General features: G+C 61.5%; 52 protein-coding genes (2 of these 52 running past the window's edge). 23 read left to right on the plus strand and 29 right to left on the minus strand.

Annotated elements, in window-relative coordinates; translation table 11 throughout:
- Together NL154_RS06425 and lpxF are read right to left on the minus strand one after the other, a co-directional pair.
- Positions 1–208 carry the start of an LptF/LptG family permease gene (locus tag NL154_RS06425; RefSeq protein ID WP_434733801.1) on the minus strand. Its footprint begins 974 nt before the window's first position, so the window shows 208 of its 1,182 coding nt (coding positions 1–208); its start codon is at positions 206–208; the stop codon falls past the left edge of the window.
- A gap of 99 nt (positions 209–307) precedes the next feature.
- Positions 308–1,081, minus strand: coding sequence for a phosphatase PAP2 family protein (lpxF, locus tag NL154_RS06430; protein WP_210628406.1), 774 nt, complete (start codon positions 1,079–1,081; stop codon positions 308–310).
- Between the two features lie 143 nt (positions 1,082–1,224).
- Between lpxF and NL154_RS06435 the strand changes: the two genes are divergently transcribed.
- Positions 1,225–2,718: a leucyl aminopeptidase gene (locus NL154_RS06435; RefSeq protein ID WP_210628405.1), complete on the plus strand. Its 1,494-nt coding sequence runs from the start codon at positions 1,225–1,227 to the stop codon at positions 2,716–2,718.
- Positions 2,715–3,164 carry a DNA polymerase III subunit chi gene (locus NL154_RS06440; protein ID WP_210628404.1) on the plus strand — a complete coding sequence of 150 codons (450 nt, stop codon included), beginning with the start codon at positions 2,715–2,717 and terminating at the stop codon, positions 3,162–3,164. The genes NL154_RS06435 and NL154_RS06440 overlap by 4 nt, the downstream gene beginning before the upstream one ends.
- A gap of 46 nt (positions 3,165–3,210) precedes the next feature.
- On the opposite strand, the gene NL154_RS06445 is transcribed toward NL154_RS06440, so the two are convergent.
- From NL154_RS06445 to NL154_RS06470, 6 genes are all read right to left on the minus strand, one after another.
- A complete protein-coding gene (locus NL154_RS06445; RefSeq protein WP_434733802.1) occupies positions 3,211–4,137 on the minus strand; it encodes a Gfo/Idh/MocA family protein in 927 nt (308 codons plus the stop codon).
- A gap of 89 nt (positions 4,138–4,226) precedes the next feature.
- Positions 4,227–6,266 carry a prolyl oligopeptidase family serine peptidase gene (locus tag NL154_RS06450; RefSeq protein ID WP_434733803.1) on the minus strand — a complete coding sequence of 680 codons (2,040 nt, stop codon included), beginning with the start codon at positions 6,264–6,266 and terminating at the stop codon, positions 4,227–4,229.
- 67 nt (positions 6,267–6,333) lie between these two features.
- Complete coding sequence (locus tag NL154_RS06455) at positions 6,334–7,182, minus strand: polysaccharide deacetylase family protein (protein WP_210628401.1); 849 nt, start codon at positions 7,180–7,182, stop codon at positions 6,334–6,336.
- A 125-nt stretch (positions 7,183–7,307) separates the two neighbouring features.
- Positions 7,308–9,191 (minus strand): ABC-F family ATP-binding cassette domain-containing protein, encoded by a 1,884-nt coding sequence (locus tag NL154_RS06460; RefSeq protein WP_210628400.1) that lies wholly within the window; start codon positions 9,189–9,191, stop codon positions 7,308–7,310.
- Positions 9,192–9,350: 159 nt separating this feature from the next.
- The gene (locus tag NL154_RS06465; RefSeq protein WP_434733804.1) at positions 9,351–10,409 is read right to left on the minus strand and encodes a GGDEF domain-containing protein; all 1,059 of its coding nucleotides are present in this window, start codon (positions 10,407–10,409) and stop codon (positions 9,351–9,353) included.
- Between the two features lie 147 nt (positions 10,410–10,556).
- Positions 10,557–11,066: a DinB family protein gene (locus NL154_RS06470; RefSeq protein WP_434733805.1), complete on the minus strand. Its 510-nt coding sequence runs from the start codon at positions 11,064–11,066 to the stop codon at positions 10,557–10,559.
- Positions 11,067–11,204: 138 nt separating this feature from the next.
- Between NL154_RS06470 and NL154_RS06475 the strand changes: the two genes are divergently transcribed.
- Entirely contained in the window at positions 11,205–11,894 is a 690-nt protein-coding gene (locus NL154_RS06475; protein WP_210628397.1) for a glutathione S-transferase family protein, read from the plus strand.
- 81 nt (positions 11,895–11,975) lie between these two features.
- Complete coding sequence (gene ndk, locus NL154_RS06480) at positions 11,976–12,398, plus strand: nucleoside-diphosphate kinase (protein WP_004680549.1); 423 nt, start codon at positions 11,976–11,978, stop codon at positions 12,396–12,398.
- Positions 12,399–12,470: 72 nt separating this feature from the next.
- Here ndk and NL154_RS06485 read toward each other — a convergent pair whose 3' ends face one another.
- Together NL154_RS06485 and NL154_RS06490 are read right to left on the minus strand one after the other, a co-directional pair.
- Entirely contained in the window at positions 12,471–12,974 is a 504-nt protein-coding gene (locus NL154_RS06485) for a hypothetical protein (RefSeq protein ID WP_221147302.1), read from the minus strand.
- Complete coding sequence (locus tag NL154_RS06490) at positions 12,971–13,516, minus strand: CGNR zinc finger domain-containing protein (RefSeq protein ID WP_434733806.1); 546 nt, start codon at positions 13,514–13,516, stop codon at positions 12,971–12,973. Before NL154_RS06490 ends, NL154_RS06485 begins: the two co-directional genes overlap by 4 nt.
- A gap of 64 nt (positions 13,517–13,580) precedes the next feature.
- On the opposite strand from NL154_RS06490, the gene NL154_RS06495 reads away from it, so the two are divergent.
- Positions 13,581–14,477 (plus strand): ABC transporter permease subunit, encoded by an 897-nt coding sequence (locus tag NL154_RS06495; RefSeq protein ID WP_434733807.1) that lies wholly within the window; start codon positions 13,581–13,583, stop codon positions 14,475–14,477.
- Between the two features lies 1 nt (position 14,478).
- Here NL154_RS06495 and NL154_RS06500 read toward each other — a convergent pair whose 3' ends face one another.
- The 5 genes from NL154_RS06500 to NL154_RS06520 form a co-directional block, all read right to left on the minus strand.
- Positions 14,479–14,937 carry a molybdenum cofactor biosynthesis protein MoaE gene (locus tag NL154_RS06500; protein WP_434733808.1) on the minus strand — a complete coding sequence of 153 codons (459 nt, stop codon included), beginning with the start codon at positions 14,935–14,937 and terminating at the stop codon, positions 14,479–14,481.
- Between the two features lie 149 nt (positions 14,938–15,086).
- Positions 15,087–15,341, minus strand: coding sequence for a molybdopterin converting factor subunit 1 (moaD, locus tag NL154_RS06505; protein ID WP_221147298.1), 255 nt, complete (start codon positions 15,339–15,341; stop codon positions 15,087–15,089).
- Positions 15,338–15,928: a CDP-diacylglycerol--glycerol-3-phosphate 3-phosphatidyltransferase gene (pgsA, locus tag NL154_RS06510; RefSeq protein WP_011424811.1), complete on the minus strand. Its 591-nt coding sequence runs from the start codon at positions 15,926–15,928 to the stop codon at positions 15,338–15,340. The genes moaD and pgsA overlap by 4 nt, the downstream gene beginning before the upstream one ends.
- 158 nt (positions 15,929–16,086) lie before the next feature.
- Entirely contained in the window at positions 16,087–18,126 is a 2,040-nt protein-coding gene (uvrC, locus tag NL154_RS06515; RefSeq protein ID WP_434733809.1) for an excinuclease ABC subunit UvrC, read from the minus strand.
- Positions 18,123–18,890: an SDR family oxidoreductase gene (locus NL154_RS06520; protein WP_210628392.1), complete on the minus strand. Its 768-nt coding sequence runs from the start codon at positions 18,888–18,890 to the stop codon at positions 18,123–18,125. The genes uvrC and NL154_RS06520 overlap by 4 nt, the downstream gene beginning before the upstream one ends.
- Before the next feature lie 364 nt (positions 18,891–19,254).
- On the opposite strand from NL154_RS06520, the gene NL154_RS06525 reads away from it, so the two are divergent.
- Positions 19,255–19,890, plus strand: coding sequence for an outer membrane protein (locus NL154_RS06525; protein ID WP_011424814.1), 636 nt, complete (start codon positions 19,255–19,257; stop codon positions 19,888–19,890).
- 95 nt (positions 19,891–19,985) lie between these two features.
- Here the strand turns inward: NL154_RS06525 and NL154_RS06530 are convergent, their stop codons facing one another.
- Together NL154_RS06530 and NL154_RS06535 are read right to left on the minus strand one after the other, a co-directional pair.
- Entirely contained in the window at positions 19,986–20,582 is a 597-nt protein-coding gene (locus NL154_RS06530; RefSeq protein WP_210628391.1) for a glutathione S-transferase, read from the minus strand.
- A 60-nt stretch (positions 20,583–20,642) separates the two neighbouring features.
- Entirely contained in the window at positions 20,643–21,512 is an 870-nt protein-coding gene (locus NL154_RS06535) for a 23S rRNA (adenine(2030)-N(6))-methyltransferase RlmJ (protein ID WP_434733810.1), read from the minus strand.
- 16 nt (positions 21,513–21,528) lie between these two features.
- Between NL154_RS06535 and NL154_RS06540 the strand changes: the two genes are divergently transcribed.
- From NL154_RS06540 to NL154_RS06550, 3 genes are all read left to right on the plus strand, one after another.
- The gene (locus NL154_RS06540; RefSeq protein ID WP_434733811.1) at positions 21,529–23,733 is read left to right on the plus strand and encodes a molybdopterin-containing oxidoreductase family protein; all 2,205 of its coding nucleotides are present in this window, start codon (positions 21,529–21,531) and stop codon (positions 23,731–23,733) included.
- The gene (locus NL154_RS06545) at positions 23,730–24,320 is read left to right on the plus strand and encodes an NUDIX domain-containing protein (RefSeq protein ID WP_221147296.1); all 591 of its coding nucleotides are present in this window, start codon (positions 23,730–23,732) and stop codon (positions 24,318–24,320) included. The genes NL154_RS06540 and NL154_RS06545 overlap by 4 nt, the downstream gene beginning before the upstream one ends.
- Positions 24,321–24,466: 146 nt before the next feature.
- Positions 24,467–25,636, plus strand: coding sequence for an alpha-D-ribose 1-methylphosphonate 5-triphosphate diphosphatase (locus NL154_RS06550; RefSeq protein WP_221147295.1), 1,170 nt, complete (start codon positions 24,467–24,469; stop codon positions 25,634–25,636).
- Positions 25,637–26,255: 619 nt separating this feature from the next.
- On the opposite strand, the gene purN is transcribed toward NL154_RS06550, so the two are convergent.
- Positions 26,256–26,927 carry a phosphoribosylglycinamide formyltransferase gene (gene purN / locus NL154_RS06555; protein WP_210628386.1) on the minus strand — a complete coding sequence of 224 codons (672 nt, stop codon included), beginning with the start codon at positions 26,925–26,927 and terminating at the stop codon, positions 26,256–26,258.
- A complete protein-coding gene (gene purM, locus NL154_RS06560) occupies positions 26,924–27,997 on the minus strand; it encodes a phosphoribosylformylglycinamidine cyclo-ligase (RefSeq protein ID WP_221123400.1) in 1,074 nt (357 codons plus the stop codon). Before purM ends, purN begins: the two co-directional genes overlap by 4 nt.
- 244 nt (positions 27,998–28,241) lie before the next feature.
- Here purM and NL154_RS06565 point away from each other — a divergent pair, with 244 nt between their 5' ends.
- The 4 genes from NL154_RS06565 to ppx all read left to right on the plus strand — a co-directional run bounded on the left by NL154_RS06565 (position 28,242) and on the right by ppx (position 33,874).
- The gene (locus NL154_RS06565) at positions 28,242–29,366 is read left to right on the plus strand and encodes an AI-2E family transporter (RefSeq protein WP_210631656.1); all 1,125 of its coding nucleotides are present in this window, start codon (positions 28,242–28,244) and stop codon (positions 29,364–29,366) included.
- On the plus strand, positions 29,359–30,072 hold the full coding sequence (gene hdaA / locus NL154_RS06570) for a DnaA regulatory inactivator HdaA (RefSeq protein ID WP_210628384.1): 714 nt from the start codon (positions 29,359–29,361) through the stop codon (positions 30,070–30,072). The genes NL154_RS06565 and hdaA overlap by 8 nt, the downstream gene beginning before the upstream one ends.
- 65 nt (positions 30,073–30,137) lie before the next feature.
- Positions 30,138–32,342, plus strand: a complete 2,205-nt coding sequence (locus tag NL154_RS06575; RefSeq protein WP_221123398.1) for an RNA degradosome polyphosphate kinase — start codon at positions 30,138–30,140, stop codon at positions 32,340–32,342.
- Between the two features lie 11 nt (positions 32,343–32,353).
- On the plus strand, positions 32,354–33,874 hold the full coding sequence (gene ppx / locus NL154_RS06580; RefSeq protein WP_210628382.1) for an exopolyphosphatase: 1,521 nt from the start codon (positions 32,354–32,356) through the stop codon (positions 33,872–33,874).
- Between the two features lie 156 nt (positions 33,875–34,030).
- Here the strand turns inward: ppx and NL154_RS06585 are convergent, their stop codons facing one another.
- The 4 genes from NL154_RS06585 to NL154_RS06600 form a co-directional block, all read right to left on the minus strand.
- Positions 34,031–35,389, minus strand: coding sequence for an esterase-like activity of phytase family protein (locus NL154_RS06585; RefSeq protein ID WP_434733812.1), 1,359 nt, complete (start codon positions 35,387–35,389; stop codon positions 34,031–34,033).
- A 105-nt stretch (positions 35,390–35,494) separates the two neighbouring features.
- Positions 35,495–36,556 carry an adenylate/guanylate cyclase domain-containing protein gene (locus NL154_RS06590; RefSeq protein ID WP_434733813.1) on the minus strand — a complete coding sequence of 354 codons (1,062 nt, stop codon included), beginning with the start codon at positions 36,554–36,556 and terminating at the stop codon, positions 35,495–35,497.
- A gap of 77 nt (positions 36,557–36,633) precedes the next feature.
- Positions 36,634–37,779 (minus strand): ribonuclease D, encoded by a 1,146-nt coding sequence (rnd, locus tag NL154_RS06595; RefSeq protein ID WP_210628379.1) that lies wholly within the window; start codon positions 37,777–37,779, stop codon positions 36,634–36,636.
- Positions 37,780–37,910: 131 nt separating this feature from the next.
- On the minus strand, positions 37,911–39,302 hold the full coding sequence (locus tag NL154_RS06600) for a multicopper oxidase family protein (protein WP_434733814.1): 1,392 nt from the start codon (positions 39,300–39,302) through the stop codon (positions 37,911–37,913).
- A gap of 254 nt (positions 39,303–39,556) precedes the next feature.
- Here NL154_RS06600 and aspS point away from each other — a divergent pair, with 254 nt between their 5' ends.
- Positions 39,557–41,347 carry an aspartate--tRNA ligase gene (aspS, locus tag NL154_RS06605; protein ID WP_210628377.1) on the plus strand — a complete coding sequence of 597 codons (1,791 nt, stop codon included), beginning with the start codon at positions 39,557–39,559 and terminating at the stop codon, positions 41,345–41,347.
- Positions 41,348–41,480: 133 nt separating this feature from the next.
- On the opposite strand, the gene NL154_RS06610 is transcribed toward aspS, so the two are convergent.
- Positions 41,481–42,668, minus strand: coding sequence for a hypothetical protein (locus NL154_RS06610; RefSeq protein WP_210628376.1), 1,188 nt, complete (start codon positions 42,666–42,668; stop codon positions 41,481–41,483).
- Between the two features lie 236 nt (positions 42,669–42,904).
- On the opposite strand from NL154_RS06610, the gene parC reads away from it, so the two are divergent.
- Together parC and NL154_RS06620 are read left to right on the plus strand one after the other, a co-directional pair.
- Positions 42,905–45,160: a DNA topoisomerase IV subunit A gene (gene parC, locus NL154_RS06615; protein WP_434733815.1), complete on the plus strand. Its 2,256-nt coding sequence runs from the start codon at positions 42,905–42,907 to the stop codon at positions 45,158–45,160.
- A gap of 222 nt (positions 45,161–45,382) precedes the next feature.
- Positions 45,383–45,841 carry an SRPBCC family protein gene (locus NL154_RS06620; protein WP_184453111.1) on the plus strand — a complete coding sequence of 153 codons (459 nt, stop codon included), beginning with the start codon at positions 45,383–45,385 and terminating at the stop codon, positions 45,839–45,841.
- An 81-nt stretch (positions 45,842–45,922) separates the two neighbouring features.
- Here NL154_RS06620 and NL154_RS06625 read toward each other — a convergent pair whose 3' ends face one another.
- The 4 genes from NL154_RS06625 to hemB form a co-directional block, all read right to left on the minus strand.
- Positions 45,923–46,804 carry a DMT family transporter gene (locus NL154_RS06625; RefSeq protein WP_210628374.1) on the minus strand — a complete coding sequence of 294 codons (882 nt, stop codon included), beginning with the start codon at positions 46,802–46,804 and terminating at the stop codon, positions 45,923–45,925.
- A 352-nt stretch (positions 46,805–47,156) separates the two neighbouring features.
- Positions 47,157–47,933 (minus strand): arginyltransferase, encoded by a 777-nt coding sequence (locus NL154_RS06630; RefSeq protein ID WP_011424835.1) that lies wholly within the window; start codon positions 47,931–47,933, stop codon positions 47,157–47,159.
- A 195-nt stretch (positions 47,934–48,128) separates the two neighbouring features.
- Positions 48,129–48,587 (minus strand): RDD family protein, encoded by a 459-nt coding sequence (locus NL154_RS06635; RefSeq protein ID WP_221147287.1) that lies wholly within the window; start codon positions 48,585–48,587, stop codon positions 48,129–48,131.
- 74 nt (positions 48,588–48,661) lie between these two features.
- Positions 48,662–49,675 (minus strand): porphobilinogen synthase, encoded by a 1,014-nt coding sequence (gene hemB, locus NL154_RS06640; RefSeq protein ID WP_434733816.1) that lies wholly within the window; start codon positions 49,673–49,675, stop codon positions 48,662–48,664.
- Positions 49,676–49,806: 131 nt separating this feature from the next.
- On the opposite strand from hemB, the gene NL154_RS06645 reads away from it, so the two are divergent.
- The 7 genes from NL154_RS06645 (at position 49,807) to NL154_RS06675 (ending at position 56,391) form a co-directional block, all read left to right on the plus strand.
- Entirely contained in the window at positions 49,807–50,244 is a 438-nt protein-coding gene (locus NL154_RS06645; RefSeq protein WP_210628371.1) for a DUF6163 family protein, read from the plus strand.
- Between the two features lie 129 nt (positions 50,245–50,373).
- Positions 50,374–50,889, plus strand: a complete 516-nt coding sequence (gene ldtR / locus NL154_RS06650; protein WP_210628370.1) for a transcriptional regulator LdtR — start codon at positions 50,374–50,376, stop codon at positions 50,887–50,889.
- A gap of 435 nt (positions 50,890–51,324) precedes the next feature.
- Positions 51,325–52,626 (plus strand): L,D-transpeptidase family protein, encoded by a 1,302-nt coding sequence (locus NL154_RS06655; protein ID WP_210628369.1) that lies wholly within the window; start codon positions 51,325–51,327, stop codon positions 52,624–52,626.
- A gap of 217 nt (positions 52,627–52,843) precedes the next feature.
- Positions 52,844–54,142 (plus strand): serine hydroxymethyltransferase, encoded by a 1,299-nt coding sequence (gene glyA, locus NL154_RS06660; protein WP_434733817.1) that lies wholly within the window; start codon positions 52,844–52,846, stop codon positions 54,140–54,142.
- A gap of 9 nt (positions 54,143–54,151) precedes the next feature.
- Entirely contained in the window at positions 54,152–54,628 is a 477-nt protein-coding gene (gene nrdR, locus NL154_RS06665) for a transcriptional regulator NrdR (protein WP_003547190.1), read from the plus strand.
- A gap of 3 nt (positions 54,629–54,631) precedes the next feature.
- Positions 54,632–55,762 (plus strand): bifunctional diaminohydroxyphosphoribosylaminopyrimidine deaminase/5-amino-6-(5-phosphoribosylamino)uracil reductase RibD, encoded by a 1,131-nt coding sequence (gene ribD / locus NL154_RS06670; protein ID WP_221164546.1) that lies wholly within the window; start codon positions 54,632–54,634, stop codon positions 55,760–55,762.
- Positions 55,762–56,391, plus strand: coding sequence for a riboflavin synthase (locus NL154_RS06675; protein ID WP_210628366.1), 630 nt, complete (start codon positions 55,762–55,764; stop codon positions 56,389–56,391). The genes ribD and NL154_RS06675 overlap by 1 nt, the downstream gene beginning before the upstream one ends.
- Before the next feature lie 92 nt (positions 56,392–56,483).
- Here NL154_RS06675 and rfbA read toward each other — a convergent pair whose 3' ends face one another.
- Positions 56,484–56,929 carry the 3' portion of a glucose-1-phosphate thymidylyltransferase RfbA gene (rfbA, locus tag NL154_RS06680; protein ID WP_210628365.1) on the minus strand. The gene runs 424 nt beyond the window's last position, so 446 of the gene's 870 nt are visible here — the last part of the coding sequence; the start codon falls outside the window, past its right edge — the gene reads right to left on this strand; it ends in the stop codon at positions 56,484–56,486.

The raw sequence follows: 56,929 nt of genomic DNA on the forward strand, positions 1-56,929 counted from the left end.
CGAGGGCGAAGGGCAGCACCACGGGAATGATCGACGGCAGGATCATCGTCGCGAGCTTGGCGAACGAGCCGATCGACTGGCCGCTGTCGGTGACGAGGTTAATGCGCTGCAAAACCTGTGTCGTCCAGATGATCGCCAGCACGGGCAGGAGCGCCACGAGAAACATCTGGCCGACGCGCCGCAATATGTATGTCTCGAGTAGTTTCATGCCGGCCCTTGAAAGCACCTGCACGCCCAAACGGCTTGCAGGAGAATCCCTCTACGCTCTTTGTCGCGCTTTTGCGACAAGCAGGTGTCAAAAATTCATTCAAATTTCAGAATTTTTTTGGTCCTGTTGCGACTCAGTTAACGCCAGCAGCGCCGCGAAGACGACAAGCGAGGAGAGCCATCCGAGCGTCACGTCGGAAAGATAATGCGCGCCGAAGGACAGCCGCAAGGCTGGCGTCAGGATCGAGATCGCGGCGACGGGCGGAACCAGCGCGTAACGCATCGATTTCGGCACGAAGAGCAGAAGGCAGAACAGCCATCCAGCGCTCGCCGCCTCGCCGGAGACGAAGGAGCAGTTCGACACGCATTTGCCGGCAAGCGAGCCTGCCTCGACAAAATGCAGGCTCCCGCCGAAAATATCCGTCTGCACCGGCCGCGGCCGACCCCAATGTTCCTTCAGGATAACATTGACGAGCAGCACCGGCCCGATCAGCATCGTTCCGAGTGCGACTTTGAGCTTGCGCGCCCGCTCGGCGTTGAAGGTCGCGCCGTGCTGCTGGTAACATTCGATCAATTTCCACGCCATGACGATCGCCACGACGTAGGGCAGGCGGAAGAAGATGGTTCGCAGCAGGTCGAAATTCCCCGAGTCGCGATAAGGAAAGCCGCCGCAGATGCTCCCGGCAGCGGCAGTCGCGTCACAATCTGCGCCCACGAAAAAAAGCTGGGAAAAATAAATGTCTATTCCAGGGAAGGCGCGAAAGATGGCAAGCAGCGCCCACCACGCCCAGAACAGAAGCAGGAATGCACCGAAAGTCGTTTTCGGCAGGCGGATCACCGGTCTCCGCCATCGATTTTTCGAAAAAACTGTCAACGCGAATATCTGCAAAACTGACGAAAACATGAGGGCCTGGACAGCCGCGGGCGACCATAACAATAGTCGCGAGCCATTGACAGACCCGCCAAACGCGAAATTATCCGCCTGGGACGGATTTCAAGAATCCCAGCGGAGAAGACATGTCAGTAAAGTTCGAAATTTCATTCTCGAAGTCGGCAAAGCTCAATGGCGGGCTGGCGATCCTGTTGAAGACTGCCGAGGCCGGCAGTGCCGCAGGCGCCGAAACGGCTGATCCGGCAGGCGTGATCGCCAAGGCTGCGAAGATCGCCCGATTCTCCGCGAAATCCACGGCTGCGCTCGATATTGTCGCCCCGGAAGGCGCACCCGTCGATCGCATCGTCGTCATCGGGCTTGGCAAGGCCGGCGAACTCGCCGCCCATGACTGGCTGAAGGCCGGCGGTGCTGCGGCATCGAAAATCAAGAATACTGACAAGGCCGCCATCTTCATCGACGTGCCCGGCCTTGAGACGAACGCACGCGCCGCCGCCGATTTCGCGCTTGGCATGCTGCTGCGCGCCTATAGCTTCGATGCCTACAAGACAAAGAAGAACGACGACGAGGAGAAGCCGGCAAAATCGGTCAGGGTGACGATCATCACCACCGATGCGGCCGGCGCCAAAAAGGCGTTTTCCGATTCCGAAGCGATCGCCGGCGGCGTAAATCTCGCCCGTGACCTTGTCAATGAACCGCCGAACGCGCTTGGACCTGTCGAATTCGCCGCCAGGGCGAAGGAGCTGGAAAAGCTCGGCGTCGAGGTGGAAATCCTGACCGAGAAGGAAATGCGCCGTCTCGGCATGGGCGCGCTGCTCGGCGTCGCTCAGGGCTCCGTGCGCCCGCCGCGTCTGGCGGTCATGCAGTGGAAGGGTGGCAAGAGCAAGGACCGTCCCGTCGCCTTCGTCGGCAAGGGCGTCGTCTTCGATACCGGCGGCATTTCGATCAAGCCGGCCGCCGGCATGGAGGACATGAAGGGCGATATGGGCGGTGCCGCAGCCGTGACCGGCCTGATGCACGTGCTCGCTTCCCGCAAGGCGGCCGTCAACGCCGTCGGCATCATCGGCCTGGTCGAGAATATGCCCGATGGCAACGCCCAGCGTCCGGGCGACATCGTCACCTCAATGTCCGGCCAGACAATCGAGGTGATCAACACCGATGCCGAAGGCCGCCTCGTCCTTTGCGATGCGCTCTGGTATTGCAATGATCGCTTCAAGCCGCAGTTCATGATCAATCTGGCCACCTTGACCGGCGCAATCGTCGTGGCGCTTGGCAACGTGCATGCCGGCCTGTTCTCCAATGACGACCAGCTTTCCGCCCAGCTGACGGCGGCCGGCCTTTCCACAAACGAGAAACTCTGGCGCATGCCGCTCGGCAAGGATTATGACAAGCTGATCGACAGCAAATTCGCCGACATGAAGAACACCGGCGGCCGTCAGGCCGGCTCGATCACCGCGGCGCATTTCCTCAAACGCTTCGTGCAGGACACGCCCTGGGCGCACCTCGACATTGCCGGCACGGCGATGGGTTCGCCGCAGGATGAGATCAACCAGTCCTGGGGTTCCGGTTTCGGGGTGCGCCTGCTCGACGAGCTCGTTCGCGCCCATCATGAATCCCGATGACCGACATTCTCTTTTATCATCTGACCGAAACCAGGCTGGAAGACGCGCTTCCGCCGCTCCTCGACAAAAGCATCGAGCGCGGCTGGCGCGTCGTCGTCCAGACGAGCGAGGCCGCGCGGCGCGATGCACTTGATGCGCATCTTTGGACGTTTCGCGAGGAGAGTTTCCTGCCGCATGGGATCGACACGGCTGATTTCGCCGAAAACCAGCCGGTGCTTTTGACGGTCACGTCGGACAATGCCAATGCGGCGACGGTTCGTTTCATTGTCGACGGCGCCGAGCCGCCGCCGGCCGATGCCTATGAGCGCGTCGTCTTCATGTTCGACGGCCACGACCAGGAGCAACTGGAAGCTGCCCGCGCACAATGGAAGAAACTGAAAGGCGAGGGGCATAACCTCACCTATTGGCAGCAGACACCGGAAGGGCGGTGGGAGAAGAAGGCCTGAGCGGGTGCCTGCCGTCGGAGCCGACAGGCAAGGACCGCCCAATCACTCAGTCGTGGAAAGCGTCAACAAATTTCCGCTTGCCGAGCATGAAGGCGTCGGCGACGTGGCGCAGGGGGGCGAGATCGACATCCGATTTGCCCGCCTTGATGATTTCGGCGAAGCGGCGATAGAGCGAGGGATATTCCTGTTCCGGTTCGGCGAATGTCAGCTTACCGTCGATGGAAAGCTTAGCGCCGCCCTCGGAGAGCACCATTTGGCCGGCTGCCGTTTCCGCGACGATGTCCCAGCTCTGCTTGCCGATCTGGCGCCAGTCGAATTCGGCATGAACCGGCAGGCCGTCGGCATCGCGGAAGTGAATGTCGGCGGCGATCGGCGCATCACGATTTTCCGGGAATTCGAGCACAGCCCCGGTGATGAAGACCTGCCGCGGCAGGATATGGGTGACGATCGACAGCGCATTGATGCCGGGATCGAAAACGCCGAGGCCGCCGGCCTGCCAGATCCAGTCCTGGTTCGGATGCCAGTGGCGGACATCCTCTTTCCAGATCACATGCACGCTTTTGATCGTCGTCGAGGCAAGAAACGCTTTGGCGGCTTCGACGGCCGGCGCATAACGTGAATGCCAGCTGGCAAAGAGCGACGCCCCTTGCTTGTTCGCCAGCGCCTCGAGGTCGGCCACTTCGCTCAGTGTTGCACCCGGCGGCTTTTCAAGGAAGACATGCTTGCCGGCAACGAGCGCCTTATAGGCGGCTTCATAGCGGTACTGCGGCGGCATGCAGAGCGAAACGGCATCGATCGAAGGCTCGGCGTCGAGCATCGCGTCGATCGTGATGTAACTGTTGATGCCTTCGACCGTGCCGTGACGGCTTGCCGTGGCGACGAGCTTGAAATCCGGGTTCTTGGCGATGGAAGGAAGGTGCTGGTCGCGGACGATCTTGCCGACGCCGACGATGGCGAGATTGATAGGGGACATGGTGTTTCGCTCGTGTCTGTATGAAAAGTATGATTTATTAAGCCTGTTGTAGCAGAAAGAAGAGCGCCGACAAGCTCTGCTCCTCTATCCTATTGCATGATGGTCTCGCGAAGGAAGCTGTAACCCATCGCCGCGCGGGCGGCGCGCTCCTCGGAACTGCCGTCGCCGCCATGCCCGCCCAAGCCGAATTCGTGGAAGAGCAGCTGATGTCCTTCTTCCTCCAGCCTCGCGGCAAAACGGCGTGCGTGCGAGGGATGCACGCGATCGTCATTGCTGGAGCTTTCAATATAGATCGGCGGATAAGTGACCTCGCCGGCCGGCCTGATATTGTGAAGCGGCGAATAGCCGAGCATGAACTCCCGGTCCGCTGGCGTCTCCGGATCGCCATATTCGTCCATCCACGCCTGGCCGGCGCTGAACAGGTGGAAGCGTGTCATGTCGAGCACCGGCACCTGGCACCAGACCGCGCCGAAATCGTGCGGGTAGCGCGTCAGCATCACACCCGTCAGCAGGCCGCCATTGCTGCCGCCCTGGCAGGCAATCCGCGATGGCACGGTGTAGCCGCGAGCGACGAGATCGCGGGCGATGGCGACGAAATCGGCAAAGGCCCGGTCTCGCCCCTGCCGCTTGGCGCTGCGATACCAGTCAGGGCCAAATTCACCGCCGCCGCGGATATAGGCCTGCACATAGGCGCCGCCTTGCTCCAGCCAGCGGCCGATTACACCGGAGTAATTCGGCGACAGCGAGACATCGAAGCCACCATAGCCGTAGATCAGCACCGGCAGCGCTCCCTTGGTCCACTGTCGCGGCAGCACCAGTTGGTAGACGACCCTGGTTCCGTCCTCGGACACAGCCTCCAGCAGTTCCGACGACATATCGGTCGCATCGAAATAGCTCGGCGCTGCTGCGATGAAGATCGGCTCCGGCTCTCTGCTGCGATCGGAGAGTTCGAGGCGGTAGCAGGTCGGCGGCTGCAGGAAACCCTGGCCGACGATGTGGAGTGTGTCGTCGCCAAGATGCAGATCCGCATGGAGCGGCCTGACATAAGCCGTCTGCATCTCCGCCGGCAGCACGATTTCCCGCTGTTCGGCATCGGGCTTTGTCAGGTCGAGCACCAGAAGACGCGGGCGCAGCCGGTCGGAAACGATGAACACGCACCATTCGCGCATCAGCATCATCTGCGAAATAGACTGGCCCTCGCCAGGCTGAAACAGGATCCGTTCCGGCCCGAGCAGCGCCCGTGAGGCGGGATCGAAGGATTGCAGCACGAGGCTGCCGGTCGCAACGCGCTCATCGGTCTTTGCCCGCCAGAGGCAATGATTATGATTGAACTGAAAATCTGCCTCCTTGGGCAGATCGATGCGCCGTTGCCCGCCATCATCGGCAATGAGGAAAGCGCTGGCCACGCCGATTTCGTGGCTGGTGACGAAAATGTCGATCAGCCCGGCATTCGCCGAAGCGCCAAATAGGGCAGGGTCGATAACGAGATTGGAGCCATACACATCCTCATCGGCGGCTTCGAACATGATGGCGGCATCTTCCGGCCGCTGCCCGCGCTTCAACCGCCGCCCGACGCGCGGCCATCCCGAGCGGGTGGCCGAAAATCGGTCGATCGAGCCGAAATAACAGATCTCATCGCGGCTCAGCCAGGTGGCATGCGACCGCGCGGCGGGCGTGTCGAAACCGCCCTTCACGATCTGTTTGCCCTCGGCGTCGAATTCGAGCAGGCGGATGAGGTCTGAGCCGCCGTCCGAAAGCATCAGCAGAACGCGCGTCGGCTCCCACGGGCAGGTGACAGCGCCGCGCCAGCTCCAGCGCCTGCCTTCGTCCAGACAGAAGGCGTCGAGATCGAAGACTGGCTCCCAATCGGCCTCCGGCAACGGCTGCTGGCCGGCTGCCAGGCGCAGCCAGACCCCGAGCGTATTGTCCTTGCTCTGCCGGAAATCGAACAGCCAACCGCCGCGGCGCATCGGCACGATCAGCCTGTCCTGCCGCTCGATCAGCGCCTTGATCGCCTCACGATCTTCGGCAAATTGCGGCGTTCTCAATACCGTGTCGGAGAGCGCATTGTGTTCGGTGATGAATTGGCGGGTGCGCGGATCATCGTCCGTTTCGAGGTGAAGGTTCATAGCTGACCTGCCGCGTGCATTGACGTCGCCCAGATCTAGGCAGCCGGTCCCGGCTTGGCAAGCCGCCTTAGCGGGTCATCACCAGATCGGCCGAGGCGACGAGGTTGCTTGGCGCCTCCGGCTTCTTGAATTTCAGCGTCACGACATTGTAGCCCTCGGCTTCGAGATCCGAAAGCAGAGTCGGCAGCATGGTTACCGTACGTTTATGGATGTCGTGCATCAGGATGATGCCGCGGCCGCGCTTGTGCAGCAGGGCCATCGTCCGCTGAGTCACGGAGAGCGGCGTTGTGGCGAAATAGTCCTTGCTGTCGATATCGACATCCATGACCACCATATCGCGCATGGCGATCGCGGCACGCAGTCTGTGGCTTTCGGCAAGATAGGGGAAGCGGAAGAAGGCGACGTCGGTTCCCGTCGCCTTGGTCACCGCCAATTCGCCCTTGATCACCTCGGCCATCGCCGCGTCGAAATCGAGCGAACTCAGGTTGGCGTGGTCATAGGTGTGACTGCCGATCGCATTGCCGTCCATCGCCACCTTGCGCGCCAGCGCGGGATACATCTCGGCCATCTCGCCGACCATCATGAAGGCACCCTTGACGCCGAACTGGTCGAGGATCGCCAGCACCTTGTTCGTCCGGCCGAGGATCGGGCCATCGTCGAAGCTCAGGATCACTTCCTTGTCCTGCAGCTTGAGATCGGCAAGCGAGGAAACCTCCAGCGTCCGCCCGGCCAGATGGTGCCAACCGGTCATGCGCGGCGCTTCATCATCCTCGGAGCGCTTGCCGGAAAACGTCCGTCCCTCCGGCGCAATCACCGAGGCGGTTTTGATCGAGGTGTCGGGGGCTTGTCTGGTCGTGCTGCAGGCGGAGAGGGCGGCCGCAAGGGCGATGCAGGAAAGAACGAAAAATCGATGCATGGAAAGGGCTCAACAAATCAGTAATGAATGTTGAGACAACCTTTCGAATTATGGTTAACGATCGGTTGAGATCGGCAGAAATTGTGGTGACGCCGCGCTCCGCCGCGTTTCCCAAAAGACTGTGGCTAGCCTCCCATTGCCTCTTCATATTCGGTTGACAGCATCAGCCACTCTTCCTCGGCAGCAGTCAGTTTTGCCGCTGCCTCGCCACGCTGTTTTGCCTTTTCCGCGGCTTTGGCAGGCGTCTTCTCATAGAGAACAGGATCCGCAAGCTCCGCATCAAGAGCCTGAATCTGTTTCTCCAGCTTCGCCGTCAAGGATTCGATTTCGTTGATCTTTTTCTTCAGCGGCGTCAGCGAGGCGCGCCTTTCGGCATTGAGCTTGCGCTGGTCGGCCTTCGAGGTCGTATCGTCGCTGGTCTGCGGCCTCTCTTCTTTTTTCTTACCGGAACTAACGATGAGGTCGCGGTATTCGTCCATGTCGCCTTCGAAGGTGGTGACAGTGCCGCCGTTGACCAGCCACAGCCGGTCGACGGTTGCCTCGATCAGGTGGCGGTCGTGCGAAATCAGGATGACTGCACCGTCATAATCGTTCAGCGCCTCGATGAGGGCACGGCGGCTGTCGATGTCGAGATGGTTGGTCGGCTCGTCGAGAATGAGCAGGTTCGGCGCATGGAAGGCGGCAAGCCCCATCAGCAGACGTGCCTTCTCGCCGCCGGAAAGGTCTTTGGCGGCGGTAGCCATCTTTTCGGTCGCCAGCCCCATCTGCGCAACGCGGGCGCGCACCTTGGCCTCCGGTTCGGCCGGCATCAGCCGGCGCACATGTTCTACCGCCGACTGCTCGGGGATCAGGTCGTCGAGCTGATGCTGGGCGAAAAAACCGATCTTCAGGCTCGGCGCAACCTTTACTTCGCCACTCTCCGGCGACAATCGCCCTGAGATGAACTTGGCGAAGGTCGACTTGCCGTTGCCATTCGAGCCGAGCAGGGCGATGCGATCGTCGTTGTCGATGCGCAGGTTGAGGTTCTTCAGGATCGGCTTGCCGGGTTCGTAGCCGACGGCGCCGCCCTGGATTGCGACGATCGGCGAGGCGGGCTGCTTCTCCGGCTCGGGGAAGGTTATCGGCTGCACATGGTCCTCGATCACGGCGGCGACCGTTCCCATGCGCTCGAGCGCCTTGACGCGCGACTGTGCCTGCCGGGCCTTGGAAGCCTTGGCCTTGAAGCGATCGATGAAGCTCTGCAGATGTTTGCGCGCCGCCTCGTTTTTTGCCTTTGCCTTCGTCTGCAGCTCGTCGGCCTCAGCCTTCTGCCGCTCGAACTGGTCGTAGTTGCCGCGGTAGAAGGTGAGTTTTTTCTGATCGAGATGAACGATGGAGTTGACCGCATTGTTCAGGAGATCGCGGTCGTGGCTGATGATGATGACCGTATGCGGATAACGGCGGATATAGTCCTCCAGCCACATCGTGCCTTCGAGATCGAGGTAGTTTGTCGGCTCGTCGAGCAGAAGCAGGTCCGGCTCGGCAAACAGTACGGCGGCGAGCGCTACGCGCATGCGCCACCCACCGGAGAAGGAGGAGGCGGGGCGGGCTTGCGCCGCCTGGTCAAAGCCGAGACCGGCAAGGATGCTCGCAGCCCGCGCTTCGGCCGAATGCGCATCGATATCGACGAGGCGCATCTGGATTTCAGCGATGCGATGCGGGTCGCTTGCCGTTTCCGCTTCGGCAAGCAGGGCCGCCCGTTCCTTATCGGCCGCAAGCACGATCTCGATCAAGGAATCCTCGGTTCCCGGCGCTTCCTGGGCCACCTGACCGATACGCGCCGCCTTCGGGATCGACACCGCCCCGGTCTCCGAACCGAGATCGCCGGTGATGACGCGAAACAGCGTGGATTTGCCGGCGCCATTGCGCCCGACCAGCCCCGCCTTCGTGCCCGAAGGCAACGAAACGCTGGCATTGTCGAGAAGCAGACGTCCGGCGATGCGGGCGGAAATGTCGGTAATCGTGATCATGGCCGGCGTTTTGGCCGAAACTGCCCGCCAAGGCAAGACCGCTTATCCCCCGGCGAGCTTGCTCGTCCGGCCGCGAGCCCGCTCGTCCCCCGGCGAGCTTGCTCGTCCGGGCGAACACGCTCGTCCCCCGGCGAGCTCGCTCGTCCGCGCCGACAGCACTCAAACGCCTGAGCGGCCGAAAGCCTGGACCGGCAGGCGGCGGTTCGATTGCGCGGCAAGCAGCGCGACGCGGGCGTTGGCCTGGAGCTGTCCCGGTGTTGCCGCATCGGCGCTGAGCGCCAGGCCGACCGAGATGGTCAGTCTGCCGCTATCACCCTTGTCGGAGGTGGCGAAGACGAGATTTTCTTCGACGGAGGCGCGCAGGCGCTCGGCGATAGCAATCGCATCCTGCATGCCGACATTGGCAAACAGCAAGGCGAATTCGTCGGCCTCTGTGCGGGCGACGAAGTCGTTCTTCTTCACCGACTTCCGAAAGAGGGCGGCAAGCTTCTTCAAGAGCTTGTTGCCTGCCTGAGTGCCGTATCTGTCGTTGAACTCGGTGAAATCGTCGATATCGACCATGATCAGCGCGCTGCCGGCGGCACCCTCTTCACGTTCGTAGAGTTCGGTGATCTGCCGGTTCAGCGCGATGCGGTTTGCAAGGCCGGTAATCTTGTCGGCGACGGTGGCCGATTGCATCGCCGAAATGCCGCGCTCCAACGTTTCCAGCCTGTTGATGTCGTCCTGCAGTCTGGCGCCGATTTCCATCTCCGCCGACATCACCGTTGCAAGCGAGGCGGAGAGGTAATCGACCTCGCCGATGAAGGCGGCAAGGCTCTGGTCCTCGTGACCACCGACAGATTTCAGGATCGTGCCACAGGCGCGAGCAAAGGCGTCTCTGTGCCGCAATCCTTCGGCAAGCCTTTCCGCCACCGCGCGCAGCGTCCGGCTGGCCTCGTTGCGCGACGTCTCGCCCGCCAGCCCGCAATGGCCGACGAGGCGGTATTTCAGCCCGAGTTCGTCGAGCATCGACTGCTGCGGCTGCGATCCGAGCGCCGCGATATCCTGCGCAAGACCAGGATTGTGCCCGATGATCGCCTCATGAAAGAGTTCGTAGTTGCGTGGCAGTGCGGCGACGTTGAGCCGCGCCATGTGCTGGGCGATCTTCTGGATATCCGTCATTGACCCTGGGCGTACAGGCTCCCGCGCCACCAGTGCCTTTGTACTTGCATTCTGCATGACGAACCCCTCGCGCCTGGTCTCATTACTCTCACGTCTGCTATGCTCGCAAGCTTTTAAGAGAGGCTGAATTTACGAAGGGAAGCGCCGGATTGGCGATGGGAACCGGCAAAGGCGGTTAATTCAGTCTTGATGGAGACGGCTGCCTCACATCCACTCGCGGCCTTCGCCGCGCAGAAAGTAGATAAGGTCCAGCCCGAGGCTCGGTTTGCCCAACGCCGTCAGCGTCATATGGCACTGGCCGCGGTGATGCGTCTGGTGATTGAAAAGGTGCGCGAGCGCGCTCGACAGTGGCTGAGTGATCCGGATCGGCTGCGTCACCGGGGCATAGGTGAAGTCACCGGCAAGGCTCGCCTCATCGAGCGTACTTGTCCAGGCAATGATGCGCTCGTCCTCCGCCTTGCGTGCGGCGGCAAGCGCATCCAGCTCTTCGAAAAGCACGGCATCGAGAGTCGCCGGCGCTTCGCCGATGCCGGTGAAACGCCTCATCCATATCCGGTCGGCGACGAGCAGGTGATTGAGCGTGCGATGCAGCGAGCCGAAGAAGGCGCCGCGGTCCCTGCGGAATTCCGTCTCGCTGAGTTCGGCCGCAGCCTCATAGACTTGGGCATTGGCCCAGCGGTTATAGGCCGCGAACATCCTGAAATGTCTAAGCATATATTTCCCCTGACGTTGCTGGAGCAGTCTAGCCGGTTTCCCAAGTAATCCGAGTGATGGCGCCATGAAATTTCCTGATTTGATCACGCTCGCTTTCTGTCGTCGAATGCAGGCAGATCAGACCTCGAAAGGATTATCATGACCAGAGCCCTCTATTCCCTCTGCGGCGCCGACGAACGGCGCTTCTTTTCGCCCCATTGCTGGAAGGCGGTGATGGCGCTCGCGCATAAGAGGCTCGATTTCGAGGAGCTCCCCACAACCTATGCCCGCATCCGCGAAATCGGCGGCGGCGTCTCGTCGACCCTGCCCGTGCTCGACGATAACGGCCGGCTGATCTCGGACAGTTTTGCCATCGCGCTCTATCTCGAAGAGGCATATCCGGAGCGGCCGTCGCTGTTCAATGGCGAGGGCGGCAAGGCGGTGTCGCGCATGGTCGAGGGCTATTCGCAGATGATCATCCACCCGGCGATCATGCGGATCGCCCTTCTCGATATCCACGCGATCCTGGACGAAGGGGACAAGGCGTACTTTCGTCAGAGCCGCGAGGTCAGGCTCGGCAAGCCGCTGGAAGTCTTTGCTGCCGACAGCGAGGCGGAGAAGGCTGCCTTCGGCGCCAAGCTGGAGCCGCTCCGTCACATGCTGAAGTTCCAGCCCTTCATCGGCGGGCAATCGCCGCTCTTTGCCGATTATATCGTCTTCGGCGCGCTGCAATGGCTGCGCGTGTCCGCAGGGCTGGCCATGCTGGCCGCCGACGATCCCGTCGTCGCCTGGTTCGAACGCTGCCTCGATCTTCACGAAAGCCGCGGCAGGACTGTGACAGCGGCGTGAATTTGCCGCCGACCCCTTGTTTTCGGGCGTTGGGGCGGGTAAAGACCGCCCACTTTTCCCGAGAAAACAGAGGATCTGACTATGGCGATTGAACGCACCTTCTCGATGATCAAGCCGGACGCAACCAAGCGCAACCTGACGGGCGCCATCACCAAGATGCTCGAAGATGCCGGCCTGCGCGTCGTCGCCTCCAAGCGTGTCTGGATGAGCCGCCGCGAAGCTGAAGGCTTCTACGCCGTTCACAAGGATCGCCCCTTCTTCGGCGAACTCGTCGAAGGCATGACCTCCGGTCCAACCGTCGTCCAGGTTCTGGAAGGCGAAGGCGCGATCCTCAAGAACCGCGAAATCATGGGCGCGACCAACCCGGCCAACGCTGACGAAGGCACGATCCGCAAGGTCCATGCGCTGTCGATCGGCGAAAACTCCGTGCATGGCTCCGATGCCCCGGAAACGGCTGCCCAGGAAATCAAGTACTGGTTCTCCGACACCGAAATCGTCGGCTGAGGCCGCGCTTCGGCATTGCCTCGCAATACCTTGAATTGACTCTTGAAAGCCGGGGTGTCGCTCCGGCTTTTTCTATGATGGACACTTGTCGGTGTTCGAGAAATCGACGCTGCCGTCAGGCTTGAAGACTTCCGGGTTCTTGTCATAAAGCGCGCCGACGACGAGCGGCTTGCTCGGCAGTACGGTTTGGTCGAGGTCGGAGCGGAACTCAGTCTTCAATTGCTGAAGCACCTTGCCGTCCTTGTCGACCAGCCGGACATTCACCGAATAGGGGCGGTCCTTGCGCACGCAGTGCAGGTTTTCGCTCTGCAGCGCGATCTTGTCGTCGATCGGGTAGATTTTCTGGTTCAATATCAGCGGCGCGCCGCCCACGGGGTTTTCGAATTCGGCGATGATGACCGAGCCATCAGGGATCGGGCCGGTCTTCTTCAGCGTCAGCAGATAGGTGGCGCTCGCCACCCGATAGTTGAAGACGAAGAGGTGGCCGGTGACTTCGACGAGGTTTTCGGCCTGACGCTGGCAGGCGGAAAGCAGAAGCCCCGTGGCAGCCGCCGCTACGATCAGATGTTTTCTCATGGCGTCTCCTCCTTCTTGCGGCGATAGTGACGGTTCGCCTTGGCGCGGTTGCCGCAGACCGCCATGTCGCACCAGGCGCGGCTCCTGTTCTTGCTGCGGTCGATGAACAGCCAGCCGCAATTGCCGCAGATCTTCATGCGCTCAGGATCCGGCATGGCAATCAGCCTGAGCGCCGAATGGGCGGTCGCCGCGGCCAGATTGCCGGGATTGGTTCCACGCAAGATATTGGCCACCGCTTCCAGTAGCCCGGCCAGCAATTGGTTGTCGCTGCCGTCCAGTATACGCTTGCGGAAATAGAGGTCGATCGCTTCCCTCAGCGCGAAGAAATCGGCCTCGTCTTGTGCTGCCAGCGGTGCGATCTCGCCGAACAAGGCCCGTTCGGCGCAGAATTCGGCGGCGGCGCGCGGGAAGTTCCGCATCTGCTCGCGGCTCGCGAAGCGGTCGATCCGCCGCTTTGGGTCGTCGCGCAGCACGACGGTGTTGGCGACATCCAGCGCCAGCGCGCCGCCGGCAAAACGGTGAGGGGTCCAGGAAAAGCTCATGATGAAATTATAACTGGCGAAATAGGTTTTACCAGTTATAATTTGCTGACGCGGAGTTCTCGGAATGGCCTATCTTCTGCAGCAGCTGACGAATGCGGTGCCGCTTGCCGCCCTCTATGCCGCGCTCGCCTTCGGTTATGCCGTTGCCTTCGGCGTGACCAAGCGGGCCGACATCACTTATGGGGCGATCTTCGCCTTTTCGGGCCAGATCCTGTTGCTCTTTACCGAGCTCGCCTATGTCAGGTTCTGGCTGGTGCTGCCGGCCGCCCTTGCCATCGGCGCCTGCGCCGCGATTGTCTATTCGCTGACGGCGGGCATCTGGATCGGCCGCTCGATCATGCTGCCGCTCGCCAGCAAATCGCCGAATACCGTGATCGTTGCCGCCCTCGGCATCATGATCGTGTTGATGGAAACCGCCCGCCTTGCAGCCGATACAAGGGCGATCTGGCTGCCGCCGTTCCTGAACGACGTCGTCGTCTTCTGGAGCGACGGTCCGTTCAAGGTGACGCTCACCTATATCCAGCTGATCGACACGGCGTTGATGTCGGCCATCGTCGCGATCGGTGCGCTGATCCTCAGGCGCACGGCCTGGGGCCGCCTCTGGCGCGCCGTCACCGACGATCCGCTGGCCGCCGAGCTCTGCGGCACCAGCGCCAGCCTTGTCTTCCTTGTCGCCTATGCGGCAGCCGCGCTCGTCGCCACCCTCTGCGGCATCCTCGCCACCTTTTACTACGGTTCGATGGATTTCGGCGCGGGCCTGATGTTCGGGCTCAAGGTACTGCTGATCGCAGCCGTCGGCGGCTATTCCGATCCGCTGCGTTCGGCAGGCGGTGCTGCCGGGCTTGCCGTCATCGAAACCATGTGGGGCGCCTATGGCGCCTTCGTCTGGCGAGACCTGGTGATCTTCTCGCTGCTGGTCCTGCTTCTGGTCATGAGCCGCAGGGAGCGCGTGGTTCTCTAACTTATTTCCACTTGTCGCGCGCGGCATCGTCGGCGTCTTTCGCCGCGACCCAGTCGCCGGCGGCGCCATCCTTGCCGTGTTCCTTCTTCCAGAAGGGGGCTGCGGTCTTCAGGAAATCCATGACGAAATTGGCGCCGTCGAACGCCGCTTGCCGATGCGGCGCGGCTGCGACGACGAGCACGATATTCTCGCCAGCGGCGATCTTGCCATAGCGGTGAATGGCGGTGAGGCCGAGTAGCCCGAAACGGGCGATGGCAAGCTCGCCGATGCGGGTCATTTCGGCTTCGGCCATGCCGGGATAATGCTCGAGCTCGAGGGCGGCCAGCGTGCCGCCTTCATCGCGGCATAGGCCGGAGAAGGTCACGACGGCGCCGATGCCGGGCTTGTGCTTGGAGAGCCGGTCGACCTCGGCCTGCAGTTCGAAGTCCTCGCGCTGGACGCGGATGGTGGGGGTGGTCACCTCACAGACCTCCGTTAATTTGGAAGGTCACCGGTACCCAGCACTCCCTCATTCCTGTCCTCGGGTCAAGCCCGAGGACAAGAATGAGGGAGAGAAACGAAGGCGCAGTCCTAGCCATTGTATGCTTCCAAAGCCCGACTGGGCGGCAATCACCCCCCCGTCATCGGCGGAAAAATCCCAATCTCGCGTGCGGCGCCGATCGGCTCGTCATGCTCAACATGCTCCATGTCGAGCGCCACGCGGATCACCTCGGGATATTGAAGTGCGGCTTCATATTCCTCGCCCAACGTCTTCAAATGATTCAGAAGATCGGCGACGGTGACGACGGAGGAGGGGAGGTCGATCTCCTCATCACCCTTGCCGATGCGCTCGCGCACCCAGGCGAAATAGACAAGCCGCGTCATTCCTCGTCATCCACGATATGTTTCAGCCCGGCACGGAAATAGTCGTAGCCGGTATAGATGGTCAGCAGTGCCGCGATCCACAAGAGCGCGATGCCGGTCTGCGTCGTATAGGGGAAGATCTCGTCGCCGGCCGGGCCGGCAAGCAGGAAGGCGATGGCGACGAGCTGCAGCGTCGTCTTCCACTTGGCGATCCGTGTCACCGGCACGCTGACCTTCAGCGCCGCCAGATATTCGCGCAGGCCGGAAACCAGGATCTCACGGCAGAGAATGATGATTGCCGCCCAGATCGACCAGCCGGCGATGGTCTGGTCGGCCGCGACAAGCAGGAGGATCGAGGCGACCAGCAGCTTGTCGGCGATCGGATCGAGCATCCGGCCGATATTCGACGTCTGGTTCCAGATGCGCGCGAGATAGCCGTCGAGAAAATCGGTGATTGAGGCGATGATGAAGATCCACAGCGCTACCCAGCGCGCCGTATTGCTGATCGACAGCCTGCCCTCGACGAAGAAGCAGAGAACGATCAGCGGCACGGCGAGGATGCGGCCGTAAGTCAAAAGGTTGGGAAGGCTGTACGCACGCGATGCCATGGATCGTTTCTCTGAATTGAAGCGCCGCTGCCGCGCCGCGTCTTTACGAAAACCGATTCCGATTTTCGGGTCGATGTAGATGACGGCTTTGGCCGGCGACCGTCAACATTCTTTCTGTCTTTTCACCGCCATTGCGTGGAATTTGCGACGGCCGCCGCTTATTTCGCGGCGTCGTCGTGGAAATGGTTATAGACCTGCTTTGCCACGGCTTCCGAAATACCTTCCACCGCCATGAGGTCGGACAAAGCGGCACGCGAAACCGCCTTCGCCGTGCCGAAATGCTGGAGCAGCGCGCGTTTGCGTGACGGGCCGATGCCGCCGATCTCGTCGAGTGGGTTCTTGACCATTTCCTTCTTTCGCCGCACCCGGTGCGAGCCGATCGCGAACCGGTGCGCTTCGTCGCGCATGCGCTGGATGAAATAGAGCACCGGATCGCGCGGCGGCAATGTGAAACTCTCGCGTCCCGGCGCAAAGAAGCGCTCCCGCCCGGCGTCGCGGTCGACACCCTTGGCGACGCCGATCGCCGTCACGCTGTCGGTGATGCCGAGCTCGGCCAGGATGGCGCGCACCGCCGTCATCTGCCCCTGGCCGCCGTCGATGAGGATCACATCCGGCCAGGCGGGGAAGGGCATGTCGGCGGCGTCGGCAGCTGCTGCCTGCGCCGTCCGAACGGGAATACCTTCCTCCTTGATCAGCCGCGAGAAGCGCCGCGTCATCACCTCCTTCATCATTCCGAAGTCGTCGCCGGGAGTGATGTCGGTCGATTTGATGTTGAACTTGCGGTATTGGTTCTTCACGAAGCCTTCCGGCCCCGCCACCACCATGCCGCCGACGGCGTTGGTGCCCATGATATGCGAGTTGTCGTAGATCTCGATGCGCTGCGGCGCATAGGCGAGCCCGAAGGTTTCCTTGAATCCTTCGAGCAGCCGCGACTGCGACGCCGTCTCGGCAAGCTTTCGCCCATGCGCTTCGCGCGCATTGCCGACCACATGCTCGACGAGATCGCGCTTCTCGCCGCGCTGCGGCACGAGGATGGAAACCTTGTGGCCGGCCTTTTCGCTGAGGGCCGCGGCGAGAAGTTCCAGTTCCTCGACCGTTTCCGACAGCATGATCTGCTTCGGCACCGGCTTGTCGTCATAGAACTGCGCGAGAAAGGCATTCAGCACTTCGGCGCTTGAAAGCTGCGGGTCGGCCTTCGGGAAATAGGCGCGGTTGCCCCAGTTCTGCCCGGTGCGGAAGAAGAAAACCTGGATGCAGGAGACGCCGCCTTCATGATGGATGGCGAAAACGTCGGCCTCTTCGACACCGGCCGGATTGATACCCTGGTGGCTTTGCACATGCGACAGAGCGGCCAGACGGTCGCGATAGATCGCCGCCCGCTCAAAATCGAGATCCTCGGCCGCCTGGTTCATGGCTTCGGCCATGTGCGACTTCACCTTCTGGCTCTTCCCGGACAGGAAATCCTTGGCCTCCTGCACCAACTCGGCGTAACCGGCATCGCTGACCTCATGCGTACAAGGCCCCGAACAGCGCTTGATCTGGTAGAGCAGGCACGGCCGCGTGCGCGTTTCGAAGACGCTGTCAGTGCAGGTGCGGATCAGGAAGGCCCGCTGCAACGAATTGATCGTGCGTCCGACCGCGCCGGCCGAAGCGAAAGGCCCGAAATAGTCGCCCTTCCGCGCCCTGGCGCCGCGATGCTTGAAGATGGCCGGCGCCCGGTGATCCCCAGTAATGAGAATATAGGGAAACGACTTGTCGTCGCGCAGCAGCACGTTAAAGCGCGGCCGCAAGCGCTTGATCAGATTCGCTTCCAAGAGCAGCGCTTCGGTTTCCGTGCGCGTCGTCACGAATTCCATATTCGCCGTATGGCGGACCATCTGGGCGATGCGGTTGGAATGCACACGGCCGACGGCGTAGTTGGCGACGCGCTTCTTCAGGCTGCGCGCCTTGCCGACATAGAGCACATCGCCTTCGGCGTTGAACATGCGATAGACGCCGGGGCTGTTCGGCAGCCGCTTGACGAATTCGCCGATCAATTCGGCGCCGACAAGCCCGGTCTCGTTGAGGCTGCCGGCATTCCAGTCGACCGCAGCCGCCAGAGGGGCGGCGGAAACCTCGCCTTCCACCTCGATTTCGTCTTCGCTCTCATCCGTATCGTCGTAGAGAACGCCGCCATCCGGCAGCTTTCGTCCGTTCATTCCTTAATCTCCGCCACATCGGGCGTCTGCCAGGCAAGGTGCTGGCCGCCGTCGAGGGCAATCATCTGGCCGGTGATCGAGGGCGTGTCGTAAAGGAAGCGAATCGTTTGTCCGAATTCTTCCAGTGCCGGCCCTCGCTGCAGGATAAGGGCTGAGACCTGCGCTTGGAAGTCCTCCAGTGACTGCCGCTCGCTCGGCATCGAGGGGCCGGGGCCGATCGCATTGACGCGAATACGTGGCGCCAATGCCTGGGCGAGCGTCTGCGTTGCCGTCCACAGCGCGGACTTGGAGAGCGTATAGGAGTAGAAGCTGGGCCTCAGTGCCCAGACCCGCTGATCAATGATGTTGACGATCATCCCCGCTGCCTGAGCTGGCACCTGCTGCGCGAAGGCTGCCGAAAGGATCGACGGCGCACGCACATGCAGGTCGAAGTGCAGCGCCCATGTGTCGGCGTTGAAACTACGTGCGGAATCATGCTGGAAGACCGACGCATTATTGACGAGCAGATCGAGAGGCCCGAGCGCTTCCGACGCCTTCGCGATCAGTTCGCCCGCTTCGCCGATATCGGTAAGGTCGGCCTGCAATGCGGCCGCCCTTTGTCCCTTTCGCCGCAATTCCGCCGCCAGCTCTTCCGCTTCGCGGAGGGAGCTGTTGGCGTGGATCGCAACGGAAAAGCCATTTGCAGCAAGGTCTTCGGCGATTGCCCGGCCTATTCTCTTGGCCGCCCCCGTTATCAGGGCTGAGCGAAGTCTTTTGTGGTTCAAAATCTTGCCTTCTGATCCCGCGAGTCTGTGTGCAGCCTATATAAGGGCGGGCGGAGATTATATAAATAGGCAGCCACGGTTGCATCTGCGGTTGGGATATTCTATGTATTATTTAATAATGTGATTTCTTAAAATAAGTATTTTAAGTTTAACCATTAGGTAGGGTTAATGAAACCTATGTTGCTCTCAAGCAACATCGAATTTCCGCCATCCGGCAGCCACAATGATATCACAATTTGGCTCTTTCAAATCCGCATTTCAGTTCCAATTTCAGTCTCGATCCGGAAGGGACATCTGGCAATTTCCCCGCCAATGCTTCGCTGATAGACAGATGAAAGCGGCGCGGGACTGAAAGGAGAAAAGTATGCGTGTACTCATTGCTGGCCTCATGGCCTCTGCTTTTGCAATCGCGGGCGTTTCGGCAGCTCAGGCGGCTGATGCCGTCGACCAGGTTCCGGAAGCACCGGTCGCCCAGGACGCCCCGGTCAAGCCGGCCGGCAACTGGGAAGGCTTCTATCTCGGCGGCGCCGGCACCTACAACATGGGTGACTTCGGTTCCGATCGCCACACCTACGGTTTCGGCGGCCAGGTCTTCACCGGTTACAACTGGCAAGCAGGCCAGATCGTTTACGGCGTTGAATCCGATCTTGGCTACAGCGGCGATGACGTCTCCTCGGGCGGCGTCAAGAACAAGTATGGTTGGAACGGCTCCGTCCGCGGCCGAGTCGGCTACGACATGAATCCCTTCCTGCTCTACGGTACGGCTGGTCTTGCCCTCGGCAATGTCAAGGTTTCCGACGGCACCTCGGACGAAAGCAAGACGAACTACGGCTATACGGTCGGCGCCGGTGTCGAAGCCTTCGTGACCAACAACATCACGACCCGCCTCGAATATCGCTACACCGACTACCAGAGCAAGGACTACGACCTCGACTCCGGCAGCTTCTCGCGCGGTTACGACGAGAACAGCGTCAAGCTCGGTATCGGCGTCAAGTTCTAAGCCGATTGACCCTTCCGAACATGCAGAAGCCGGGCTCATCGCCCGGCTTTTTGCTGTCCGCTCATGGTTTGCAGGCGCTCCGTTTCGGCTCCGGATCAGGCGCTGGCCTTGAGCTCGCGATGAGCCGGGAATTTCTTTTCGAACTCAGCCAGCCAGTCGATCAGCGGCGCATGCTCGGCTTCCCACTGGTCTTTAAAACGCAGGTCGAGATAGTCGAGCGTGGCGGCCAGCGCGAAATGTCCGCCATTGAGCTTCTTGCCTGTTTTTGGCGGCTTGGCGCCGAGATGGGCGAGTCCGGCCGTCACCTTCTTCCATTGCCGGTCGATCCAGGGCTGGTGAACCTTCTCCTCGTCACGGAAGCGGCGCTCGTAGACGATCGTGAGCAGGCAGTCGCAAATGCCGTCGCAGAGCGCTTCGAGCACTTCCGCATCCGTCCGCTTGCTTTTCTTGGCAGGATAGAGCCCGCCTTCCGTCAGCCGGTCGAAATAATGCATGATCGCCACGCTGTCGAAGATCGAGGTCCCGTCATCGGTCAGAAGCGTCGGGATCTTGCCGAGCGGATTGTTGTCCACGAGGATCGCCGGCCCGGTGTTGGTGTCGACCCGGATGGCATCCAGTTCGATGCTCAGAAAATGCGCGGCCATGCGCACCTTGCTGGAGTAGGGCGAGGCGGGCGAGCAGAGAAGTTTCATGGGGCACCTGGCGAGACTGTGGAGCTGCGGTGCCGACTATTTCCGAAGCCGGTTGCCCGGTCAATCGGCCTTGACCATCTTGTTCTCACCGCGCAACCAGAAGGCGCGGTGCGAGGCGAAACGGTCCTGCGCAAGATGGTCCTTCAGCGCCGGCAGCATCTGGTGCAGCTCATCCTTCAAGGTAAAGGGCGGATTGACGATGACGAGGCCGGAGCCGGTCAGTCCGGAAATGCCGCGGTCGCTGCGCACGCTGAGTTCGGCGCAAAGCATCTTCGGGATGTCGAGCGCCTGCAGAGTCTCGTGGAATTCCTTGATCGGCGCGCCCTTCTTCAACGGGTACCAAAGGCAATAGGTGCCGCCGGGAAAGCGGCGATAGGCCTTTTCCAGCCCGGCGGCGAGGCGCTGATATTCGTCCTCTTCCTCGAAGGGCGGATCGATGAGCACAATGCCGCGTTTCTCCTTCGGCGGCAGATGCGCGCCGAGCGCCAGCCAGCCGTCGAGTTCGGTGATGCGGGCATGGTGATCGCCCTCGAATAGCCGGTGCAGGCGGGCGTAATCCTCGGGATGCAGCTCCATCGCCGACAGCCGGTCCTGCGGCCGGAACAGCATGCGCGCAAGTTTCGGCGAGCCCGGATAGAAGCGGATGCCATCCTCGGGATTGAGTTCGCGGATGGCCGAGAGGTAGGGCTCCAGCAGCTCGGAGACCTGAGGCCCGAGTTCGGCCACGATTAATTTGCCGATGCCAGCCTGCCACTCGCCGGTTTTCTGCGCTTCCTCGGAGGAGAGGTCGTAGAGGCCGATGCCGGCATGCGTGTCGAGCACGCGGAAGGCGCCTTCCTTCTTCTGCATGTAGCGGATCAGCCGCGCCAGCACGGCATGTTTCAACACATCGGCAAAATTGCCCGCGTGGAAGATATGGCGGTAGTTCATTTTCGCTGATGCCCGTATGAATTCGTATCATGGGGAGTTTTTCTGGCTTTTGGCCATGCAGGCCTTGGCATATACAAATGCCATGAACATTGCGACCCCCATCAACGCCAAATCCCCGAAGCTGGGCAGCAAGATCGGCCACACGGCCTGTCCGCACGACTGTCCCTCCACTTGCGCGCTGGAGGTTGAGATATCGGAGGACGGCCGCATTGGCCGCGTGCGCGGCGCCGGCGACCATTCCTACACCTCGGGCGTCATCTGCGCCAAGGTCGCCCGGTATGCCGAGCGACTCTACCATCCCGACCGGCTGATGCACCCCTTGCGCCGCGCTGGCCCCAAGGGGGCAGGGCAGTGGCAGCAGATTTCCTGGGACGATGCGCTGGATGAAATCGCCGAAGCCTTCGTGAAGGCCGAGGCGAGGGACGGCAGCGAGGCGGTCTGGCCCTATTTCTATGCCGGCACCATGGGCTGGGTGCAGCGCGATTCGATCGATCGCCTGCGTCACGCCAAGCGCTATTCCGGCTTTTTCTCGTCGATCTGCACCAACCCGGCCTGGACCGGCTTCACCATGGCGACCGGCGTGCTCCGCGGGCCTGATCCGCGCGAGATGGGCCGCACCGATTGCGTCGTCATTTGGGGCACCAATGCCGTCTCGACCCAGGTCAACGTGATGACCCATGCCATCAGGTCGCGCAAGGAGCGCGGCGCCAAAATCGTCGTCATCGATATCTACGACAACCCGACTATGAAGCAGGCCGATATGGCTCTGATCGTCAAGCCGGGCACTGATGCCACGCTCGCCTGCGCCACAATGCACATCGCCTTCCGCGACGGCTATGCCGATCGTGACTACATGGCGAGATATGCCGACGATCCCGAAGGTCTGGAAGCGCATCTGAAGACGAAGACGCCCCAATGGGCCGCTGCCATCACCGGCCTGTCGGTCGAGGAGATCGAGGCCTTTGCCCGCCTCGTCGGCATGACGAAGAAGACCTTCTTCCGCCTCGGCTACGGTTTCACCCGCCAGCGCAACGGCGCGGTCGCCATGCATGCGGCCGCCTCGGTCGCCACCGTTCTCGGCTCCTGGCAATATGAGGGCGGTGGCGCCTTCCATTCGAACAGCGATATCTTCCGCATGAACAATGCGGAACTGACCGGCCGGTCGATGAAGGACGGCGATATCCGCATGCTCGATCAGTCGCAGATCGGCCGCGTGCTGACCGGCGATCCGGTGGCGCTGCGCCATCGCGGCCCGGTGACGGCGATGCTGATCCAGAACACCAATCCCGCCAACATTGCTCCCGAGCAGCGCCTCGTCAGGCGCGGGTTCGCCCGCGACGATCTCTTCGTCGCCGTCCACGAGCAGTTCATCACCGAAACGGCCGAGATCGCCGATATCGTCATCCCGGCGACCATGTTCGTCGAGCATGACGATATCTATCGAGCCGGCGGCCAGAACCATATTCTGCTAGGACCGAAGCTGGTCGAACCGCCACCGACCGTGCGCACCAATCTCTTCGTGATCGAGGAGCTGGCAAGCCGCCTCGGCGTCGCCGATCGCCCCGGTTTCGGCCTTACCGCCCGCGAGATGATCGACCGCATCCTCCAATCGAGCGACCTGCCGGACTACGACCATTTCCTCGAACACAAATGGTTCGATCGCCAGCCGGCTTTCGAGGACGCCCATTTCCTGAACGGCTTTGCCCATCCGGACGGCAGGTTCCATTTCCGCCCCGACTGGATCAACCAGCCGGCGCCGAACAAGCCGCCGGCCGCAATCGGCGCGCTCGGGCCGCATGCCGAACTGCCGGCCTTCCCCGATCAGGTCGATATCATCGAAGTTGCCGATCCAGAGCATCCCTTCCGTCTCGCCACGTCGCCGGCGCGCAACTTCCTGAATTCGAGCTTTTCGGAGACCAAGACGTCTCGTCAGAAAGAAGGCCGTCCCGAGGTGATGATCAATCCTGTCGATGCCGAAGCCAACGGTGTCGCCCATGGCGATCTCATCCGCATCGGCAACAGCCGCGGTGATCTCCGCATCCATGCCCGTATCACCACCGAGGTGAAGCCGGGCGTGCTGATCGCCGAGGGCCTCTGGCCGAACAAGGCGCATGTCGACGGCGAGGGCATCAACGTCCTGACGGGCGCCGACCCGGTCGCGCCCTATGGCGGAGCGGCCGTTCACGACAACAAGGTCTGGCTTCGCAAGGACGCAGCATGATGCAGCCGAAATCACGGGTAAGGATTGTCAGCGAGGAAACGCTGTCGAATGGGTGGACGCGGCTCGCCAGCTATCTGCTCGACTATATCGACCGTAACGGCGCGACCCAGCGGTTGAAGCGGGAGGTCTACCACCGCACGCCGGCCGCCTGCATTCTACTTTATGATCCGAAACGCGATCTCGTCGTCCTTGTCCGCCAGTTCCGTCTTGCCGTGCATCTCAACGGCGACCCCGCCTGGGTGATCGAAGTGCCGGCCGGCCTGCTCGACGATGACCATCCCGAACAGGCGATCCGCCGTGAGGCGATGGAGGAGACCGGCTATCGCCTGCGTGAGGCGCGCTTCCTATTCAAATGCTACATGTCGCCGGGCGCAATCAGCGAAGTCGTCCACGTCTTCGCAGCCCTGATCGACACCGCCGACCGCGTGGCCGAAGGCGGCGGGCTGGACGAGGAGCATGAGGACATCGAGGTTCTGGAAATTCCTCTCGACGAAGCCGCCCGGATGATAGAGACCGGCGAGATTTTCGACGCCAAGACGATCATGCTTTTGCAATGGGCCGCGTTGAACCGGGATAGGATCGGATAATGGGGCGAGCCGTCAGGGGTGATCTTTCGATTGCCCATGATGGCTCCGGCATTGAGCCGCCAGCGCTCGAAAATTCATACGTTTGTCACGAAGCGGTTCTATCCGCTGCGGTTTGTCGATCATCGGATGCAGTCAGGAGAAAGCCCATGTGGCTCAGCAATTTCACCCTCGTTCTCCCAGACGAGGTGGTGAGCGAAGGTTCCGTGCTTGTTGAGGACGGCGCCATCGCCGAAATCCGGCCGGAGCCGGTTGCCGGGGCTGCGATCGATGGCGGCGGGCGGCTGCTGATGCCGGGCTTCGTCGACCTGCACGGCGACATGATCGAGCGCGAGATCGCGCCGCGGCCGAACGCGACGATGCCGATCGATTTCGGCATCCACGAGCTCGACAAGAAACTTGCCGCTGCCGGTGTGACCACCGCCTTTGCCGCGGTCTCCTTCGCCACCGAAAGCGTCTACGGCCATGTCCGCTCGCTGGAGACGACTTCGGCGGTGATCGAGGGCATCAACCGTCTGCGTAACGATCTGCTGATCGACCACCGCGTTCACGCCCGCTATGAAATCACCAATGTCGGCGCAGCACCTGCGCTCGAGCGCCTGCTGAATGCCCACCAGATCGACATGGTTTCGCTGACGGACCACACGCCGGGCCAGGGCCAGTACAACAACCTGCAGAGCTATATCCTCAGCATTTCCGAGCGCCGCGCCATCTCCGAGGAGATGGCCGCTGAGATCGTCGCCAAGCGCATCGCCATGCGCAGCAATCCTGACATCGAGGCCCAGCTGCGGGAGATCGTCGCGCTGTCGCTGAAGCACAAGCTGTCGCTCGCCTCGCATGACGACGACAGCGTCGAGAAGGTCGCAGAAATGCACGATCTCGGCGTCACCATCAGCGAGTTTCCGGTCACCGCACCCGCGGCCGAAGAAGCGCGCCGCCGCGGCCTCTGGACGCTGATGGGCGCGCCGAACGCGCTGCGCGGCCAGTCGATGTCGGGCAATCTCAGCGCGCTCGATGCCGCCAGGGCCGGCCTGCTCGGCGTCATCGCCGCCGATTATCACCCGGCCGCCTTCGTACCCGGCATCTTCAAGCTCGCCGACACGGTGGAAGGCGGCCTGCCGGCCGCCGTCGCCATGGCGACCGGCAACGCGGCCCGCTCCGCAGGACTCTCCGATCGCGGCGAAATCGCCATCGGTCAGCGCGCCGATCTGGTCGTCGTCGAGCGGGGCGAGATCAACCGCATCCGCGCCACCTTCCGCGCCGGCCAGTTCGTGTATAGCGACGGCACCCTGCATCCATTGCGGGCGCTGGCGGCTTAGCTGCAGGTTTGAACGTCGATGAAGAGATACCTCCGAGGCGAGCTTTCTCATCGGCGGTGCCCGACTATCACATTTCTCCGGAACAAGACTGGCAAGGATGGGGAATCAAGATGTCATCTGAGCCACGGTTGCTACACAAGGAATGGGGGCTCCTGCCGCTCGTTTTGAGTGGAATTGGGACGATATCTGTATTCATCATATCGATTTACTACGATAACCAATACGGAATTTCGTATGTCTATGTAGGTGGAGAGTATATAGAATGCGAAAAGTCGGTTGCTTCTTTGTTGAAGGCCATTGTCTTGGTATACAAATATCCCGGTTTGGCTCTTCTGATTATCTCATTTATTTCGGTAATTTTCTGTTGTGTCCATGACAGAGGTATATTTATCTTTATTACAATATGTCTCATATTTTTTAGCTATCCATTTGCTACCATGTGGGGTGGAGCCAGGATTGTTCTAAGTCAATCATCGACAGTGACGCTGTGCGAGAGGGGAAGTTACGGCTCGGTTGCGATCCACCTTCCGATGTTGTTTTTGTCGTCCTACGTCATCATTGGAAATATGGTTCTGCTGACCAAGCGATGGTTCGGGGGGAGAACCAGCAATACCGATATCTAACCGCAGTCGCCGATCAGCGAAATCAGCTGGGCCTTAGGCGCCGCCGTTGAAGCCTCGAAGCCGACGGCCTTGCCGCCCTCCATCGCCACACGCCCCTCGGCAAAGAGCCGCAGCGCCCTCGGATAGATCTGATGCTCGACGGTCAGCACCCGTGCGGCCAGGCTTTCGGCGGTGTCGGCGGAAAAAACCGGAACGGCGGCCTGGCCGATCGTCGGTCCCTCATCCATGCCTTCGGTGACAAAATGCACCGTGCAGCCTGCGATGCGCATGCCGGCGTCGATGGCGCGCTGATGCGTGTGCAGCCCTGGAAACAGCGGCAGCAGGGAAGGGTGGATGTTGAGCATCCGGCCTTCATAACGCTGGATGAAGGTCGCCGTCAGCAGCCGCATGTAGCCTGCGAGGCAAAGGATATCGGGGGAGAGCGTGTCGAGCGCGGAAAAGATCGCCGCCTCGTGCGCTTCCTTGCTGGCGTAGTCCTTGCGGGGGAAGGCGAAGGTGGCGATGCCTTCGGCCGCCGCCTTGGCAAGTCCACCGGCATCCGCCTTGTCCGAGATCACGCCGACGATCTCGGCAGGGTAGTCGGTGGCCTTGGCCGCCGCAACCAGCGCCATCATGTTGGAGCCACTGCCTGATATGAAGACGACGACGCGTTTGCGCTTCATGCTCATATGGCAAGCGTGCCCTTGTAGACCGTGCCGGCAGCGCCTTCGTCGCGCGCAATCATCCGGCCGAGCGTGATAACCTTTTCGCCTTCGGCTTCGAGCACCTTCGATACCGCGGCGACATTTTCCCCAGCGACAACGACGATCATGCCGACGCCGCAGTTGAAGGTGCGCAGCATTTCCTTGGCTTCGACGCCGCCGGTTTTGGCGAGCCACGAGAAGACCGGCGGCACGTTGACGGCATTGAGATCGATCTCGGCCGCCAGATGCCTCGGCAGCACGCGCGGAATATTTTCCGGGAAGCCGCCGCCGGTGATGTGGGCGAGCGCCTTCAGCGCGCCGGTCTCGCGGATCGCCTTCAGAAGGGGCTTCACATAGATGCGGGTCGGCTCGAGCAGCGCTTCGCCAAGCTTCTTGGCTTCGGCAAAGGGCGCCGGCGCGTCCCAGCCGAGGCCGGACAGTTCGACGATCTTGCGCACAAGCGAAAAGCCGTTGGAATGAACGCCGGAGGAGGCAAGGCCGAGGATCACGTCGCCCTCGGCAATATCGCCTGACGGCAGCAGCTTGCCGCGTTCGGCCGCACCGACCGCAAAACCGGCGAGATCATAGTCGCCGGAGGAATACATGCCGGGCATTTCGGCCGTCTCGCCGCCGATCAGCGCGCAGCCTGCCTCGCGGCAGCCGGCGGCAATGCCGCCGACGATCGCCGCACCCTGGTCGGGATCGAGCTTGCCGGTTGCGAAATAATCGAGGAAGAACAGTGGCTCGGCGCCCTGGACCACGAGGTCGTTGACGCACATGGCGACGAGGTCGATGCCGACGGTGTCGTGGTAATCGGCGTCGATCGCGATCTTCAGCTTGGTGCCGACGCCGTCATTGGCGGCGACGAGAACCGGATCGGTAAAGCCCGCCGCCTTGAGATCGAAGAGCCCGCCGAAGCCGCCGATCTCGCCGTCAGCGCCCGGCCGACGCGTCGAGCGCACTGCCGGCTTGATCTTCTCGACGAGGAGGTTGCCGGCATCGATGTCGACGCCCGCATCGCTATAGGTCAGGCCGTTTTTTCCAGACTGGCTCATGCTGGTCTCCGATGGCTATTTCCAGGCGGCAGACGCGCCGCGTCATCTGCCGGTCGCAATTGCATGACAGGGGCCTTTATGCAAGCGTCGCATGGCAAAAGCCTCCAATTTCCCGTGTCTTTAATCGGCCTTTCCGGGATTTGGCGTGACAGGGTTGACCATCTTTGCGCCTGCATCCTATGTGCTGAATGGCCGCGTCGGACAAGAGGCGGCGTTCGACGGCGGCGAGCGAAACGGGGAAGCAATGCCACAGCATGTCAGCGGCAACAGTCTGAAGCGCCAGATCTTCTTCTGGCTGGCCGTGCTCGTCTTCTTCATCGCCTTTCTCTATGTCTTCAGCTCGATCCTCTTGCCGTTCATCGCCGGCATGGCGATCGCTTATTTCCTCGATCCCGTCGCCGACCGGCTGGAGCGCCTGGGCCTCAGCCGCTTGATGGCGACGGTCGGCATTCTGATCGCCTTTGTCATCGTCTTTGCGCTGGCGCTGATGATCCTCATTCCCGTGCTGATCAGCCAGTTCAACGATTTCGCCGAGCGCTTGCCGAGTTATATCAGCCAGCTGCAGAAATTCATCGCCCAGTCGCAGCATTCGCTGCTGCCGCCGTGGATCAGGAGCCAAGTCGGCACGATCAAGGATAATTTCTCCGGCATCCTCTCCGAAGGCATGGGGTTCCTGACGGGACTCTTCGCGCAGATCTGGAATTCCGGCAAGGCGATTGTCGACGTCATCTCGCTGCTCGTCGTCACTCCCGTCGTCGCTTTCTATATCCTGCTCGATTGGGACCGCATGGTCGCCAAGGTCGACCAGTGGATCCCGCGCGATTACGTCAGCGATGTCCGCCAGATCGCCAGCGAGATCGATCAGGCGATCGCCGGCTTCATCCGCGGTCAGGGCTCCCTCTGCCTTATCCTCGGCATCTATTATGCCGCCGGCCTTTCCCTCGTCGGGCTGAACTTCGGCCTGCTGATCGGCCTCTTCGCCGGCATGATCAGTTTCATTCCCTATGTCGGCTCGCTGGTCGGCCTCGTTCTTGCCGTTGGCGTGGCAATCGTGCAGTTCTGGCCGGATTATCCCTGGATCGGACTTGTGCTCGTGGTTTTCTTCAGCGGCCAGTTTTTCGAAGGCAACATCCTGCAGCCGAAGCTCGTCGGCTCCAGCGTCGGCCTGCATCCGGTCTGGCTGATGTTTGCACTGTTTGCCTTCGGCGCGCTCTTCGGCTTCGTCGGGCTTCTGGTCGCCGTGCCGGCTGCCGCCGCCGTCGGCGTCCTTGTCCGCTTCGCGCTTTCGCGTTACCTTCAGAGCGATCTTTATTTTGGCGGGTCAGCAGACGGCCACGCCCGGAAGACGAAATCAGTACCCAATGAATGACGTGAAGAACGCTGATCCGAAGCGCAAGGCCGAAGAGCAGCTGCCGCTGGTGTTTTCGCATGATGCCGCAAGCGGGCGCGACGATCTCCTGATCTCGGAGCGTCTCGCCGCCGCCGTCTCGATCGTCGATGCGTGGCCCGCATGGGCGTCGCCGGTCGTTATCCTTGCCGGCCCGGTCGGCTCGGGAAAATCGCACTTGGCCGGCATCTGGAGAGAACACAGCGGAGCGGAGATCATTCACCCCAAGGCCGGTTCCAATGCCGCGGTCAGGGCGGCGAACGGCCCTGTCCTGTTCGAGGATGCCGATCGTCTCGGCTTCGACGACAACACGCTCTTCCATGTCATCAACAGCGTGCGCGAAAACGGCACCAGCCTGCTGATGACAAGCCGTCTCTGGCCGATGTCGTGGCCGGTTCTGCTGCCGGATCTGCGCTCTCGCCTCAAGGCCGCCACCGTCGTCGAGATCGGCGAGCCGGATGAAGCCCTGTTGTCGCAGGTGATCGTCAAGCTCTTCGCCGACCGGCAGCTTTATATAGATGACAAACTCGTGCTCTATATCGTCAACCGGATGGAGCGGTCGCTGAACGCGGCCCAGACAATCGTCGAACGGCTCGACCGGCTGGCCCTGTCGCGGGGCACGAAAATCACCCGCACTCTTGCCGCTGAAGTATTGAATGAATTGGGAAATTCGGAGCCGGCCGATTGACTGTCACAGTTCCGTCGTGAAACTGATATAATTGCCATCGCGATTGAAAACGGGGTAAGCCGACCATGGACAGCGCAGTCGCAGAACATCAGGAACTCACTCCGGAAACCAACGACAATATCCCCCCGCTGGACGAGTTGCTGGCAAGCCCCGAGCGCTTCATCAACCGTGAATTCTCCTGGCTGCAGTTCAACCGCCGTGTCCTGGAAGAGACGCTGAATACCGAACATCCGCTGCTCGAGCGCGTCCGCTTCCTGTCGATCTCGGCGGCCAACCTCGACGAGTTCTTCATGGTGCGCGTCGCCGGCCTCGAGGGCCAGGTGCGCCAGAACATCGCTATCCGCAGCCCCGACGGCAAGACACCGGCCGAACAGCTCGATTCGATCCTGCAGGAGATCGACCATCTGCAGATGGAGCAGCAGGCTTCGCTCGCTGTGCTGCAGCAGTACCTCGCCAAGGAAGACATTCTGATCGTGCGCCCGGGCGCCTTGAGCGATGCAGACCGCCAGTGGCTCGCCTCCGAATTCGAACAGGCGATCTTCCCGGTGCTGACGCCGCTGTCCATCGATCCGGCCCATCCGTTCCCCTTCATCCCCAATCTTGGCTTCTCGATCGGCCTGCAGCTCGTCAGCAAGAACGGCCGCGAGCCGATGACGGCGCTGCTGCGCCTGCCGCCGGCGCTCGACCGCTTCGTCCGGCTGCCCGACGATGGAAACACGATCCGCTACATCACGCTGGAAGACGTCGCGAACATCTTCATCCATAGGCTCTACCCGGGTTACGAGGTGCAGGGCTCCGGTACGTTCCGCGTCATCCGCGACAGTGATATCGAAGTCGAGGAAGAGGCCGAGGATCTCGTGCGCTTCTTCGAAACGGCACTCAAGCGCCGCCGTCGCGGCAAGGTCATCCGCATCGAGACCGATTCGGAAATGCCGGCCTCGCTGCGTCAGTTCGTCGTGCAGGCGCTCAGCATCCCCGAAAATCGCGTCGCCGTTCTGCCGGGGCTCCTGGCGCTGAACACTCTGTCGGAGATCACCAAGGCGCCGCGCGACGATCTCAGGTTTCAGCCCTACAATGCGCGATTTCCCGAGCGTGTCCGCGAACATGCCGGCGACTGCTTCGCCGCGATCCGCGAGAAGGACATGGTCGTCCATCACCCTTATGAATCCTTCGACGTGGTGGTCCAGTTCCTTCTCCAGGCTGCGCGCGATCCTGACGTTCTGGCGATAAAGCAGACGCTTTACCGCACCTCGAACGACAGCCCGATCGTCCGCGCTCTGGTCGACGCCGCCGAGGCCGGCAAGTCGGTGACGGCGCTGGTGGAGCTCAAGGCCCGCTTCGACGAAGAGGCGAATATCCGCTGGGCGCGCGATCTCGAGCGCGCCGGCGTGCAGGTCGTCTTCGGCTTCATCGAGCTCAAGACCCACGCCAAGATGTCGATGATCGTCCGCCGCGAGGAAGGGAAGCTCAGGACCTATTGTCACTTGGGAACCGGCAACTACCACCCGATCACCGCCAAGATCTATACGGATCTCTCCTATTTCACCTGCAATCCCGTCATTGCCCACGACATGGCGAATATCTTCAACTTCATCACCGGCTATGGCGAACCTGAAGAGGGCATGCAGCTCGCCGTCTCGCCCTATACGTTGCGCTCGCGCATCCTGCGTCACATCGAGGAAGAGATTCAGCATGCCAGGAACGGCGCGCCGGCGGCGATCTGGATGAAGATGAACTCGCTTGTCGACCCCGACATCATCGATGCGCTCTATCGCGCCAGCCATGCCGGCGTCGAAATCGATCTCGTCGTGCGCGGCATCTGCTGCCTGCGTCCGCAGCTGCCCGGTCTCTCGGAGAAGATCCGCGTCAAATCAATCGTCGGCCGCTTCCTCGAACACAGCCGCATCTTCTGCTTCGGCAACGGCTATGGCCTGCCGTCGGACAAGGCGCTGGTCTACATCGGTTCTGCCGACATGATGCCGAGAAATCTCGACCGCCGCGTCGAGACCATGGTTCCGTTGACGAATCCGACTGTTCATGAGCAGGTCTTGTCACAGATTATGCTCGGCAACGTGATTGACAATCAACAAAGCTACGAGATATTGCCCGACGGTACGTCGCGGCGCATGGAAGTGCGCAGGGGCGAGGAGCCGTTCAATGCGCAGCAGTATTTCATGACCAATCCGAGCCTGTCAGGCCGTGGTGAAGCTCTGAAATCAAGCGCGCCGAAACTGATCGCCGGCCTGCTCGAAGGCCGCAACAACAAGTAAAACTGGACCATATGGTTGAATCTGAAGCCCAGGGGCGCCTTCCAGGGATCGCCCCGGTCTCCGTCGTCGACATCGGATCGAATTCCATTCGTCTTGTCGTCTACGAAGGCCTGTCCCGTTCGCCTACGATCCTCTTCAACGAAAAGGTCCTCTGCGGCCTCGGCAAGGGCATAGCCATCACCGGCAAGATGGATGAAGAGAGCGTCGCCCGGGCTCTGGCAGCGCTCCACCGTTTCAAGGCCCTGTCCGATCAGGCGCGGGCCGCTACCATGTATGTGCTGGCGACGGCCGCCGCCCGCGAGGCGAGCAACGGCCCCGACTTCATCCATCAGGCGGAGACGATCCTGCAGCGCCACGTCCGGGTGCTTTCAGGTGAGGAGGAGGCTCGTTTCGCCTCGCTCGGCATCATCAGTGGCTTCTTCAATCCTGACGGCATTGCCGGCGACCTCGGCGGTGGTTCTCTTGAACTGATCGACATCAAGGGCAAGGAGGTCGGCAAGGGCATTACGCTGCCGCTCGGCGGTCTGCGCCTGTCGGAATATGCCGGCGGCTCGCTCTCCAAGGCGCGAACTTTTGCCCGCAAGCAGGTGAAGACGGCAAAACTCCTGGCGAAAGGCGAGGGGCGCACCTTCTATGCCGTCGGCGGCACCTGGCGAAATATCGCCAAGCTGCACATGGAGATCACCCATTATCCGCTGCATATGATGCAGGGCTATGAGGTATCCCTCGAAGCGATGATGCTGTTCCTCGATCAGGTGGTGACCGCGCGCGATTCCAAGGAACCGGCCCTCCAGGCCGTCTCGAAGCATCGCCGTTCGCTGCTGCCTTTCGGCGCCATCGCCATGAAGGAAGTCTTGAGCGTCATGAAGCCGTCGGTGATCTCCTTCTCGGCACAGGGCGTGCGCGAGGGTTATCTCTATTCGCTGCTGTCTGAGGCCGAGCGCCGCGCCGATCCGTTGTTGGCTGCCGCTGGCGAACTAGCGATCCTGCGTGCCCGTTCGCCCGAGCATGCCCGCGAACTGGCGGAATGGACCGGCCGCATGATGCCCTTGTTCGGCGTCCAGGAAACCGAAGAGGAAAGCCGCTATCGTCAGGCCGCCTGCCTGCTTGCCGATATCAGCTGGCGCGCCCATCCTGATTATCGTGGCCTGCAGGCACTGAACGTCATCGCCCACTCCTCCTTCGTCGGCATCAGCCATCCCGGCCGCGCCTTCATCGCGCTCACCAATTATTACCGTTTCGAGGGCCTGCACGACGACGGCGCCACCGGTCCGCTGGCGCAGATCGCCACCCCTCAGTTCATCGACCGCGCCAAACTGCTCGGCGGCATGCTGCGTGTCGTCTATCTCTTCTCGGCCTCCATGCCCGGCATCGTCAAGCACCTGACCTTCCGCAAATCGTCGAATCCGGACTTCGACCTCGAATTCGTCGTGCCGCCGGAATACCGCGATTTCGCCGGCGAGCGCCTGGACGGCCGCCTGCAGCAGCTGTCGCGGTTGACGAACAAGAGGCTGGCGTTTCGGTTCGAGTAGAGAGGCATTCTTTCCGCGGGCTCTTCCCGCGGTGCGGACCGTTCGCACTCCCTCATTCCTGTGACGAGCACAGGAATGAGGGAGGTCGAAGTAGTGCCATACGCAAAAGGGCGGCGCTGACCGCACCACCCTCCGGATGTCCTCAGGATTTTCTGCTCACTTCGCGTTCAAAAACTCGCCAACCTCGAGCAGGCTGAACTCGTTATTGTCGGCCTTGTCGACAGCGCGGCCGGCCGAGAAGGGCAGGTTGTTGTCGTTGCCGATGATGATGTGGGTGGCGTCGACGCGGTCGACGTTTTCGATGGTGACGAACGGCATGTCATAGACGTCATCCTTGCTGCCGGCCTGCTTCTTGTTGTCGGGGTCCTGAATATCAAGGAGATCGATGTAACCGATCTTGCGGACGGCCTTGCCGAGGTTGGCGTCGTTGAATTCGATCTTGTAGACGCGCTTCAGCACCGCCGGAGCTTCGAAGCAATCCGGCTTCGGCTGCTTCGGGTCGGAGCAGGCCTTGTCGCTGGTGCCGGCGCCGCTGTCGCGCTCGATGACGAGAGCGGTGGAGTCGTCGAGCATGTTGAAATCCCCGATCGATACACCCTTGTCTTCGAATGGATAAAGCCAGCTGCGGCCTGTCCACTTCTTGGAGCCAGCGTCGAATTCTATGACGCGGATGGCCGTATGGCCGTCAGCCGTTTCCATCGTGCCGTCATCCTCGTAGATGGCGCCTTCGAGCAGGCCGTAGAGCTTGGATCCGTCCTTCGACATGGCAAGGCCTTCGAAGCCGCCGGAGCGCTTCAGGTTGAAGACCGGCATCTTGGCGGCCGGATTGCCAGGCAGCTGGATCAGCGGGTTGTCGGGCGAAAGCACCGGCTTGCCGTCGAGCATCGTCGGGATCACGTCCGTCAGGCGACCTTCGGTATCGACCTTGAGGAGATAGGGACCGAACTCGTCGCCCAGCCAGAAGCCGTCGGCATCCGGCTGGATCGATTCGATGTCGAAGTCGGCGCCGGTAAGGTAACGCTTTTCCGTGCCTTCGAGCACGAGCGGGAACGGGGCGATCTTGTTTGGATCGGAGAGGAAGAGGTTCTTGACGACCTCAGCCTTGTTGGCAGTCCAGTCGAACTTCATCTGATGCAGGAACAGCATGGAGTCGGAAGAGTTGGCTTTCGAACCGAAGCCGTTGTCGGAGAGCGTCCAGAAGGTCCCGTCAGCCATCGTCTTGATGCCTGAGAAACCTTGGATCGGCTGGCCGTCGAACGGAAGCTTGAGGTCGGTCACGCGCGCGCCGTCCTTGCCTGGAACGGCGCCGAGAGCTTCGCTGCGCTTGCGGTCCGGCGTCGTGAACTTGCCGGAATGCTTGAGAAATTCGGGGGCGTCGGCCGGAGCCGGAACCATGGTATTGGCTGGCAGGATCGCCTGGCCGGTGAGCTTGGCCGGGAACTGCTGCTGGTCGGCCGAAACGGGGCCGGCAATCAGGATGAAAAGCGATACGGAAGCAAAAAGGACGTTCTTCATAATATCCCCATGGACGGATGCGAATGGCTTCCGCTTAACAGGGCTTCCGTGTCAGCGAATTGACGGTTGGGTGAAGCTTTGGTGACGGGTGATAAATGGACTTGCTCAGCCGTGCAGAACGACTGCGGGCGTGTTCAGAACGGTCACCGCACGCGAGGACAGCGCCATGACGCCGAGTGTCTGGCCGCGTCCCTTGACGGCATGGATCCCGAGATCCTCGCAGGAAATGTCATCGGGAAAGGTCATGCGCCGGGCCAGCTCCGCGGAGATCAGCACCTGCCGGTTCAGGCTGCGGCAGAGCGTCTCCAGCCGGGCGGTCGTATTCACCGTATCGCCAAAATAGCTGATCTTGTGGTGGTCGACGCCGACTTCCGCCGTGATGATCTCGCCGCCATGAAGTGCAACGTGAAGCTTCGGCACCTGGCCGTAATTTTTCCGCCAGCCGGCGGCATTGGCTTCGATATCGGCGAGGATATCGAAGATGCAGCGAACGCAGCGCGCATCCTTGACGCCGCGGGCCAGCGGCCAGGTAATGATCGCCGCATCGCCGACATAGTCGTTGATCATGCCCTTGTGGCGTCTGACCGGCTCGGCGAAAGTCGCAAACAGCGAGCTCAGCAGCTGCTGCGCCCTGAGGTCGCCGTGTTTTTCGGCAAAAGCCGTCGAATCGACGAGATCGATGAACAGGAAGACCCGCTCTTCCTTGACCGGATTGCGATAGCGGCTGATGAGCATGCTGGTGAATACTTCGCGGCCGAGCAGTTCGCGCACGCGCAGGATGAAGATCAGCGCCAAGCAGACGACTAGTGCATAAAGGAAGACGTCGAACGGCATGATGACGAGATCGAGGAGCGACGTCGGCTTCAGCACGCCGACCGAGCGAAGCAGCAGCCCGGCGCAGGCAAAGCCAATGCTCATCAGGATTTCGTAGATCGCCAGTTCGGTTATGATGAAGGCGAAGGTCGGTAGCTTCTGGATGCGTCTGTAGAGTCCGCGGAACAGCACCTTGCGCTCGAAGGCAATGATCGGCATGCCGATGAACAGCGCGAAGATCGCCCCGACGACCGGCGTCTGCTCCGAATAGAACATCGAATCATAGACGACGCCGCTCGCCGCGAGAACGATGACGATCAGGATCCAGTTCTGCGTCGGAGAAATTTCCCGCATGCCGCGCCCTTCGCTTCGCAGTGTCTCCGCCATTGTTTTCGGTTGGGAAAAAGGCGTTGAGCGAATTCGATTTGGTGTCAGAGTGCGACGGTTTCAACCTTCCGGCCGGCGAATCGCAATCCGATCTGGCCCTGGATCAGCTGCAGCGCCGGCTCGCCGAAAAGATCGCGCCGCCAGCCGTGCAGGGCAGCGACATCGGCCTTCTCGCCATCGGCGGCAATCTTGTCGAGATCCTCGCTGTTGGCGATCACCTTCGGCGCCACCCCATGTTTTTCCGAGATCAGCTTTAGCAGCACCTTTAAGAGTTCGACGGCGGCAGCTGCGCCCTCCGGGGCCTGTGCCTGACGTGGCACATGCGGCATCTCGGCTTTCGGAAGGGCGAGCGCCGCATTGACCGCTTCGACGACTGCCGTCCCGGCGGCCGAACGCTCCCAGCCCTTCGGAATGGTGCGCAGGCGGCCGAGCGCTTCGGAATCCCTGGGTTGCTGCTGGGCGATCTCATAGATCGCATCGTCCTTCAAAACGCGCGAACGCGGCACGTTGCGGGCCCGCGCCTCGCGCTCACGCCAGGCGGCGACGTATTTCAGGATTGCCAGCTCCTGCGGCTTGCGCAGGCGCATCTTCAGACGCTGCCAGGCGTCGTCGGGATGCATGTCGTAGGTCTCGCGCGCCTCGAGAATGTCCATTTCCTCGCGCAGCCACGACGTGCGGCCTTCGCGATCGAGTTCCGCCTTCAGCGACAGGTAGACGTCGCGCAGATGGGTGACGTCGGCCAGCGCATATTCCAGCTGCTTTTCGGAGAGCGGCCGGCGGCTCCAGTCGGTGAAGCGCGACGACTTGTCGATATGGACGTTCTTGATGCGGCTGACCAGCTGGTCATAGGAGACGCTGTCGCCGAAACCGCAGACCATGGCGGCGACCTGCGTGTCGAAGATCGGATGCGGAATGAGATTGCCGCGATTGAAGATGATTTCGATGTCCTGACGCGCCGCGTGAAAGACTTTCAACACCTTGGTGTCCGCCATCAGCTCGAAGAAGGGAGCGAGATCGATGCCCTTCGCCAGCGGGTCGACGAGTACTTCCAATGTCGGGCTTGCCATCTGGATCAGGCAGAGCTCCGGCCAGAACGTCGTCTCACGCAGGAATTCGGTGTCGATGGTGATGAAGTCGGACTTGGCCAGCTCTTTGCAGGCGGCCGCCAAATCGGCGGTGGTTTCGATCATATCATTTCATTCGCAAGGAAAAGGTTGGTTGAACCTTCCTTCTCCTTTCGCTTCGATATGTCAATACAACAGCATACGCTTCAAGCATTGCTGAAGAAGAATCACGTCCAAACTGAGGCACAGGGAATGCTTCAGCTCACTCTGATATAGCTGGTCATTCCCGTCTTCTGATGTTCGATGATGTGGCAATGCAGCACCCAGTCGCCGGGATTGTCGGCGACAAAAGCCAATTGCACTTTCTCGTCCGGCTGGACGAGGTAGGTGTCGGACACCAGCGGCATCGCCTCCCGCGCCGAGGAGGAGATCACCGTGAAACTCATCCCGTGCAGATGGATCGGATGCGCGTGCGGCGTGGTGTTCTCGAGGTTGAAGACATAGCTTCTGCCGAGCTTCAGTTCCGCCAGCGGCGCCGTCGGATCGGGCGTGTCTCCGGGCCACGGCACCTTGTTGATCGCCCAGAAGCTGTAGCCGAGCGTGCCGCAGATGCTTTCCACGGCGGCATTTTCCGCAGTGGCGCTCAACACCAGCGGGATCTGTTCGGCAACGGAAAGATCGGCCTTCGGAACAGGATTCTGGCCAAGAGGCCCGAGATCGCCGATGTCGCGCTTCAGCGATGCCCCGACCGCACGCAGGCTGGCGATCGTCTTCGGCGCCGTGCCGCGAATGTCTTCCAGTGTCGCGACGGCGCCTTCATCGTCCGGCATGCGCACCACAAGATCGAGCCGCTGGCCCGGCCCGATCTGCAGGAGGTCGAGGGGGAAGCGTTTCGGCACCGGATTGCCGTCGATTGCGATGACGGTCGCATCTGCGCCCGCCATCTTCAGCAAGAAGATGCGCGTCACGTCGGTGATGGCAATGCGCAGCCGCACCAACCCGCCGGCCGGGGCGTCATATTGCGGCTCCTGGCGCCAGTTGGCCGTGCGCACCGTGCCGTAGGTGCCGCTCTTGGCAGCGTCGCGCGGCCGAAAGGGCGCGATGAACTGCCCGTCGCCTCCGAGACGCCAGTCGCGCAGATTGAGCAACACCTCGGCATCGAATTCCGGATCAGCCGGATCCTCGACGACGAGCATGCCGGTCATGCCATGTCCCATCTGCGTCAGCGTGTTGCAATGCGGATGGTACCAGAAGGTGCCGGCATCGGGCGGCGTGAAGGCATAGTCGAAGCTGTCGCCGGTATAGATATAGGGCTGCGTCACGAAGGGCACGCCATCCATGCGGTTGTCGATACGAAGCCCGTGCCAATGGATCGTCGTCGGCTCATCGAGTCCGTTCTTCAGCCTTGCCGCGTAGGGCCGCCCCTTGGTCATTCTCAGAACCGGCGGCATGCCGTCATGGCCCCAGCTCATGACATCCCGAGTCGGACCCGCCTCGGTCAGGATGGCCTCGGTTTTCACAGCCGTCAGCAGCTGCGGTTCCGACGCCGCCTCGGCCAGTCCGAATTTGCCCGCAACGGCCATGCCTGCGCCATATGCGCCCGCGACGGCGGATGCCTTCAGAATGTTGCGGCGGGTCAGCAGAGGCATGCGGAGGCTCCAGGATGGGAATGCTGATCCTTTTAAAGTTGAGCCGCATCTTCATCAATATGGGAAACGCGGCCAAACTGCCGCAGCCTGCGGGTCGCAGCCTTGCCATAAACGCATGCCAAACCCAGGGGCGGGGGCGCCAAGCCTTGACAAATCGGAGCGTCCATGCGCTTTTCCGCCCGATTTTCTTGTCGGCGCGGGAGGGTCTTCGAACCCCTGCTGCCGTCTTCAGCCACATGCCAGGATTTGAGATCATGCATCGCTACCGCAGCCACACATGCGCCGCCCTCCGCAAGACGGATGTCGGCTCGACCGTCCGCATCGCCGGCTGGGTCCATCGCGTTCGCGACCATGGTGGCGTTCTCTTCATCGACCTTCGCGACCATTACGGCATCACCCAGGTCGTCGCCGACCCGGATAGCCCTGCCTTCAAGACGGCGGAAACCGTGCGTGGCGAATGGGTCATCCGCATCGACGGCCTCGTCAAAGCCCGTACCGAAGAGACCGTCAACAAGAACATGGCGACCGGCGAGATCGAGCTCTACGCGCAGGAGATCGAAGTGCTCTCCGCCGCCAAGGAATTGCCGCTGCCGGTCTTCGGTGAGCCTGATTATCCGGAAGACGTTCGCCTCAAGTATCGCTTCCTCGATCTTCGCCGCGAAACCCTGCACAAAAACATCGTCAAGCGCACCCAGGTGATTTCGGCCATGCGCCGTGAAATGGGCGGCGCGGGCTTTACCGAATATACCACGCCGATCCTCACAGCCTCCTCGCCCGAAGGCGCGCGCGACTTCCTCGTGCCGAGCCGTATTCATCCCGGCACCTTCTACGCTCTGCCGCAGGCGCCGCAGCAGTACAAGCAACTGCTCATGGTCGCAGGTTTCGACCGTTACTTCCAGATCGCGCCGTGCTTCCGTGACGAAGACCCGCGCGCCGACCGCTTGCCTGGCGAATTCTACCAGCTCGACCTCGAAATGAGCTTCGTCACCCAGGAAGACGTCTGGGACACCATGGGTCCGCTGATGACCAAGGTGTTCGAAGAGTTTGCCGAAGGCAAGCCGGTCACCAAGGAATGGCCGCGCATCCCCTATGACGAGGCGATCCGCAAATACGGCTCCGACAAGCCCGATCTGCGCAACCCGATCGTCATGGAAGCGGTGACCGAACATTTCGCCGGCTCGGGCTTTAAAGTCTTCGCCGGCATGATCGCCTCCAACCCGAAGGTCCAGGTCTGGGCGATCCCGGCCAAGACAGGCGGCTCGCGTGCTTTCTGCGACCGCATGAACGCCTGGGCGCAGAGCCAGGGCCAGCCGGGCCTCGGCTACATCTTCTGGCGCAAGGAAGGCGAGAAGCTCGAAGGCGCCGGACCACTTGCCAAGAACATCGGCGAGGAGCGCACCGATGCGATCCGGACCCAACTTGGTCTTGGTGACGGCGACGCGTGCTTCTTCGTCGCCGGAGAGCCGGAAAAATTCTACAAGTTTGCGGGTGAGGCCCGCACCAAGGCCGGCGAAGAACTCAACCTCGTCGACCGCGACCGCTTCGAGCTCTGCTGGATCGTCGACTTCCCATTCTTCGAATGGAACGACGAGGAAAAGAAGGTCGATTTCGCCCACAACCCGTTCTCGATGCCGCAGGGTGGCCTCGATGCGCTCAGGAACCAGGATCCCCTGACGATCAAGGCCTTCCAGTACGATGCCGTCTGCAACGGCTTCGAGATCGCCTCGGGTTCGATCCGCAACCAGTCGCCGGAAACCATGGTCGCCGCCTTCGAGAAGGTCGGTCTCAGCCAGCAGGACGTCGAGGACCGCTTCGGCGGCCTCTACCGCGCCTTCCAGTACGGCGCGCCTCCGCATGGCGGCGCCGCCTTCGGCATCGACCGAATCGTCATGCTGCTCGTCGGCGCCAAGAACCTGCGTGAGATCTCGCTGTTCCCGATGAACCAGCAGGCCCAGGACCTGCTGATGGGCGCGCCGACCCCGGCAACCCCGACGCAGCTGCGCGAGCTTTCGATCCGGCCGATCCCGCCGGTCAAGAAGGACTGAGTTCGGCTCAGCGTCGAACAGAAAAGCCCGGCGGCCGCAAACGCCGGGCTTTTTGTCTGCGCGGATCGTTTGATTTGAAACAAGAAAGGACCCGGCAGCGGAACTGTCGGGCCCTTTCTTGCAATTTGAGCGATCAGTCGTTGGCCGAAACCTTGACGCCGAGCACCTGCGGCAGCGTGTTCGGAGCGCCCATCGCGGCGCCGACGATCGTCGGGAACGGCACCGGCTTTTCAGGAGCGGCCTTCACCGTCAAGCTCTTGGGGTCGTCGAGGAAGGTGTTGACGGCGGCCGAAACGGCGTTCTGCAGTTCCGGGATATTGAGCTGCGCCAGCATGATCGGCGTCATCGCCTTCAGCGAATCCGCCATCTGCTTGCCTGACATGTTCTGCTGCGAACCGGCGTAATCGAGCGCCCGCTTGGTGATCGAGGCATCTTCGAAGCGCACGTGAGCGCCCTCGAAGGACAGCTGCTGCATCAGGCCGAGCATGGCAAGGCCGAGCGCCTGCTGCGACTGTTCCGTGTTCGGATTGGATTCCGATTCCTTCACCGCATCCTGCAGTGATTTCATGAAGGCCATCGTATAGCCGGAGATCTTGAAGCCGAGGTTGAGCTTGCCGATGTTCGTGAAGTCGAAGGCGATTTCCGAAACGTCGAACGTGCCGGGCCCGAGCTCCCAGGCGCCTTTCATGGTGATGTCGCCCTGGACGTGCTGCAGGGCGAGCTTCTCGATCGCATCCTTGCCCTGCGGATCTTCGGCCTTGGTGAGATCGGCCTTCATGCTTTTGAAGGCGCCGTCGAAATCGAAGCCGGATTCGTCCTCGCGCAGCGTCAGGTTCATGTCGCTTTGCAGTAGCGAGAACACTTCCGCGCCGTCCTTGACCACCTTCAGCGGGCCGGTATGGGCGGTTTCGTAGAGCATCATTGTGTCGAGGCTGTCGCCGCCGGCTGTCGCCGGAATGGAAATGCCGCCGAGCGTCAGCTCTTGTGCGGTCATGGTGACGCCGTCTTTCGTCGTGTTGATATCGGGGAAGGCGGCCTCTTCGATGTAATAGCCACCTTCCTCATCTTCCTCCACGCCGGACAGGGTGACTTCGCCGATGGCGAAGCTCTCGTTGCCGGCCGGTTTGATGCTGACTTTCTTCAAGGTCACGGTGGTGCCATTGATATCGACGCCGTCAGCCGAAATCGTTCCGCCCTGTGCGGCATAGGCGGCATTGAGCTTCTTCAGCAGATCATTGCCGTCGAGGGCCAAGGCCGAGCCGGCGAGCGAGAAAAAGGCTGCGCCCGACAGCATCAGCCGCGTTGTCCGATAAATGTTCATAAGGGTGATTCCTCTGGTGGCGTGTGGCGGTTTGGAAATCTGCAGTTACGCTACTACGGATTGGGGCCGCTTTATATTTGCGGACTTCTAAATTTCTGTTGAAGGGAACGGCAAACGAAGTCCAAATTGCGGCGGAACGTTTGTCTCATCCTTTGATGTCGCCCCCAAGACTTCATCCACAGCTGCAATAGGCCGGATTCCTTGCCCGCCGGCCACTTCTGGGCTAGTCAAGGCCCATGGGACAAGAGATTTTGCCGCCTTCCGGCGGAGACGACGACAACATCCAGCCGGTCGACCTCAAGGCGGCGCTCGAGCAGCGTTACCTTGCCTATGCGCTGTCGACCATCATGCACCGCGCGCTGCCTGACGTGCGCGACGGGCTGAAGCCTGTCCATCGCCGCATCGTCTACGCGATGAACGAGATGGGGCTGAGGCCCACTTCGGCCTTCAGAAAATGCGCCAAGATCGTCGGCGAAGTGATGGGTAACTACCATCCGCATGGCGACCAGTCGATCTACGACGCGCTTGCCCGTCTCGCCCAGGATTTCTCGCAGCGTTATACGCTGGTCAACGGCCAGGGCAATTTCGGCAATATAGACGGCGACAGCCCCGCCGCCATGCGTTACACCGAATCGAAGATGACGGCGGTCTCCGAACTGCTGCTCGAAGGCATCGATCAGGATGCGGTCGATTTCCGCGACACCTACGACGAATCGAATTCCGAGCCGGTCGTGCTTCCCGGCGCCTTCCCGAACCTGCTCGCCAACGGCTCCTCCGGCATCGCCGTCGGCATGGCGACCTCGATCCCGTCTCACAATGCGCATGAGCTTTGCGACGCCGCCCTGCATCTGATCAAGCATCCCGATGCGACCATCGAAAAGCTCGTCGAATTCATTCCCGGCCCGGATTTCCCCACAGGCGGCATTATCATCGACAGCCGCGACAGCATCATCGAGAGCTACCGCACCGGCCGCGGCGGTTTTCGCGTGCGGGCGAAATGGCAGACGGAGGATCTCGGTCGCGGCGGCTATCAGATCGTCATCACCGAAATTCCCTTTCAGGTGCAGAAATCGCGGCTGATCGAGAAGATCGCCGAGCTGCTGATCGCCCGCAAGCTGCCGCTGCTGGAAGACATCCGCGATGAATCGGCCGAGGACATTCGCATCGTCCTCGCGCCGAAGTCCCGCAGCGTCGATCCGACCATCCTGATGGAATCGATGTTCAAGCTGACGGAGCTCGAAAGCCGCTTTCCGCTCAACATGAACGTTCTGTCCATGGGGCGCATCCCCAAAGTCATGGCGCTGAACGAGGTGCTGAAGGAGTGGCTGGACCACCGTCGCGAAGTCCTGCAGCGCCGGTCGCGCTTCCGCCTGGCCGCAATCGACAAGCGTCTCGAGATCCTCGGCGGTCTGTTGATCGCCTACCTCAACATCGATGAGGTGATCCGGATCATTCGCGAGGAAGACGAGCCGAAGCCGGTCATGATGGCGCGATGGGATCTGACCGACAATCAGGTCGAAGCGATCCTCAACATGCGGCTGCGCGCCCTGCGCAAACTGGAAGAATTCGAGATCCGCAAGGAGTTTGACGAACTCACCAAGGAAAAGAGCGAGATCGAGGCGCTGCTTGCCTCGGACGACAAGCAGTGGCAGACGGTTGCCTGGGAAATCGGCGAGGTGAAGAAGAAATTCGCCAAGGCGACCGAGGTCGGCCGCCGCCGCACCCAGTTCGCCGACGCGCCTGAGGCCGATGAAGAGGCGATCCAGCAGGCGATGATCGAGAAGGAGCCGATCACGGTCGTCATATCCGAAAAGGGCTGGATCCGCGCCCTGAAGGGCCACATCGCCGACACCGCGACGCTGACCTTCAAGGAAGGGGACGGCTTGAAGGTGGCCTTCCCGGCGCAGACGACGGACAAGATCCTGATCGTCACGACAGGCGGCAAGGCCTTCACGCTCGGTGGTGACAAGCTGCCGGGCGGACGCGGCCACGGCGAGCCGTTGCGTATCACGGTCGACATGGATAACGACCAGGCGGTGCTGACCGCCTTCGTCCACGATTCCGCGCGCAAGCAACTGATCGTGTCGACGGCGGGCAACGGTTTCGTCGTTCCAGAGGCGGAGCTGGTCGCCAATACGCGCAAAGGCAAGCAGATCATGAATGTCGCGCTGCCGGAGGAAACGCAGCTGCTGGTGCCGGTTAGCGGCGATCATGTTGCCGTCGTCGGCGAGAACCGCAAGCTGCTGGTCTTCCCGCTCGCGCAGGTGCCGGAAATGTCGCGCGGCAAGGGCGTGCGCCTGCAGCGCTACAAGGATGGCGGCATTTCCGACGTCCGCTGCTTCGCAATATCAGACGGCCTCGTCTGGGAAGACAGCGCCGGCCGCACCTTCACGAAGAACAAGGACGAACTGGCCGAATGGCTGGGCGATCGCGCTAGCGCCGGCCGCACCGTGCCGAAGGGCTTCCCGCGCAGCGGCAAATTCGCCGGCTGAGGCTTTACGGCGCCGCGCACCTGTCCAGGCGCGCAAAGGACCGTCGTAACGCCTTGGTTTTCTGTCGAATTAAATTCCGCGCTCGGCTCTTGGCGGGCGTGGGAACTTCTCTATCTCATTGCTGTTATCAAAATAGGAGAAGGCCGGTTGCGTGGGCGGACGGAACGGCTGTGGTCCGTTGCGCCTCGAGAAGGCGCCCGTGCCCCTACCGGAGGAAAATCGATGCCCGCCAGCACCATCAAATTGCATGTCAGCCAGACCTACAAGGCCCCGCCCGCTGTGGTCTACGACGCCTGGCTCAACCCCGAAATTGCCCGCCGCTTCCTGTTTGCGACCGATGATGGTCATGTCATCCGTGCCGACATCGACCCGCGTGTCGGCGGCCGTTTCTTCGTCGTTGACCGCCGCCCGACCGGCGACGCCTTTCATCAGGGCGTCTTTCTGGAATTGAAGCGCCCGCAACGCATGGTCTTCAGCTTTTCCGTCGAGGAGCACGACCACAATTGCGATCGCGTCGAAATCGACATCGAGCCTCTCGGCGGCGGCAGCCGGCTTACATTGACCCACGAAATGTGCGCCGAATGGGCCGCACACGAGGAGAAAACGCGGCAAGGCTGGGCGCATGTCGTCGAAGCCCTCGGCCGGGAACTGGAACAGCAGCAGTTGAAGGCTACCGGTTGAGCGGCACGCTGAAGCCCCAAGGGAAGCGCGTCGCTCCTTCATCGTTGTATGACATGGGGCCAGGCAAGCGACAACGTCACATCATGAGACTTGCCTGACGCTCTTGCGTCGCGCCATCCAGAGGGAATGCACGGCGATTGTCGCCGTCAGGATGCCGCCGCCGACGAGTGTCATGGTCGCGGGCGTTTCGGCAAAGATCAGCCAGACCCAGATCGGCGCCAGCACCGTTTCCAAGAGATAGAACATGCCGACTTCAGGCGCGGACAGATAACGTGGTCCTGTCGCCAGGCACCAGAAGGCGACCGGCATCACGATGGCGCCGTTGAAGAGGATCCAGCCGGGATGGACGATGGCAAGCCCTGAGGGCAGAGCCTGCGTGAGGCCGAGTACAGCCGGCAGGATGGCGGCAAGCAGCGGCACGAAGCCCATTTGCCGGCGAGAGGCACGCCCGACCGTAATGGCTGCGGCAAGAATGAGCGCGCTGAGAAGCGCCATGGCGTCGCCAAAAACATGGCCGCTGGAAAGTCCTTCGCTCACGATCAATCCGACGCCTGATATCATGAACAGCATCGCGACCAGCGTTGCGGCCGGAGGCTTCTCCTTGAGGAAAATCCAGGAAAGAAGAGCTCCGAACATCGGGTTGAAGGCGACGATGAAGACGACATTGGCTGTGGCCGTATTGAAGACGGCCAGCACGAAGGTGAGGGAAGAGAGACCGTAGAGCAGACCGGCAAGCAAACCGGGTCGCCCCGGAACGAGAACCGGCCACTTGCCCGAAACCAGGCGCATTGCTCCTAATATGACGAGCGTGGCGACGACCGTTGCTGCGCTCCGCATTCCGAGAATCGACCAGATGTCACCGTCGCCAAGGCGGACGAGCGGGATATCCATGGAAAGCGCCAGCCCGCCGATCGCCGTCAGCAGCAGGCCCTTCCGATGATCGGAAAGAGCGGTGGGGAGCATTTAGAGCCTTTGCTGGTCAGCTTGAAGCATTCTGCCGGAGCAGGTTTTCGTCAGGGCAGAAGCGATTGGCGACGGGCATACCCCAAGTACGTCCGAGCCGATCGCCTCTGCCCTGGCTAGAGATGCCCGGCCCACCGGCCGCACCGCTTCGCCATGGCGAAGCGACAAGTGCGTCCGGCGATTTTTTAGTCTTGCAGATTTGCCTGGCAAATCTGGGGGAGGGTCGGCTGAAACGGGCCGCCTGCTCGACCGGCCGGCTTGGCCGTAGATCTGGGCTACGACGCGCGCCGGCCGGTCGACCATCCGACTCCGTTTGAGCCAACAGAATGCTCCAAGCTGACCGGGAAAGGCTCTAATCGTGGGTGCTTTCGGGCATGGAGGAGGGGTCGAAACGCTCCCAGCCGCGCGGAGTGAGATGCTCCTGCGGCTGGAAACGGGTCTTATAGTCCATTTTTCGTGAACCCTGAACCCAGTAGCCGAGGTAGACATGCGGCAGGCCAAGCGCTTTCGTGCGCCTGACATGGTCGAGAATCATGAATGTGCCGAGCGAACGCCGCTCGAGCGCCGGATTGAAATAGGAATAGACCATCGACAGCCCGTCGCTCATCGTGTCGGTGAGTGCGGCGGCAAGCAGTTCGCCCTTCGGCCGCTCCTCCAGCCCGGAGCCTTCCTCGCGCCGGCGGTATTCGATGATTCGCGTGTTCACATGCGTGTCTTCCACCATGATCGCATAATCGAGCACGGTCATGTCGGACATGCCGCCCTGCTGGTGGCGGAAATCGAGATAGCGCCGGAAGAGTGAATATTGCTCGCTGGAAGGCTGGGCTGCGAATTCGGTGGCGATGACGTCGGAATTGGCGGCAAGCACCCGTTTCATCGATTTCGTCGGTTCGAATTCCTGGGCGAGAATCCGCACGGAAACGCAGGCGCGACAGGATTCGCAGGCCGGGCGGTAAGCGATGTTCTGCGAGCGGCGGAACCCGCCCTGGGTGAGGATGTCGTTCATCTCGGCGGCCCGCGGGCCGACCAGATGGGTGAAGACCTTGCGCTCCATCTCATGCGGCAGATACGGACACGCAGCCGGAGCCGTCAGATAAAACTGCGGGGATGGCGTCGTCTGCGTATTCATTTGTCGCGGAAGTTTCCTTGTCGAGACAGTGCCGTTTTCTGACAGCATGACCTAAGAATAGAAAACGTCAACAGCGCGGCGGTCTCCGCCCTTCATTTCAGTCTTCTAATCTTGGATATGGAGCATCGTGATCCCCGGTACAGGGAAGGCGGAGAGTTTTTTCGTCTCCGCCACCAGGTCCCAGGCAGCAGGATCTCAGGCAGTGCGCACTGTCACCGTGCCGACCAGTAGGTCGTGGATGAGACGGCTGCGCTCGATAAACAGGCCGGCAAGCAGGATGAGCGGCGTCAGCACCGAGTTCAGGATCCAGAACAGCGCCAGATGCACGATCGCCGTCAGGAAATCCATCGGCCGTCCATCGACGCGCACGATCGCAATCCCCATTGCCCGCATGCCGAGCGAAGCCTGGCTCGGTCCGCCGACGGTCAGGCCGAAGTAAAGGCCGGCGACGATGACGAAGAGGGCAGGGTAGAGGAAGAAGCCGAGGCCGAGCGTGACGATCGAAAGGAAGAACAGAACGATCGCCGCGGGAATGCACAGCAGCGCCACGATGAGGTAATCGAGCATGAAGGCAAACACACGGCGGCTCAACACGCCGCTATAGGCGCGCCAGTCCTCCGGTGCGGCATAAAGCGGATTGGGGTTGTAGCTCATCTCGATCTCCTCTCGCAAAAGCGACGCCGCTGATATGGTGTCGGCGGGGCGAAATACAATCATTCGCCCCGAAATCACCTCTTTGCGAGAATTTTCGCCACCTCGACCGCGAAATAGGTGAGGATGCCGTCGCATCCCGCCCGCTTGAACGACAGCAGCGTTTCGAGCATCGCCCGCTCGCCGTCGATCCAGCCGTTCATCGCTGCCGCCCTGATCTGCGTATACTCACCGGAAACCTGGTAGGCGAAGGTCGGCAGGCCGAAGGCCTCCTTCATCCGCCAGCAGATGTCGAGATAAGGCAGGCCGGGCTTGACCATCAGCATGTCGGCGCCTTCCTCGACGTCGAGGGCGGCGTCGCGGATCGCCTCGGTGCCGTTGGCCGGGTCGATATAATAGGTCTTCTTGTCGCCTATCAGCAGGCCGCCTGTCGAGATCGCCTCGCGATAGGGGCCGTAGAAGGCAGAGGCGAATTTCGTTGCATAGCTCATGATGCCGACGCTCTGGTGGCCGGCGGCATCGAGCGCCATGCGGATGGCGCCGATGCGCCCGTCCATCATCTCCGACGGCGCGATGATGTCGGCGCCAGCATCGGCCTGCATCACGGCAGCGCGCGCCACCTGATCGACCGTCTCGTCGTTGACGATCTCGCCGTCTCTCAGAATGCCGTCATGGCCATGGCTGGTGAAGGGGTCGAGCGCGACGTCGGTGATGACACCGATCTCCGGCACCGCCTTCTTGATCGCCGCCGTGGCCTTATTGATCAGATTGTTGGCCTCGAGGCTGTTCGAGCCTGTCTCGTCACGTAGCTCCATCTCGATATTGGGAAAGGTCGCCAGCGCCGGAATGCCGAGATCGGCCGCTTCGCGGGCGGCCTCGACGGCCTTGTCGATGCTCATGCGGTTGACGCCGGGCATGGCCGGGATCGGATCGATGATGCCGGAACCCGGCACGATGAAGATCGGCCAGATCAGGTCGTCGACCGTCAGCCGGTTCTCCTGCACCAGCCGGCGCGTCCAGTCCGCCTTGCGGTTGCGCCGCATGCGGCGATGGCCGGTGATGTCGTCGACGAGATGCGTCTTATCTTGCATGATATCTGTCCCTGGCCCATTCCATTTATCGGAGCGCTCATTATCATGGCGCCCGGAAAATCCAAACCGGACGATTGGCCGCGGCGGAAAAACTGCTTGTAACGATCCGATCCCGAACCGATGTTTGCGCCATGGAAACCGAATCCCCGACACTACCGAAACGCACGCTGGCGGATCTTCTCTTCATCCTCCTCCTGAGGCTGGTGGCCGTATCCTGCTTCTGGTTCGGTCTCCAATATTGGGCGATGCTCGTCGGCTATTCCTTGGTCGGCGCCGGCCGCTTCGATCTTTTGAACCTGCCGTGGAAGGTGGCGAGCACCAGCCTTGCCGTGCTTTTCCCCGTCGCCTCCCTCGGCCTCTGGCTTACCGTCTCCTGGGGGCCGGTTATCTGGGTGCTGGCAGCAGGCGGACAGATCCTGATGTATGGCCTGCTGCCTGATATCTTCGGACCCAACAAGCTGATCATTCTGCTGCATCTCATGGTCGCCGCGGTCTACTGCATATTCCGCCTGTTGCTCTGGCTGGAAAAGCGCCGGCACCGCCGCCAGGTAAGTGTTGATTTACCCTGAGACAACGTGGAGTTTCCGGTAAGGCTCCATTAAGCCTGCGGTTTAAGTCGAATTTTATATGTATTCGATAGGGTCTCACTCAAGGCGGGAAGAAAACGACACCGCCAAACAAACAGTGAGGCAGTCAATATGAACACGAAAATCAAGCCGCAGGCGGTATCCAACTTCCGTGACCAGCAGGATCAGGGCATCCGTGATCTTTACATGGAATCCCTTCATCTGGTCGAACGTCTTCATCGCCGTCTTCTCGACGTCATCAAGGACGAGTTCGACCGCCAGGGTCGCAGCGACGTCAACGCCATCCAGGCGCTGCTCCTTTTCAACATCGGCAATTCCGAGCTGACCGCCGGCGAGCTGCGCTCCCGTGGCTACTATCTCGGCTCCAACGTTTCCTACAACGTGAAGAAGCTGGTCGACCTCGGCTTCATCAACCACCAGCGCTCCCGCATCGACCGCCGCTCGGTCCGCATCAGCCTGACCGACACCGGCCAGGACATCGCCGAAACGGTCGCCAAGCTCTACGAACGCCACATCGCCTCGATCGACAAGGTCGGCGGCATCGGCACCGACGAGTTCACCCAGATGAACAAGCTGCTCCAGCGGCTCGACCGCTTCTGGAACGACTCGATCATGTATCGCCTCTAAGACCCTCGACCTCCTTTCAGGGTTGAAGAAAACCGGATGCGTTCCCTGCGCGTCCGGTTTTGCCGTTTGCGCCCGCGTGGCATCTTTGCAACGCATGGCAGGCAAGCGTAAGGGCCGGTATTCAAGCCGTTTTTTAGCCGTTATTAACCGGCACGATTTACCTCGTCACATGGTTCGTTGCGTGATGACTCGGCCATCGGCAGCGATCTGCGGTCCCGGCAACACGAATTGGCCATATTGGTGTGGCAGCGGAAGGTTAGCAACCGGCGCTTTCAATGGACCAGGAACGTTCAGGCTTCCGCATCGCAGTCTTGTGATGCGGGGGCAGGATTTTCCGATGTGCCGGGAGAACGAATGGATAGGGATCTGCGTTACGGCGCAGTGATATCGCAAAGCGCCGCGCTTCCTTGCATGCGGCATTCAGTGGTTGGGACTATGTCGAAGAAAAACGGAAATGAAGCTCTCTCGCGCCGCGCTTTCCTTGCGTCCGCGGCAACGATTGGAGCCAGCGCTATGGCCGCGCCGGCATTGGCGCAGTCGGCGCTCGATACGCTGATCAACGCGCCGCGCCGCGGCAACTGGGACGACCAGTTCGATGCCAAGGCGGCTTCGCGCACGGCGACCGCCGTCGTTTCCAATACGCCGATCCTCGGTCCCCAATCGGTCGCGAGCGCACAGCAGGCGATCATGCAGTATCAGCAGATTGCGGCAGCCGGCGGCTGGCCGGAAGTCAATCCCGGTGATCAGCGCCTGCAGCTCGGCGTTTCCTCTCCCGCCGTCCAGGCGCTGCGCCAGCGCCTTGCGATCACCGGCGACCTGCCGCGCGAGGCAGGCATGTCGAACGCCTTCGATTCCTATGTCGACGGCGCCGTCAAGCGCTTCCAGGCGCGTCACGGCCTGCCGTCCGACGGCGTTCTCGGCGAGTTCACGCTGAAGGCGATGAACATTCCGGCCGATGTCCGCCTGCAGCAGTTGAACACCAATCTGGTCCGCCTGCAGACCTTCCCGGAAGATCTTGGCCGCCGCCACCTAATGGTCAACATTCCGGCCGCCTATGTCGAGGCCGTCGAAGACGGCAGCGTTGCGACGCGCCACACCGCGGTCGTCGGCCGTCTGAGCCGACCGACGCATCTCGTCAACTCGAAGATCTACGAAGTCATCCTCAACCCCTACTGGACCGCGCCGCGCTCGATCGTCGAAAAGGATATCATGCCGCTGATGCGCAAGGATCCGACATATCTCGAAAAGAACGCGATCCGCCTGATCGACGGCAAGGGCAACGAGGTTTCTCCGGAGACTGTCGATTGGAACGGCGAGGCGCCGAACCTGATGTTTCGCCAGGACCCGGGCAAGATCAACGCCATGGCGTCGACGAAGATCAACTTCTACAACAAGAACGGCGAGTACATGCACGACACGCCGCAGCAGGGCCTGTTCAACAAGCTCATGCGTTTCGAATCGTCGGGCTGCGTCCGCGTTCAGAACGTGCGCGACCTGTCGACCTGGTTGCTGCGCGAGACGCCGGGCTGGAACCGCCAGCAGATGGAACAGGTGATCGCAAGCGGCGTCAACACGCCGATCAAGCTCGCCACCGAAGTTCCGGTCTATTTCGTCTACATCTCCGCCTGGGGCATGCCCGACGGCATCGTCCAGTTTCGCGACGACATCTATCAGATGGACGGCAATGCCGAGCTCGCGCTCGATACCACGGCCGGCATGGAACAGCCGGTTCAGTAAGCGGCGACCTCAGCATCGTGATTTTGAGAACCGCGCCTCGAGGGCGCGGTTTTTTATGCCGGGCAGGGCGCTTCGTCATGCGGCCGCCATTCGTCGGCGCCGCGCTGTCGCAAAATGGCCGGAGCGCGCGCTTTGCTCAGCAAATGTCGTTCTTCGTATTGCCCTTGCCACGGCGGAAGGCTAATACCTCAGCGCATTCCAGTTGAGGAGCCCGCCCATGACCAATGCTTCCACCGAATCCTTCTTCAATCGCTCGCTTGCGGACGTTGATCCGGAAATTTTCGGCGCGATCGGAAAGGAACTCGGTCGCCAACGGCACGAGATCGAACTGATCGCTTCCGAGAACATCGTCTCCCGCGCCGTGCTGGAAGCCCAGGGCTCCATCATGACCAACAAATATGCCGAGGGTTATCCGGGCAAGCGTTATTACGGCGGCTGCCAGTTCGTCGATATCGCCGAGGAACTGGCGATCGAGCGCGCCAAGAAGCTGTTCGGCGTCAATTTCGCCAACGTCCAGCCGAATTCCGGCTCGCAGATGAACCAAGCCGTGTTCCTGGCGCTGCTGCAGCCCGGTGACACCTTCATGGGTCTCGACCTGAATTCGGGCGGCCACCTGACGCATGGTTCGCCGGTCAACATGTCGGGCAAGTGGTTCAACGTCGTTTCCTACGGCGTGCGCGAAGGCGACAACCTGCTCGATATGGATGAAGTCGCCCGCAAAGCCGAAGAGCACAAGCCGAAGCTGATCATCGCCGGCGGCACCGCCTATTCCCGCATCTGGGACTGGAAGCGCTTCCGCGAGATCGCCGACAGCGTCGGCGCCTATCTGATGGTCGACATGGCTCACATCGCCGGCCTCGTCGCCGGTGGCCAGCATCCGTCGCCGTTCCCGCATTGCCATGTCGCGACGACGACGACGCATAAGTCGCTGCGCGGCCCGCGCGGCGGCGTCATCCTCACCAATGAAGAGGATCTCGCCAAGAAGTTCAATTCGGCTGTCTTCCCGGGCCTGCAGGGTGGTCCGTTGATGCACATCATCGCTGCCAAGGCCGTCGCCTTCGGCGAGGCGCTGCAGCCGGAATTCAAGGATTACGCCACTCAGATCGTCAAGAACGCCCGGGCGCTGGCCGAGACGCTGATCGCAGGCGGCCTCGACGTCGTCTCCGGCGGCACCGACAACCACCTGATGCTCGTTGACCTGCGCAAGAAGAACGCCACCGGCAAGCGCGCCGAGGCAGCTCTCGGCCGCGCCTATATCACCTGCAACAAGAACGGCATTCCCTTCGACCCGGAAAAGCCCTTCGTCACGTCAGGCGTGCGTTTGGGCGCACCGGCCGGCACGACGCGCGGCTTCAAGGAAGCCGAATTCCGCGAGATCGGCAATTTGATCGTCGAGGTTCTCGACGGCCTGAAGGTCGCCAATTCCGATGACGGCAACGCCGCCGTTGAAGCCGCCGTGCGCGGCAAGGTGGTCAACCTCACAGACCGCTTCCCCATGTATGGCTACATGGGGTAAGGAGTAGCGATGCGCTGCCCCTATTGCGGTTCGGAAGATACCCAGGTCAAGGATTCGCGTCCGGCGGAGGACAACACGTCCATCCGCCGTCGGCGTATCTGTCCGGATTGCGGCGGCCGCTTCACCACCTTCGAGCGCGTCCAGCTGCGCGAGCTGATGGTCATCAAGAAGACTGGCCGCAAGGTGCCCTTCGATCGTGACAAACTGGTGCGCTCCTTCGAAGTGGCGCTCCGCAAACGCCCCGTCGAGCGGGATCGCATCGAGCGCGCCGTTTCCGGCATCGTCCGCCGGCTTGAGAGTTCCGGCGAGACGGAAATCTCCTCCGAGCAAATCGGCTTGCAGGTGCTGGAAGCCATGAAGAGCCTCGACGATGTCGGCTTCGTGCGTTACGCCTCGGTCTACCGGGATTTCTCGCTTGCCGAGGATTTCGAGAAGGTCATTTCCGAAATCAACGCCAAGATCGCCCGCGACCCGCTGGACAGATGAGCCATGAGAGTCTCGGCGGAGGACGAAGGTTTCATGGCGGCGGCGATCCGCCTATCGCGCCGGCATCTCGGCCGTACCGCCACCAACCCTTCCGTCGGCTGCCTGATCGTTCGTGACGGCGTCGTCGTCGGCAGTGCGGTCACGGCTCTCGGCGGCCGCCCGCACGCCGAGCCGCAGGCGCTCGCCGAAGCCGGCGAACTCGCCCGTGGCGCCACCGCTTATGTGACGCTCGAACCCTGCTCGCACCACGGTAAGACGCCACCTTGCGCAGAGGCGCTGATCGCCTATGGCATTGCCCGCGTTGTCGTCAGCGTCACCGATCCTGACCCGCGCGTCTCGGGCCGCGGCATCGCGATGCTGCGCAACGCCGGCATCGAGGTGACGCCAGGCGTGCTGGAAACAGAGGGCCGGCGCTCGCTGGCCGGCTATCTCACCCGCCAAACGAAGAACCGCCCCTATGTGACTCTCAAGCTTGCCGTTTCCGCCGATGGCATGATCGGCCGTGAGGGGAAGGGCCAAGTGGCGATCACAGGTCCGGAGGCCCGCGCTGAGGTTCAGGCGCTGCGCGCCGAAACCGACGCGATCCTCGTCGGCATCGGCACCGCGATAGCAGATGACCCGCTTTTGACGGTGCGCACGCCAGGCCTCGAAGCACAGTCGCCGATCCGCATCGTCCTTGATCCCGCGCTGGCATTGCCGTTGACGAGCAAGCTGGTTCAGACGGCGCGGGACGTGCCGGTGATTGTGGTGGCGAGGGAAGAGGTTTCGCCGTTGGGGGCGGATGCTGGGGCGCCGACCACTGACCCCGCCGACATGGACTCCCGCCGCACCGCGCTCGAAGCCGCCGGCGTCGAAATTGTCTACTGCAATCCTTATCACCCCGAGGTCCTGCTCCCGGCGCTTGCGACGCGGGGCATTTCTTCGCTTCTGGTCGAAGGCGGCGCAAAGACGGCGCGGCTATTCCTCGAAGCCGGTCTTGTCGACCACATCCAGCTCTATCAGGCGCCTGTCGCCCTCGGTGAGGGCGGTATTGAATCCCCGTTGCAGGCAACCGACATACCATCCGGTTTCATGCATATGAGCACGCGAATCTTTGGCGACGATCGCCTGGACGAGTATGAAAGAGGGCTTTGATGTTCACCGGAATAGTCACCGATGTCGGTATAGTAGAATCCGTTTCCCCCCTGAAGGAGGGCATCAAGCTGCGCGTCGCGACCGCTTATGATCCCTCCACCATCGATATGGGTGCATCCATCTCCCATTCCGGCATCTGCCTGACCGTGACCGGCCTGCCTGATGAAGGCAGCAATGGCCGCTGGTTCGAGGTGGAAGCTTGGGAAGAAGCGCTGCGGCTGACGACGATCGGCACCTGGCAAGAAGGAAGCCGCATCAATCTCGAGCGGTCGTTGAAGATCGGCGACGAGCTCGGCGGCCACATCGTTTCCGGCCATGTCGACGGCAAGGCGGAAATCCTCTCGGTGACATCGGAGGGTGACGCCACCCGCTATCGCCTGCGTGCGCCCGAACATCTGGCGAAATTCGTCGCCCCCAAGGGATCGATCGCACTGGACGGCACTTCGCTGACCGTCAATGCTGTCGACGGCACCGATTTCGATGTCCTGCTCATCCGCCACACGCTCGACGTCACCACCTGGGGTGAGCGCAAGGCCGGCGATTTTGTCAATTTCGAAGTCGACACCATGGCGCGTTACGCTGCCCGGCTGGCGGAATTTCCGAGTGCGCGAGAAGCCGGAAACGTCTGATCCATACGGACGAACGCATAACTGCGAAAATCGCGGTCGATTTTGCAGTTATGCGGGTTGAAAGGGACAGCGCGTCTGGCCGGCCAGACAGTTCACCAATCCGGGGACAGCTTCCGCAGGTACTGGCCGTAGGCACTCTTGCCGAGCTTCTCCGCGAGCTTGGCGAGTTCGGCCTGCGAGATGTAACCCATGCGCCAGGCGACTTCCTCGGGACACGCGATCTTGAAGCCCTGGCGTTTCTCCAGGGTGCTGACGAAACCCGCGGCATCGTGCAGGCTGTCCGGCGTGCCGGTGTCGAGCCAGGCATAGCCCCGGCCCATCAACTCCACGAATAGCTGGCCGCGCTCGAGATAGGTGCGGTTGACGTCGGTGATTTCCAATTCACCGCGCGGTGACGGCTTCAGGTTGGCGGCGATATCGACCACCTGCTGGTCGTAGAAATAGAGGCCGGTCACCGCCCAGTTCGATTTTGGCTCCTTCGGCTTCTCCTCGATCGACAGCGCATTCATCTTTTCGTCGAAGCCGACGACGCCATAGC

Origin of the sequence: Rhizobium sp. YTUHZ044 (assembly GCF_051123975.1) — a bacterium.
Taxonomy (GTDB): Bacteria; Pseudomonadota; Alphaproteobacteria; order Rhizobiales; family Rhizobiaceae; genus Rhizobium.

Bases quoted from the DNA above. Each gene is read 5' to 3' on its own strand.
- NL154_RS06540 (WP_434733811.1), top strand. From the start codon at position 21,529: ATGAATTCGTATCATGGGGAGTTTTTCTGGCTTTTGGCCATGCAGGCC.
- NL154_RS06445 (WP_434733802.1), bottom strand. From the start codon at position 4,137: ATGTCCCCTATCAATCTCGCCATCGTCGGCGTCGGCAAGATCGTCCGC.
- NL154_RS06635 (WP_221147287.1), bottom strand. From the start codon at position 48,587: ATGAGCTACAACCCCAATCCGCTTTATGCCGCACCGGAGGACTGGCGC.
- NL154_RS06460 (WP_210628400.1), bottom strand. From the start codon at position 9,191: ATGATCACGATTACCGACATTTCCGCCCGCATCGCCGGACGTCTGCTT.
- NL154_RS06465 (WP_434733804.1), bottom strand. From the start codon at position 10,409: ATGCAGAATGCAAGTACAAAGGCACTGGTGGCGCGGGAGCCTGTACGC.
- ndk (WP_004680549.1), top strand. From the start codon at position 11,976: ATGGCGATTGAACGCACCTTCTCGATGATCAAGCCGGACGCAACCAAG.
- NL154_RS06610 (WP_210628376.1), bottom strand. From the start codon at position 42,668: ATGAACATTTATCGGACAACGCGGCTGATGCTGTCGGGCGCAGCCTTT.
- NL154_RS06535 (WP_434733810.1), bottom strand. From the start codon at position 21,512: ATGAACTACCGCCATATCTTCCACGCGGGCAATTTTGCCGATGTGTTG.
- NL154_RS06600 (WP_434733814.1), bottom strand. From the start codon at position 39,302: ATGCCTCTGCTGACCCGCCGCAACATTCTGAAGGCATCCGCCGTCGCG.
- uvrC (WP_434733809.1), bottom strand. From the start codon at position 18,126: ATGAACGGACGAAAGCTGCCGGATGGCGGCGTTCTCTACGACGATACG.
- NL154_RS06625 (WP_210628374.1), bottom strand. From the start codon at position 46,804: ATGCTCCCCACCGCTCTTTCCGATCATCGGAAGGGCCTGCTGCTGACG.
- NL154_RS06485 (WP_221147302.1), bottom strand. From the start codon at position 12,974: ATGAGAAAACATCTGATCGTAGCGGCGGCTGCCACGGGGCTTCTGCTT.
- ribD (WP_221164546.1), top strand. From the start codon at position 54,632: ATGAGAGTCTCGGCGGAGGACGAAGGTTTCATGGCGGCGGCGATCCGC.
- NL154_RS06550 (WP_221147295.1), top strand. From the start codon at position 24,467: ATGTGGCTCAGCAATTTCACCCTCGTTCTCCCAGACGAGGTGGTGAGC.
- NL154_RS06645 (WP_210628371.1), top strand. From the start codon at position 49,807: ATGGAAACCGAATCCCCGACACTACCGAAACGCACGCTGGCGGATCTT.
- moaD (WP_221147298.1), bottom strand. From the start codon at position 15,341: ATGACGCGGCTTGTCTATTTCGCCTGGGTGCGCGAGCGCATCGGCAAG.
- hdaA (WP_210628384.1), top strand. From the start codon at position 29,359: ATGAATGACGTGAAGAACGCTGATCCGAAGCGCAAGGCCGAAGAGCAG.
- parC (WP_434733815.1), top strand. From the start codon at position 42,905: ATGGGACAAGAGATTTTGCCGCCTTCCGGCGGAGACGACGACAACATC.
- NL154_RS06675 (WP_210628366.1), top strand. From the start codon at position 55,762: ATGTTCACCGGAATAGTCACCGATGTCGGTATAGTAGAATCCGTTTCC.
- NL154_RS06530 (WP_210628391.1), bottom strand. From the start codon at position 20,582: ATGAAACTTCTCTGCTCGCCCGCCTCGCCCTACTCCAGCAAGGTGCGC.
- purN (WP_210628386.1), bottom strand. From the start codon at position 26,927: ATGAGCATGAAGCGCAAACGCGTCGTCGTCTTCATATCAGGCAGTGGC.
- NL154_RS06630 (WP_011424835.1), bottom strand. From the start codon at position 47,933: ATGAATACGCAGACGACGCCATCCCCGCAGTTTTATCTGACGGCTCCG.
- aspS (WP_210628377.1), top strand. From the start codon at position 39,557: ATGCATCGCTACCGCAGCCACACATGCGCCGCCCTCCGCAAGACGGAT.
- NL154_RS06490 (WP_434733806.1), bottom strand. From the start codon at position 13,516: ATGAGCTTTTCCTGGACCCCTCACCGTTTTGCCGGCGGCGCGCTGGCG.
- purM (WP_221123400.1), bottom strand. From the start codon at position 27,997: ATGAGCCAGTCTGGAAAAAACGGCCTGACCTATAGCGATGCGGGCGTC.
- NL154_RS06575 (WP_221123398.1), top strand. From the start codon at position 30,138: ATGGACAGCGCAGTCGCAGAACATCAGGAACTCACTCCGGAAACCAAC.
- ldtR (WP_210628370.1), top strand. From the start codon at position 50,374: ATGAACACGAAAATCAAGCCGCAGGCGGTATCCAACTTCCGTGACCAG.
- NL154_RS06450 (WP_434733803.1), bottom strand. From the start codon at position 6,266: ATGAACCTTCACCTCGAAACGGACGATGATCCGCGCACCCGCCAATTC.
- hemB (WP_434733816.1), bottom strand. From the start codon at position 49,675: ATGCAAGATAAGACGCATCTCGTCGACGACATCACCGGCCATCGCCGC.
- NL154_RS06475 (WP_210628397.1), top strand. From the start codon at position 11,205: ATGACCAGAGCCCTCTATTCCCTCTGCGGCGCCGACGAACGGCGCTTC.
- pgsA (WP_011424811.1), bottom strand. From the start codon at position 15,928: ATGGCATCGCGTGCGTACAGCCTTCCCAACCTTTTGACTTACGGCCGC.
- NL154_RS06455 (WP_210628401.1), bottom strand. From the start codon at position 7,182: ATGCATCGATTTTTCGTTCTTTCCTGCATCGCCCTTGCGGCCGCCCTC.
- NL154_RS06565 (WP_210631656.1), top strand. From the start codon at position 28,242: ATGCCACAGCATGTCAGCGGCAACAGTCTGAAGCGCCAGATCTTCTTC.
- ppx (WP_210628382.1), top strand. From the start codon at position 32,354: ATGGTTGAATCTGAAGCCCAGGGGCGCCTTCCAGGGATCGCCCCGGTC.
- rnd (WP_210628379.1), bottom strand. From the start codon at position 37,779: ATGATCGAAACCACCGCCGATTTGGCGGCCGCCTGCAAAGAGCTGGCC.
- NL154_RS06620 (WP_184453111.1), top strand. From the start codon at position 45,383: ATGCCCGCCAGCACCATCAAATTGCATGTCAGCCAGACCTACAAGGCC.
- nrdR (WP_003547190.1), top strand. From the start codon at position 54,152: ATGCGCTGCCCCTATTGCGGTTCGGAAGATACCCAGGTCAAGGATTCG.
- NL154_RS06585 (WP_434733812.1), bottom strand. From the start codon at position 35,389: ATGAAGAACGTCCTTTTTGCTTCCGTATCGCTTTTCATCCTGATTGCC.
- glyA (WP_434733817.1), top strand. From the start codon at position 52,844: ATGACCAATGCTTCCACCGAATCCTTCTTCAATCGCTCGCTTGCGGAC.
- NL154_RS06470 (WP_434733805.1), bottom strand. From the start codon at position 11,066: ATGCTTAGACATTTCAGGATGTTCGCGGCCTATAACCGCTGGGCCAAT.
- NL154_RS06495 (WP_434733807.1), top strand. From the start codon at position 13,581: ATGGCCTATCTTCTGCAGCAGCTGACGAATGCGGTGCCGCTTGCCGCC.
- NL154_RS06545 (WP_221147296.1), top strand. From the start codon at position 23,730: ATGATGCAGCCGAAATCACGGGTAAGGATTGTCAGCGAGGAAACGCTG.
- NL154_RS06525 (WP_011424814.1), top strand. From the start codon at position 19,255: ATGCGTGTACTCATTGCTGGCCTCATGGCCTCTGCTTTTGCAATCGCG.
- NL154_RS06655 (WP_210628369.1), top strand. From the start codon at position 51,325: ATGTCGAAGAAAAACGGAAATGAAGCTCTCTCGCGCCGCGCTTTCCTT.
- NL154_RS06590 (WP_434733813.1), bottom strand. From the start codon at position 36,556: ATGCGGGAAATTTCTCCGACGCAGAACTGGATCCTGATCGTCATCGTT.
- NL154_RS06435 (WP_210628405.1), top strand. From the start codon at position 1,225: ATGTCAGTAAAGTTCGAAATTTCATTCTCGAAGTCGGCAAAGCTCAAT.
- NL154_RS06440 (WP_210628404.1), top strand. From the start codon at position 2,715: ATGACCGACATTCTCTTTTATCATCTGACCGAAACCAGGCTGGAAGAC.